The organism is Streptomyces sp. NPDC056128 (assembly GCF_042263835.1).
Lineage (GTDB): Bacteria > Actinomycetota > Actinomycetes > Streptomycetales > Streptomycetaceae > Streptomyces.
The window spans coordinates 569,042-626,712 of record NZ_JBHJVQ010000001.1; the positions used below are offsets into that span (position 1 = coordinate 569,042).

36 protein-coding genes and 1 pseudogene (2 of these 37 running past the window's edge) are annotated in these 57,671 nt (G+C 70.5%); 21 read left to right on the forward strand and 16 right to left on the reverse strand.

The annotated features are described in order from the left end of the window. From ACFC1X_RS02525 to ACFC1X_RS02535, 3 genes are all read left to right on the forward strand, one after another. A protein-coding gene (locus tag ACFC1X_RS02525) for an alpha/beta hydrolase (RefSeq protein ID WP_376348075.1) crosses the window boundary here: on the forward strand, positions 1–682 show its 3' portion. The gene continues 362 nt to the left of window position 1, outside the view; the window shows 682 of its 1,044 coding nt (coding positions 363–1,044); the start codon falls outside the window, past its left edge; it ends in the stop codon at positions 680–682. A 148-nt stretch (positions 683–830) separates the two neighbouring features. Continuing rightward, positions 831–2,189 carry a M64 family metallopeptidase gene (locus ACFC1X_RS02530; protein WP_376348076.1) on the forward strand — a complete coding sequence of 453 codons (1,359 nt, stop codon included), beginning with the start codon at positions 831–833 and terminating at the stop codon, positions 2,187–2,189. A 234-nt stretch (positions 2,190–2,423) separates the two neighbouring features. Next, positions 2,424–4,049, forward strand: coding sequence for an N-6 DNA methylase (locus ACFC1X_RS02535; RefSeq protein WP_376348525.1), 1,626 nt, complete (start codon positions 2,424–2,426; stop codon positions 4,047–4,049). Positions 4,050–4,058: 9 nt separating this feature from the next. Here ACFC1X_RS02535 and ACFC1X_RS02540 read toward each other — a convergent pair whose 3' ends face one another. From ACFC1X_RS02540 to ACFC1X_RS02555, 4 genes are all read right to left on the reverse strand, one after another. Then, on the reverse strand, positions 4,059–6,188 hold the full coding sequence (locus ACFC1X_RS02540; RefSeq protein ID WP_376348077.1) for a UvrD-helicase domain-containing protein: 2,130 nt from the start codon (positions 6,186–6,188) through the stop codon (positions 4,059–4,061). Between the two features lie 82 nt (positions 6,189–6,270). Further along, positions 6,271–7,521 (reverse strand): McrC family protein, encoded by a 1,251-nt coding sequence (locus ACFC1X_RS02545; protein ID WP_376348079.1) that lies wholly within the window; start codon positions 7,519–7,521, stop codon positions 6,271–6,273. Next, complete coding sequence (locus ACFC1X_RS02550) at positions 7,518–9,332, reverse strand: AAA family ATPase (protein WP_376348080.1); 1,815 nt, start codon at positions 9,330–9,332, stop codon at positions 7,518–7,520. Before ACFC1X_RS02550 ends, ACFC1X_RS02545 begins: the two co-directional genes overlap by 4 nt. Positions 9,333–9,415: 83 nt before the next feature. Continuing rightward, complete coding sequence (locus ACFC1X_RS02555) at positions 9,416–9,631, reverse strand: hypothetical protein (RefSeq protein ID WP_376348082.1); 216 nt, start codon at positions 9,629–9,631, stop codon at positions 9,416–9,418. Between the two features lie 600 nt (positions 9,632–10,231). Between ACFC1X_RS02555 and ACFC1X_RS02560 the strand changes: the two genes are divergently transcribed. Next, positions 10,232–10,507, forward strand: coding sequence for a hypothetical protein (locus tag ACFC1X_RS02560; protein ID WP_376348084.1), 276 nt, complete (start codon positions 10,232–10,234; stop codon positions 10,505–10,507). Between the two features lie 207 nt (positions 10,508–10,714). On the opposite strand, the gene ACFC1X_RS02565 is transcribed toward ACFC1X_RS02560, so the two are convergent. The 3 genes from ACFC1X_RS02565 to ACFC1X_RS02575 all read right to left on the reverse strand — a co-directional run bounded on the left by ACFC1X_RS02565 (position 10,715) and on the right by ACFC1X_RS02575 (position 13,040). After that, positions 10,715–11,146 carry a hypothetical protein gene (locus ACFC1X_RS02565; RefSeq protein ID WP_376348085.1) on the reverse strand — a complete coding sequence of 144 codons (432 nt, stop codon included), beginning with the start codon at positions 11,144–11,146 and terminating at the stop codon, positions 10,715–10,717. 1 nt (position 11,147) lies between these two features. Then, the gene (locus ACFC1X_RS02570) at positions 11,148–12,125 is read right to left on the reverse strand and encodes a hypothetical protein (protein WP_376348087.1); all 978 of its coding nucleotides are present in this window, start codon (positions 12,123–12,125) and stop codon (positions 11,148–11,150) included. A gap of 300 nt (positions 12,126–12,425) precedes the next feature. Beyond that, positions 12,426–13,040: a hypothetical protein gene (locus ACFC1X_RS02575; RefSeq protein ID WP_376348089.1), complete on the reverse strand. Its 615-nt coding sequence runs from the start codon at positions 13,038–13,040 to the stop codon at positions 12,426–12,428. A gap of 240 nt (positions 13,041–13,280) precedes the next feature. Here ACFC1X_RS02575 and ACFC1X_RS02580 point away from each other — a divergent pair, with 240 nt between their 5' ends. Then, complete coding sequence (locus ACFC1X_RS02580) at positions 13,281–14,051, forward strand: hypothetical protein (protein ID WP_376348090.1); 771 nt, start codon at positions 13,281–13,283, stop codon at positions 14,049–14,051. A 714-nt stretch (positions 14,052–14,765) separates the two neighbouring features. On the opposite strand, the gene ACFC1X_RS02585 is transcribed toward ACFC1X_RS02580, so the two are convergent. Genes ACFC1X_RS02585 through ACFC1X_RS02600 form a run of 4 tightly spaced genes read right to left on the reverse strand, consistent with a single transcriptional unit; the run spans position 14,766 to position 29,564 of the window. Continuing rightward, positions 14,766–16,208: a hypothetical protein gene (locus ACFC1X_RS02585; protein ID WP_376348092.1), complete on the reverse strand. Its 1,443-nt coding sequence runs from the start codon at positions 16,206–16,208 to the stop codon at positions 14,766–14,768. Between the two features lie 10 nt (positions 16,209–16,218). Then, the gene (locus ACFC1X_RS02590; protein WP_376348094.1) at positions 16,219–20,283 is read right to left on the reverse strand and encodes an Eco57I restriction-modification methylase domain-containing protein; all 4,065 of its coding nucleotides are present in this window, start codon (positions 20,281–20,283) and stop codon (positions 16,219–16,221) included. Further along, positions 20,283–23,231 (reverse strand): helicase-related protein, encoded by a 2,949-nt coding sequence (locus ACFC1X_RS02595; protein WP_376348096.1) that lies wholly within the window; start codon positions 23,229–23,231, stop codon positions 20,283–20,285. Before ACFC1X_RS02595 ends, ACFC1X_RS02590 begins: the two co-directional genes overlap by 1 nt. A gap of 30 nt (positions 23,232–23,261) precedes the next feature. Beyond that, complete coding sequence (locus ACFC1X_RS02600; protein ID WP_376348098.1) at positions 23,262–29,564, reverse strand: protein kinase; 6,303 nt, start codon at positions 29,562–29,564, stop codon at positions 23,262–23,264. A 184-nt stretch (positions 29,565–29,748) separates the two neighbouring features. Between ACFC1X_RS02600 and ACFC1X_RS02605 the strand changes: the two genes are divergently transcribed. The 8 genes from ACFC1X_RS02605 (at position 29,749) to ACFC1X_RS02640 (ending at position 44,638) form a co-directional block, all read left to right on the forward strand. Further along, a complete protein-coding gene (locus tag ACFC1X_RS02605; RefSeq protein WP_376348526.1) occupies positions 29,749–33,246 on the forward strand; it encodes a sigma-70 family RNA polymerase sigma factor in 3,498 nt (1,165 codons plus the stop codon). A gap of 65 nt (positions 33,247–33,311) precedes the next feature. Further along, positions 33,312–36,449 carry a helicase-related protein gene (locus ACFC1X_RS02610; RefSeq protein WP_376348099.1) on the forward strand — a complete coding sequence of 1,046 codons (3,138 nt, stop codon included), beginning with the start codon at positions 33,312–33,314 and terminating at the stop codon, positions 36,447–36,449. Continuing rightward, positions 36,446–38,308 carry a DrmB family protein gene (drmB, locus tag ACFC1X_RS02615; protein ID WP_376348101.1) on the forward strand — a complete coding sequence of 621 codons (1,863 nt, stop codon included), beginning with the start codon at positions 36,446–36,448 and terminating at the stop codon, positions 38,306–38,308. The genes ACFC1X_RS02610 and drmB overlap by 4 nt, the downstream gene beginning before the upstream one ends. Then, positions 38,305–39,390: a DNA helicase gene (locus ACFC1X_RS02620; protein WP_376348103.1), complete on the forward strand. Its 1,086-nt coding sequence runs from the start codon at positions 38,305–38,307 to the stop codon at positions 39,388–39,390. Before drmB ends, ACFC1X_RS02620 begins: the two co-directional genes overlap by 4 nt. A 45-nt stretch (positions 39,391–39,435) precedes the next feature. After that, on the forward strand, positions 39,436–39,993 hold the full coding sequence (locus ACFC1X_RS02625) for a GNAT family N-acetyltransferase (RefSeq protein WP_376348105.1): 558 nt from the start codon (positions 39,436–39,438) through the stop codon (positions 39,991–39,993). A gap of 89 nt (positions 39,994–40,082) precedes the next feature. Beyond that, positions 40,083–41,597 (forward strand): ABC transporter substrate-binding protein, encoded by a 1,515-nt coding sequence (locus ACFC1X_RS02630; RefSeq protein WP_376348106.1) that lies wholly within the window; start codon positions 40,083–40,085, stop codon positions 41,595–41,597. A gap of 3 nt (positions 41,598–41,600) precedes the next feature. Then, positions 41,601–43,391, forward strand: a complete 1,791-nt coding sequence (locus ACFC1X_RS02635) for an ABC transporter permease subunit (RefSeq protein WP_376348107.1) — start codon at positions 41,601–41,603, stop codon at positions 43,389–43,391. Continuing rightward, complete coding sequence (locus ACFC1X_RS02640) at positions 43,388–44,638, forward strand: MFS transporter (RefSeq protein ID WP_376348109.1); 1,251 nt, start codon at positions 43,388–43,390, stop codon at positions 44,636–44,638. Before ACFC1X_RS02635 ends, ACFC1X_RS02640 begins: the two co-directional genes overlap by 4 nt. Positions 44,639–44,822: 184 nt before the next feature. Here ACFC1X_RS02640 and ACFC1X_RS02645 read toward each other — a convergent pair whose 3' ends face one another. After that, complete coding sequence (locus ACFC1X_RS02645; RefSeq protein WP_376348110.1) at positions 44,823–45,593, reverse strand: CDP-alcohol phosphatidyltransferase family protein; 771 nt, start codon at positions 45,591–45,593, stop codon at positions 44,823–44,825. Positions 45,594–45,701: 108 nt separating this feature from the next. Between ACFC1X_RS02645 and ACFC1X_RS02650 the strand changes: the two genes are divergently transcribed. The 5 genes and pseudogenes from ACFC1X_RS02650 to ACFC1X_RS02670 form a co-directional block, all read left to right on the forward strand. Then, on the forward strand, positions 45,702–46,694 hold the full coding sequence (locus ACFC1X_RS02650; RefSeq protein ID WP_376348112.1) for a dehydrogenase: 993 nt from the start codon (positions 45,702–45,704) through the stop codon (positions 46,692–46,694). Positions 46,695–46,829: 135 nt separating this feature from the next. Further along, entirely contained in the window at positions 46,830–47,228 is a 399-nt protein-coding gene (locus ACFC1X_RS02655; RefSeq protein WP_122619063.1) for a 6-carboxytetrahydropterin synthase, read from the forward strand. Beyond that, entirely contained in the window at positions 47,225–48,439 is a 1,215-nt protein-coding gene (locus ACFC1X_RS02660; RefSeq protein WP_376348114.1) for a glycosyltransferase family 4 protein, read from the forward strand. Before ACFC1X_RS02655 ends, ACFC1X_RS02660 begins: the two co-directional genes overlap by 4 nt. After that, complete coding sequence (locus tag ACFC1X_RS02665; RefSeq protein WP_376348116.1) at positions 48,436–49,422, forward strand: class I SAM-dependent methyltransferase; 987 nt, start codon at positions 48,436–48,438, stop codon at positions 49,420–49,422. Before ACFC1X_RS02660 ends, ACFC1X_RS02665 begins: the two co-directional genes overlap by 4 nt. A gap of 158 nt (positions 49,423–49,580) precedes the next feature. Then, a pseudogene (locus tag ACFC1X_RS02670) lies at positions 49,581–50,324 on the forward strand (YbhN family protein); the annotation flags it as partial. A gap of 104 nt (positions 50,325–50,428) precedes the next feature. On the opposite strand, the gene ACFC1X_RS02675 reads toward ACFC1X_RS02670, so the two are convergent. Then, on the reverse strand, positions 50,429–51,187 hold the full coding sequence (locus ACFC1X_RS02675) for a creatininase family protein (RefSeq protein ID WP_376348118.1): 759 nt from the start codon (positions 51,185–51,187) through the stop codon (positions 50,429–50,431). An 89-nt stretch (positions 51,188–51,276) separates the two neighbouring features. Here ACFC1X_RS02675 and ribA point away from each other — a divergent pair, with 89 nt between their 5' ends. Continuing rightward, the gene (gene ribA / locus ACFC1X_RS02680; protein WP_376348120.1) at positions 51,277–51,939 is read left to right on the forward strand and encodes a GTP cyclohydrolase II; all 663 of its coding nucleotides are present in this window, start codon (positions 51,277–51,279) and stop codon (positions 51,937–51,939) included. Positions 51,940–51,953: 14 nt separating this feature from the next. On the opposite strand, the gene ACFC1X_RS02685 is transcribed toward ribA, so the two are convergent. From ACFC1X_RS02685 to ACFC1X_RS02695, 3 genes are all read right to left on the reverse strand, one after another. Beyond that, complete coding sequence (locus tag ACFC1X_RS02685; protein WP_376348528.1) at positions 51,954–53,183, reverse strand: serine hydrolase domain-containing protein; 1,230 nt, start codon at positions 53,181–53,183, stop codon at positions 51,954–51,956. A gap of 90 nt (positions 53,184–53,273) precedes the next feature. Continuing rightward, positions 53,274–54,632: an MFS transporter gene (locus tag ACFC1X_RS02690; protein WP_376348122.1), complete on the reverse strand. Its 1,359-nt coding sequence runs from the start codon at positions 54,630–54,632 to the stop codon at positions 53,274–53,276. Between the two features lie 179 nt (positions 54,633–54,811). Further along, positions 54,812–55,477 carry a TetR/AcrR family transcriptional regulator gene (locus ACFC1X_RS02695; RefSeq protein ID WP_125494574.1) on the reverse strand — a complete coding sequence of 222 codons (666 nt, stop codon included), beginning with the start codon at positions 55,475–55,477 and terminating at the stop codon, positions 54,812–54,814. A 173-nt stretch (positions 55,478–55,650) separates the two neighbouring features. Here ACFC1X_RS02695 and ACFC1X_RS02700 point away from each other — a divergent pair, with 173 nt between their 5' ends. Further along, positions 55,651–56,529 (forward strand): shikimate dehydrogenase, encoded by an 879-nt coding sequence (locus ACFC1X_RS02700; RefSeq protein WP_376348124.1) that lies wholly within the window; start codon positions 55,651–55,653, stop codon positions 56,527–56,529. Positions 56,530–56,543: 14 nt separating this feature from the next. Continuing rightward, positions 56,544–57,671, forward strand: partial view of a bifunctional sugar phosphate isomerase/epimerase/4-hydroxyphenylpyruvate dioxygenase family protein gene (locus ACFC1X_RS02705; protein ID WP_376348125.1) — the 5' portion only. The gene runs 678 nt beyond the window's last position; the window shows 1,128 of its 1,806 coding nt (coding positions 1–1,128); it begins with the start codon at positions 56,544–56,546; the stop codon falls past the right edge of the window.

The following is a 57,671-nucleotide window of genomic DNA, read 5'->3' on the forward strand; positions in this document are numbered from 1 at the left end:
GACCGACGTGGCGCAGACCGACAGCCTGCGTGACGTGCTGGTCGTCATGCCCGAGGCAGGCTGGAACGGCTGGTACAGCGACTGGTGGAACCACGGCAAGGGCGGCGACCCGGCCTGGGAGACCTTCCACACGGTGGAACTGCGCCGCCTCCTGGAACGCGGTTGGGGCGCGAGCGGCAACCGCGTGGTCGCGGGCCTGTCGATGGGCGGCCAGGGCGCCCTGTCGTACGCCGCCCGGCACCCCGGCATGTTCAGGGCGACTGCGGCCTACTCGGGTTCGGCACACCCTCTCCTGAACGACGAGTCGACCGACCGCATCATGGGCTTCTTCGCCGGCCAGGGAGACGACCCGCTCCGCGTCTGGGGCGACCCCGTGGCACAACGCCGCATCTGGCAGTCCCACGACCCCTTCCACCTCGCCAAACGCCTCCGGTCGATCCCGGTCTACCTGTCCTGCGGCGACGGCACCACGGGCCCACTGGACCCACCGGGCAGCACGAGCGCCCTGGAGGCCGACTTCAACCGCCAGAACCACGCACTGGCGGCAGAGCTGAAGCGGGTGGGCGCGAGGCACGTGACGACGAACTTCTACGGCCCGGGAACGCATGGATGGGCTTACTGGGAGAGGGAGTTGCACGCGTCGCTGCCGATGCTGCTGAAGGCGCTGAGGGTATCCACCTGACGCGCCCACCACATCGTCAACACCCCTTGCCCAAAGGGAAGTAGACCCTTTAACTTAAGCACCGCCTGTAAGCACATTTACACCACTGCTTACGCCACTGCTTGCATCACTGCTTACGTCACTGTCGTCGTCGTGGGGACCTGGCACCGTGCACATACGCATTCGCAGATCCGCGGCGGCAACCGCCCTCGCCCTGTCCGTAATCCTGCCCGCGACCAGCACGGTAGCCGTCGCGGCCGAAGCCCCAACGGTGACGGTGACGGGAACGGAGACGGAGACGACCAGCGGGGTCGGCGTCGAGTACTTCCCCGACCCGGCCGGCGAGGGCGCCCGCACGCGGGTCCCGGCGAACAGCCCGCACACCCAGCCGCCGACGAGCCCCCGGCAGCGGACGGCCGCGCAGGACGGCGAGGTGGTCCCGATCGCCGAGACGGGCCCGACCGGCGACCGCCTCGACGTCACGATCATCGGCGACGGCTACACCGCGGCTCAGCAGGAGGACTTCCTCCAGGACGCCCGCGCGAAGTGGGACGCGGTGACGGACATCGAGCCGTACAGGAGCTACGAGGGCCTCTTCAACGTCTGGGCGGTGCAGGCGGTCTCCCAGGACTCCGGCATCACGGGCGACCCGACGCGGGACGTGACGAGGAACACCGCACTCGGCTCATACTTCTGGTGCGACGAGATCGAACGGCTGATCTGCGTCGACCTCGACAAGACAAAGTCGTACGCCGACAAGGCCCCGGCGACCGATCTGGTGATCGTCGTCTCCAACTCCACCAAGTACGGCGGCGCCGGCTACTCAGGACTCGCGGGCGACTACGGCTACGACGGCGTCTCGACCCTCTCCTCCGACAACGCCCAGTCCACCCTGATAGCGGCCCACGAGATGGCCCACTCCATCGGCCTCCTCGCCGACGAGTACCAGTACGACGGCTACGGCGACTACCCGGGCGACGAACCGGCGGCGGCCAACGTCTCGAAGCTCACCGCCGACCGGATGGCCGCGCAGGGCACCAAGTGGGCCGACTGGCTGGGAGAGACCGACCCGAGCGGCGGCGTCGTCGACACCTTCGAGGGCGGCGACTACTACGAGTACGGCATCTACCGCCCCACCGCCAACTCCATCATGCGCTCCCTGAACACCGACCAGTTCAACCTCCCCGGCCGCGAGGCGATGATCGCCGGCTTCTACCGCTCGGCGAACGCCCTCACCCCCCTGGCCGACCCCACCACCCGAACCACCCGGTTCGCCCGCCTCTCCGTCTCCCTCGCCACCCTGCCCGCCGACACCCTCGCCCGCCCCCAACTCCGCTGGTACGTCAACGGCCGCGAGGCGAGGCAGGCCCGAGGCAGGACATCGGTCGTGCCGGCGGCCCTCGGCGTCCCGTCCGACAGACGCACCCACAAGGTGACAGCCACGGTGGTCGATGCCACACCCGCCGTCCGCGACCACGTCGTCCGGAGCCTGACGTCCAACTCCGTGACCTGGGCGGTGGTGCGCTGACCGTCAAGGAGTGAGATCGCTGCCATTGGCCGCGACCGAGCGGCCGTCGGCTGCCAAGGAGCTGGCGGAGGCCCCGGGGGAGGTGCGGTACGCCACGACTGTTTGTCGCGAGGTGCTTGGCTGACCGCCACCCGGTCTTGTTAGCGTGGTCAACAAAGATTTCTTTGAAGCTCTGGCGGGCAGTGTGTACGGTTATCCATTATGGCAAACACTCCCGCGACCCCGGACGACCCCATGGTCACCGGTTCCGAGATCGCCCGGTTGGCCGGGGTCACCCGCGCGGCCGTCTCTAATTGGAGGCGCCGGTACGACGACTTCCCCGTACCGGCGGGTGGAAGTGTTAACAGCCCGCTCTTCGCCTTGGCCGACGTGCAGACATGGTTGAGTAAGCAGCGGAAGGGCCAGGACGTGTCGGAGGAGGTCCAGCTCTGGCAGGCGTTGCGGGCGGCCTGCGGTGAGGACATGGTCCGAGGGCTCGCGGCGGTTGCGGAGGTACTCGCCGCAGCCAGGGAGCCGGAGCCGGAGCAGCTTCCGGCAGATTGTGTGCGTCTGGCACGTCGCCTTGCTGAGGTCGGATCGGCCGGTGAGGTGGTGGAGGCCCTTGCGGAGCGCTTCACGGATTCCGTGCGCCGAGCAGGGTCGGACCAGGTTACGTCACCTCGTCTTGTCCGCGCTCTGCGCCATTTCGCTGGCGACGTGGCTCCCGACTCGACGGTGTTCGATCCGGCGTGTGGGATCGGTACGCTGCTTCTCGCCGTCGGCCCTGGGCGTGGGCCGCGACGGCGAGGGCAGGAAAGTGACCCCTACAGCGCCCGGCTGACCCAAATCCGTGCGGAACTTACAGGGCACACCGGCGTAGACATCGCTGCCGGAGACTCTCTCCGAGACGACAAGTGGCCGAATCTCAAGGCCGACCTCGTCGTGTGCGACCCCCCGGTGGGCGACGCAGAATGGGGTAGGGAGGAATTGCTCCTCGACTCCCGCTGGGAGCTCGGGACGCCCTCGCGCGCCGAAGGGGAGCTCGCCTGGCTGCAGCACGCCTACGCGCACACCGTTCCCGGCGGTCGAGTCGTCATGGTCATGCCTGCCTCCGTCGCCTACCGCAAGGCCGGTCGGCGTATCCGCGCCGAGCTGGTACGTCGGGGTGTCCTCACCCAGGTCACCGCTCTTCCGGCAGGCAGCGCCGCCTCGCACGCACTTCCCGTGCATCTCTGGCATCTGCGCCGCCCGCCTTCTGCGGGCGATGCCGCGACAAGCGTTCGCATGATCGACCTGACGGCGAACGATCCGGACGCCGGCCTGGAGCCCGCCCTCGATCAGATCGCGGACGTCCCCCTGATCGACCTCCTCGATGACACGGTCGACCTGACGCCCGGGCGCCATGTGGAGGAGTCGCACCGCGATTACGCGACCGAGTACCGGGCCGTCCGCGCGGAGCTGGCCGAGCAGGTGGCCAAGCTGGCCGAGCTGCTGCCGGAGCTGGTGTCGAGCGAGGGCCCCGGCGTCCTGGACGGCTCATCGGTGAGCGTCGCCGACCTCGCGCGTGCCGGACTGCTCGAGTACCGGGACGCGGAACCCGTCTCGACCAGTGAACAGCTCGACACCGGCTTCTTGCAGGGCTTCCTGCGCAGCGCGTCCAACACCCGACGCTCCACGAGTGCCAGCGGCACTTTCCGGCTCGACAGCAAGGGAGCCCGGGTTCCGCAGATGGACATCACCGAGCAGCGCCGCTACGGCGCCGCCTTCCGCAGGCTGCAGGAGTTCGAGGAGCGGGCGCGGCGGATCGCCGAGCTGAGCAGGCAGGCGGCCGAGCTGGCCCGCGACGGCATCGGCAACGGGGCTCTGCAACCACGGAAATGACGGCGGCCGTCAAGAGCCGTCCGGCACGAACGGACTGCCGACCCCGCTCCATGAGACGGCCAGCGCCTCGCGTGCCCTGGTGCAGGCCACGAACAAGAGGCAACGTTCCCGAAGCAGATCGGACTCGTGCTGCAAGGTGTCCACGGCTGCAGGCGTCACCTCGCGGACGAACGGCACCGCCCCCGCGGTCACACCGAGGACGGCGACGCAACGAAACTCCAGCCCTTTCATGGCGTGCATCGTGGCCAGACGCACCCCGTTCGCGTCGGACCCCCGACCGTCCTTGACCCGGACCACCGGCACCTCGGCCGCGGCCAGCCTGTCGTACGCCTTGTCCAGCAACACATTGAACCGGGCACACACGCCGATCTCGGACGGGTCGATCCCCTGCGCGATCCAGCCCTGGACCCGCTCCACCAGAGCCGCGACCTCAGCGTGCTCCGATCCGTACCCCGCCACCTGCGGCCTGCGCCCGTGGAGCAGCGAACGGTACCCGGCGAGAGTGTCGCTGCCCTCGCCGGCCAGGTCGTCGACAGACACCGGACTCAGAATGTCCGTCGACCAGGCAAGGATCTCCTCCGTGCTGCGGTAGTTGATGCGCAGCCGGTGAGTGCGACCGGCCACCGCGATGCCGAGGGAACCGAGCGACACCTTCGAATCGTAGATCCGCTGGTGCGGGTCGCCCGTGAGGAACAGATCGTCACTGCCGGGCGCCACAGCGCCCCGCAGCACGCGCCACTGGGCCGGATGCAGGTCCTGAGCCTCGTCGACCACCACGTGGTCGTGCGTCGGCGCTGCCAGCAGCTCGGCGGCCCGGGCGCACACCTTCAGGTGAGTCGTCTGATGGCGGTCGCGCAGCATCGACTCGAACAGCTCGACGGCGGGCCACAGCTGTTCGCGCCGGGCCGGTGACAGCGCACTGCCGCGGCCGCGCCGGGAAGCGGCGCGGTAGGCCTCCAGGGTGCGCAGGTCCTGGGCCAGCACGACATGCCGGTACTCCTGCGCGAGGAACTGCTCCGTCCACGGCAGCCCGAGCTTCTTGACGACCCGCTGCCACACCTGGCGCTCCTCCCGGTCTCCGACGGGGGAGGGCGCCTTGCCGTCGAGGCGGGCCACGACACCGTGCGCGTACGCGTTGACGGTGGTCACTTCGACCCGCTCGAGCAGCGACGCGTTCCCGTCCAGGAGGAGTTGGAGGTTCTCGCGGAGTGAGGCTGCCAGTGCGTTGGTGTACGTGGTGAGCAGAACCCGGGTGTCCGGCGAACGGCCCAGCAGGTGCTTGACCCGGTGCAGGGCCGCGACCGTCTTGCCGGTGCCGGGGCCACCGGTGACCTGCACCGGACCGCCGTACGACACCCGGTAGGCGACACGGCGCTGCGAGGGGTGCAGAAACACCCGCCAGGCCGCGAAAGGCTTCTCGAGGATGTCGGCGAGTTCGTCCGGCCCGCTGACGAGGGTGATCCGACTGCGGGTGTTGGCGATGGCGGCCGCGAGCGTCTCGTCCGGATCCGGCCCCGCGTCGACGGGACGCCGTACGGCGACCACGTCCCGGTACACCTCCTCGGGCGGGAAGCCCTCGGCGAGGTACTGCAACACCTCGAACTGGTCCTCCGGCAACAGCGTCCCGAAGGCCTCCAGCTGAGCCTTGTCGATGATCGTGCGTACCGCCCGCAGTACTTGATCGTCGATGCCCAGCTCGCGCAGCACCGTGTCCGAATACGTGGAGAACAGCAGCGATTCGGCCGTCGCGGCCGCCTTCTCCAACTGCGGGGTCAACTGCTCGATTGCCCGTATGTTGCGGACCTCCAGGGCCCGCGTCGCCGAGTTCGTCGTGTATAGGCGCTTGGCGGCCCAGGTGTAGGCGTCGTCATGCGCCACCACGTTGACCAGGAGGAAGACATCACTGCCGTCGTCCGGGGCGAGTACGACGCCCCGCCAGAAGTCGTTGATGCGGATGGTCCGCATACGGCGGTCGGCGGCCTTCTCGACCGATTCGAGATGAAGCCCCTTGTCCTGCTGCAGCTCCGGCACCGTGAGCTGTTGGAACTTCTGCATCGCCTTGCGAACGCCGTTGCGGACCGGCTTCTCGAGAGCGTCATAGCTTTCCCAGAAGCTGTTGGCAAACGCAAGCTGCGGCACGACGCGCACTCCCCACCCCGGACTGTCACTGCGTGGTCGATCATACGGGCGTGGGGGCGGGCGAGAACCCGACGCGGTCGCTTCAGCCGGTCCCCAGCCGACTCGCGACCTGAGCGATGTCGGCGAGCAGCCCCGTCGGCTCCTGGTCCAGGTCGAGCGCGTGCTGATGGATCACGATGCCGGCGTGCCGTACCCGGTGCGCGGCGTGCGAGGCATTGCCTTTCGCGTACACCAGGTGCCCCTCCTCCAGGCCCAGGGCGGTGCAGTAGGCAAGCATCTGGTACAGGTCGGCATCCGGATATCCGCCCCGTCTCTCCGCCTTGTACTTGGCGTCCGCCACCGCGCACGCGACGCCGTCCGGTCCGTACAACACGAAGTCGGGTCGCATACGGATGGCCGACGCCTCGTCGAGATGGTGGCTGTCCTGAAGCCTGGCCACCTTTCCCGACCCTCGCAGCGCTTCCCGCAGGGCGACGGTCACGAAGTCCTCGAAGATCTGGTTCATGTCGAACAGAAAGCCGTCGATCCGCAAACCCCCAGGAGCATGCTCGGCCGAGGCGCCATCGAGGAGTGTCTGGGCGAGCCGCAGGGCGCTGTGGTAGCGGGTGTTGAGCCGGGTCGGCCGCCAACGGGGCATCCGCTGCCCGCGTACGACGGGCGTGATGTCGGCCAGACGGGCCCGCTGGTGCAGCAGCCTGCGTCGCACGTCGCGCGGGACGCCCGGCAACCGCAGCATGCGTTCGACAGCGGTGCGCAGGATGCGGTTCTCGGCGATGTCGGTGGTGAACTCGTCGTACGTCAGCTCCACCGGCAGCATCGCACCGAACCGCTGTCGGATCTGATCGGCCTCCCTAATACGACCACGGACAACCAGTGAGCTGTCTTCCGTGGTCCGGTAGCCCTGCAGGAGTCCCTGACGAAGTGCGCGGTCGGTCTGCCGCTCCAAGGCGTGGGCGAGAGCGGGAACCAGGTCCCGGTGCTCGGCCACATCCACCTCCCCGTCGCGCCAGACCCCCTTGGTGTCGAGGCTGTAGCCGAGCAGGAAGAAGAGCCGCGTGATCGGCACCTTGGGGGCCACGCGTACGGTGAACGGCTCCCGCGCACCCGGCACGGTGATGTTCACGGCCCCGACTTTGCTGCCGGCCCGCAACGACCACCGGCCGGGTGTGTACGGGTCGGGCCCCGCGTCGACGATGTCACCGGCGGCCAGGGCGCGACCCACGCCGTCGGGCAGGGCAAGGCCGACGACCGTCGCATACTCGACCAGTTCGACACCGGTCGGGAGCTTCGCCGTGGCAGGACCCTGGCGGGCACCCTCTCCGGTAGCCGTCATGCCAGTGACTCTCGCAGCGCGGTCAGCCCGTACCGGGACACGACGTCCAGCCCCTCGCCGTAGTGGTGTTCCTCGAGCAGCGGCAGGATCTTCGTCCGCCAGGTCCGCTCCAGACCGCCCTCCCGGTAGACGCCCTTCTTCATCAGGTACGAGGGCCCGACGTGGAAGTCCGGATCGTCGATCCGCGAGTTCAGCACGTCGAGTAGATCCGCCGGCTCCGGATCCTTGCCCTCCCGCTGAAGCCAGCGACGCAGCAGCCCACTCGTCGGCTCGGTTCGCGGCGACAGCTCGACGAACGCGAACCGCCGCCGCATGGCCGAGTCGACGAGGGCGATCGACCGGTCGGCGGTGTTCATCGTGCCGATGACGAACAGGTTGGGCGGCAGCGCGAAATCGTCACCGGAGTAGGTCAGGCGTACCGACTTGTTGCGGTACTCCAGCAGGAAGTACAGCTCGCCGAAGACCTTGGCCAGGTTGACGCGGTTGATCTCGTCGATGACCAGGAAGTACGGGATGTGCCGGTTGCCCTCCCGGGAGGCGAGATCGGCGAGCTCGCGCAGCGGGCCCGCGGTGAGCCGGAAGGCGACCTGCCGTGTCTCCGTGTCCTCCTGCGGCCGGAACCCTTCGAAGAAGTCCTCGTAGGCGTACGAGGGATGGAACTGCACCAGCTTGACCTGCTCGGGACCGCCGCCCAGAAACTCGGCAAGCCTCAGCGCGAGATACGTCTTGCCGGTGCCGGGCGGACCGTAGAACACCAGTTGCCGCTCATCGGCGAGCAGGTCACGCACCTCGCGCAGCCACGCCGTGTCGTGCACCAGCAGGTCGGCTGCCAGTTCGGCCGTCGGCACGGGCAGCTCGGGGTCGCGGCGGGCAACGATCGCCGGCACTTCGGTGGTGGGGTCTCGATCCGTCGCCTCGGCTTCCTCGGCCAGCTCCTCGTCACTGCGCCCCAGCCCGTCGATGAGCGGAAGCACAGTGGTGAGATCGACGACATCGTGCTGCACGGACAGCTTCTGCTGCAACGCCTCTGGCAACTCGTCGTAGGGAACGCCCTTGTGCCGCCAGGCGGCTCTCCGGCGCAGGCTGGTGAGGCCGCCTTCGGAGTCGACCCGTTCCGCACCGCCGTCGACGAGACCGGCGTAGAGGAGTCCGCCGGAGATGGTGCAGACGGTGTCGCCGGGCCGCATCTGGGTCAGGAAGTAGTGCAGCTCGTCGACCATCGCCTGCTTCTGGCTGTAAGAGGCCGCAGCGTCATAGCCTTCCTGGACGTATCTGCGCAGTGCACTCTTGGTGGGGTCGCCCTCGTCGATCAACGGCAGGTGCGTCGCCGGAAGGGTGACCAGGCCGTCGGGCAGCCACAGGCGCTTCACGAGGTCGCGTCCCGCCACGTTGGACCCACGGACCAGCCATGCCTTGCGGGGTGGGCGCCAGGAGTGCCCGAGGTAGTCGACGAGCGGAAAGTCTTCCTCCGTACGCCACTCGGACAGAGCGTCCGAGCCGCGCCCGGCGACGATCGAGGCCGCGGCCGAGGGGGAGTTGCACTCGATGTCCCGGCCGGTCTCCAGATAGCCGGGCCAGCGCTCCGACTCCCGGATGGCGCCCTCCTCGATCAGCGCCTCCCGCTGTGCCGTCGCGTAGGGCCCGGTACCCGGCAACGTCTCCCGCCGCACCGGCGAACCGGCCAGTACCAGGAACTGCGGGCTGCCGTTCATCCCCATCGACGGCAGCACGCGTCCGTGCGCATAGGGTCCGCCATTCGGCAGCCGCAGCCGGAACTCCGGGTATCGCGCCTGCTCGTCGTTCAGTGTCATCGTTCCCCCAACAGGACGTCCGGCGAGACTCTACGTGGACCCGTGCACTGCAGGATGTCCACGGTGATGATTGCCGCAGCCGTCTATGGCGTCGTGCAGATCTTCGCCGTGTCGTGGCACACGCGTTCGGTGCGCCTGTCCACGGCGATCGGTTCCGCGACAGCGGGAACGCTGCTGTTGTGGCGGGTCTGGGGGATGTCGGGCCCGAGGGGCGAGCGATCCCCGTCGCCCATCTCCTGGAGGCACTCGACGGGTTCCTCGTCTCTCTGGGCTTCGCTCTGTTCCTCTTGTCCCTGCATGCGCCTCTCCCCGCCGGGAGCGGGTCTCGCGCTGGCCGCTGCGGGCGTCGTCGTCATGGCGGTTGGTTCTGCCGGCGGCGGGTCGCCGCCGGAATCCTCCGGAGCGGAAGGCTCGGTATCCGGGCAGAGGCAATCTCAGTCCACAGACCCCTTACAGACAGAGAGAAGTGGCGCGGCCTGGGAACAGAAGGTGGCTGAACTGACCGGCGGGACGGTCTCCTCGGGCGCTCCGGGGAAGCCAAGCTTGAAAGTGACCAAGCCGGGGGCGGGAACCACTGACGTGGACGTGATCGGAGCCGACGGTTCGTAAGATACGCGGCGGAGCAGCGAGGCGTGCGGGCCCAGGCATGTCTGGAAGAAGGAACACCGACCGGCAGAACCGGGACGGGGTCGAGCGTGTCCTCCACCTCCTCGAGACGCACGGAGCGCAGCTCGCCCACCCCGTGTCCCAGGTCATCACCACGATCACGGACGGGCCGGTCTCGTGGGGAGAGCAAGTCCCCGCCGGGCGCAACGAACTGGTCGAACTGCTGACTCTCGGGCACCCATTTCCGTCGCCAGGCCGATGGCCGGCTGGTCGTCGAATTCGGGCCCGACGGGATGACGAGCGCGGAGCAGGAGCTGGCGGTGCGGGCGGTCTCACAGGTCGTCGACGCCGGCCGGCAGAGTACCTGGGGAGTGATCGTCGACCGGCGCGGCCTCACGGAGGACACGGACTGGGACGGTGTGATGCTGGGAAGGCCGGTCGAGATCACCGAATGGCCTGATGCCCTGGGCCTCCGGCCGGACGTGGCGGCCCAGCATCCTCAATTGGCACGGTCGCAGGGGACTCCGGAACCTCCTCTTGTGGTGTTCGGAGCCGGTTTCGCAGGCTGAGCGCGGATACGTCAGTCCTCGTCCTCCGCCAGATCGTTGATGAGCGGAACGAAGAGAGGATGTACCGCCGAACCCTGGGCGTCCTCAGCCTCGACGCGCTCCACCCGCTCGGTGTCCTCCACCGATCCTGCCCCGAGGCTGACGCCTCGTGCCGGGTCAGCGCGCGTTCCAGCTCGGCGATCACGGGATCGGCCTCAACGGCTGCGGTCAGAGTTCCCACACCTGGTCCGGGTCGTCCAGGGCCGCCCGGACCTGGGAGAGGTCTCCGATGTCCGCGAGCGGCGAGCTCCTGGCAACGTCGACGATGCCGCGCACGACACTGTGAAGCACTTCGCCGTTGCCCTCGTCGAGTGCTCTGTCCAGCCTGGCGAACATCTCCTCGAAGAGGTTGCGCCGTTCCGCGAACGCCTGCGTGAAGTAGTCCTTGAGGACGGCTTCAGCGGCCCGGATCCGAGCGACCTCTGTGGCCTCGTAGGCCTCTAGTCGGGCCCTCTTGGTGCTTTCGACCTCATGGATGTGGACGCACTCGCGGGCGGCTTCGACGATCTGGTTCAGCGCAGCGAAGCCGTCCACCGCCTGGACGGAGCTCTTGGCCGCCTTGAAGACCTTGCCGACATGCACCTTGCTCTGGTCGGGCACCTTAATTCCCCTCGGTCAAGGGTTTGTACGTGATGGTGATATTCGCGCTGCGCTCGTCCAACTCGCCCTCGGCGTCGACGATCGGAGTCGTCGCCACGTCACGGACAGCCATGACCAGTGTCATGGCTCGCTGAAACCGTTCGGCGTGACTCAGCGGATCGAATGGTTCGGACTCCAGAAGGTCCAGTGCCTCAAGCGCCCGGAAGGTGAGGTCTGCGAGAAGCTCGCGCAGCTCCGCAACGCGGGCGTCGACGCCCTTCAGCCGAGTGTTCGTCTCATCGAGTTCAGCGATTGCCACGGTGACCTTCGCTTCGAACTCCCTTGCCTGGGTGATCGCCTTCTGGCCTCGGCCCTTGACGACGAGTCCCCCTACGAGCAGCGCGGGACCGATGGTGACGAAGTTCAGCGCCGTGGCTCCCAGGGCCATCCCGCCACCGCCCGATGCCAGCGTCCCGCCACCCAGGACGGCAAGGGTTGCGCTCTCGGCCGCGGCACCCGCCAGGCCGGAGATCGCCGCTCCGGTACTCGCGACTCCGAAGCTGCTCGCCGCCGCCGTGATTCCAGCGCCGGCCACCGCGCCCGCCGCTGCGGATCCGAGGGCCCCGCCGATCCATGCCACCGCGTCGACATCGAGACCGCGCAGCCCAGGAACCCTGGTCATGGTGGCGTCAACGCCATCCACCAGCAGCCGCTCGCTCTCGCGCACCTGTCGCTCGTTGCGACGCAGGAAGTTGCCCATGCGTACGACGACATCGACGAGCGCGTGCTTCTGCTGCTCCCCCAGTGCCTTGAGGGCGGTGTTCGTCGCCGCCAGCGCGCCCTCGGTTTGAGCTCGGCGTCGCTCGTAGCCCTGGCCGGCCTCTTCCAACCGGACTTTCGAACGCTTGAGGTCGTGGACCCCTTTGCCGCCGAGGACGACCCCGCTACCGCCGGTCGCCACACCTACACCGATGAGTACGACCGGAATGAAGAATGGCACTATCCCCCCTTGATGCCCCATGGCCCTGCGTGAACCAACAGGTCCACTCGTCCGCTTCCCCTGCTGGGTGGGACGGAAGAGGCCACGCATGCTGCTGATACACCTTGTTGGCGCTTCGAGCATGACGATACCCTGTTAGTGGTGTCAACAAGCTCCGGAACTTCGAGAGTTCGAATCTCTGTACGGGCTGGGCCCATCGGGCCGGACCGGATGCAGATACCCTCCCGTGCCCGTACACCACTTCGCTGGATGCAACCGGGAAGCGCCGATGCCTCCCTGCGGGTCCCCGGCCTCCCGGAGTTACGGTTTCGGGCCGCTGGACATGTATTGCCACACCGCGTGCTCAAGCCCTCCGCGATCGTGCCCCAGACGGTCGGCACTCTCCTCGTACACCCGGCGAAGCCCCTGATAGGTGGTTGTCTCCACGCCTGCCTCCTGGGCGAAGGCGCGCAGATGGACGTCCACTGCCACATGAGATCCTCCGGCCAGGGCGCCTAGATAGTCGACCGTCTTTGGCCCCACACCGTGGATGGCGCGAAGCAGGGAGCGATGTGCATCCTCCTTGAGCCAAATCCTCAGGTCCTCGCGCGTCTCTACCCCGCTCGCGGCGAGGAGGTCAGCGATTGCAGCAATGGCGGCAAGCTTCCTCTGGTGGGTTGTCCGCAGGACTGCACTGAGGTCTCCTTCGGTCACCCGTGCGCGGAAACGGGCCACCGTGTCCGCGTCGGGCCAAAACATCCGTAGTTCTTCGACGCGCGGCCGTACCCATCGTTCGTAGTGCCTGGCCTGCTGGAGGATCGCGTCACAGATCACTGCACCCATATGGTGCCAGCCGCCGGGGGGCAGGAAGGGGCCGTTCCCGAGGCTGACTTCCACATGGACCGCGAGCTTGGCGACGTCTTCTTCGATGGTCACGACCACATGATGTGGGCCCGTCACCCCTTCGTCGATGGCTCACTCGATTCATGTTCGGGCCGGCAGCGGAGAGGCTTGCCAAAGTGTCGCGATCCCCGGTTTCCCACCCCCAGATTGGCCGATGAGCGACACACTGGACCCGGACAGCGACGGGGGTGGGTGCGGATGGCACGTCAGGCATGTGACGGATGGGTCCACGGCCTCAAGGGGCAGACACTCTGCTTCACTGGCAAGGTCGTCGTGGACGGCAAGTGGATGGTGCGCAGCGAGTGTGTCCGTAGAGCCAGGCAGCGCGGCGCGACGACGAAGACGGACTTCTCCGGGGGAGTCGGTCTCGTGGTCCACGGCGACCTCGCCGGCAAGCAGGTGTCCGACATGAGGCGGAACTACAGCGACACCCTCGTGGCCGCGGTCCATGAGCGCGGACTGGGCCGTCACGTCCACGTCGTCAATGGTGACGGTTTCGGTAGCTTGGTCCATGGCTTCCCCGCACGATGCCTGGAGCTTCGCTCTCCTGCGCGGGGAGGAGGCGCCCCAGTAGTGGTACCGCCAAATGTCACCTTCGATGTTCTCGGCGCCCCCCTCCAAGCGCGGAGGAGTGGCCGGCACGCGGTCCGGGAGCTGAAGGTGGACCTCAGTTCCCTGGACGAGGGAACTGCCGCCCACGAACGAACCGTGGGAGCGCTCATCAAGCACATGACCCGCCGAGGGGTCGAGGTTCACACGTTCGCTCGGAACAGCCCGAAATTCGACGCGGGCTGGGCAGTCGGGAAGGAACTCTTCGTGGCCGAAGTGAAGAGCCTGACCGGTACGACACAGGATCAGCAGATCCGTTTGGGCATAGGCCAGGTACTTGACTACGCCCATCAGCTTCGGAAGCGTACGGGTAACAGTCCGTCGATACGGCCGGTCCTGGTGCTGGAGAAGAAGCCCGCGGACGACAGGTGGAACGACCTGGCGAAGGCGGTCGGAATTCAGCTCACCTGGGCACCGACATTTCGCGGACTCTGATCGGCCGTGCCGATGACGGCATGCCGTCACAAAGAGAGGCTTCGGTGCGCTGGGCGGCGCACGCGGCTCATTCCGGTAGCGCCTTTGCTGCGGGAGGGGGAGCTCCGTGGAGTGTGTGCGCAAGCCGCTCACCGGCCGGGGGAACACCACCGCCCAGCCGGTCTTGCCGCCCGGCGGATACGGTTCCTTGCTCCAGCCGTCGGCGAGGGCGGTGACGATGAACAGGCCACGGCCCGACTCCTCGTGAAGTGGCGGAGGCGAAGTCCGTCACGGGAGACGGGCGCCGGTCCCCGCGGGCGAGCCGGCGAACGGGGGATGGGTGAGGGCTGGGCGGAAGTCGCGGCCCGGGACACGGCCGTGCAGCGCGGCGTTGGTAGCGAGCTCTGCGACGATCTGCTCCGTACGGTCGGTGACGTGACCTCTGCCAAGCGCGTAGCTGCTCGTACGCGAGGAATCGAGCGAGGCGGGCGCCCCGACGGGTGGACGAGAATCGCTGGGTGAACATCCGTACATCGGCCGGGAGCACCCTGAGAGACCAGCCACCACGCCCGTCCCGCTCCCGATCCCCACAGCACCACCCGCCCCCACCACAGGTCGCCGCTCAGGCAAGCGTGTGACAACGCGAACCTCGACTTCGCATTGGGTTGTCGGTCATGCGGCGCTCCCTTCGAGGGTGATGCGTGCTCTGGGCAGCACAGGTGGATGGGTGGTTGGTCAGGGAGAAGGGGTGGTGTCCTTGCCGATGCGCAGACCGGTTCCCGCCAGCAAGCACAGCGCGGCCAGGACCGAGACGACGCAAGCGGCTCCGAAGACGTTCGAGTGCTCGTCCGCGAACATGCCTGCGGCGGTCAGGCCGAGGAATACTCCGGAGGTCTGCCAGCCGGTCCCTGGTGGCATGGGGCCCGCGGTACTCCAGCGGATGCGGGGGATCCACAGACGCAGGAGCTCTGCGACGGCTGCGCAGGCCACAAGCCGGGACGTGATCATCAGGGAGAGGGAAGCGGTGTTGTCTCCGAGCTCGCCCACGCCGATGACGGTTGTCAGCGTGAAGTAGAGAATCGGGACCAGCCAGGCAGGGTTCGCCCGGGTGCCGGGAGTGGGGTGGGGCTCGCTGGCCCCATCGGTGACCTTGGTGAGACTGACGGAGGCCGTTGCGTTCTCCGGAGTGCGGAGTGCCGGGACGCAGGAGATCGGCGGTGCCTTGGGGACTGGGCGGAGCGCACGGTTCTCCGCGCGGCGGATGCGGCGGCCCGCATTGCCGTAGGTTTCGATGTGGGCCGACAGCTGTGCCTGGAGGACGAGCAACTTCTCGGCCATGGCGTCGAACTCAGACCTGCGCGCGGCTGCGAGCCGCGCGGCCTCTTCTTCGGCGGCGGTGAGTCGGCCTAGGGCGTCGGTGTGCAGTCGAGTGGCCTCCTTGCACGCCTCGTCGGCGGTCTGTGGGGCCTCGGACAGTTCCTCTCGCAGGCGGACGCGTTCGGCGTCGATGATCTCAGCGATGCGGTGGCGTTGGTCCGGCGGCAACACGCGTGGGGCGCGGGCCTCCGCCCCTGCGAATACGGACTGACGCCACTCCAGGAGCGGGCGGCCCCGGTGCTCGCCGATGCCGTTGATGTGGACCTTGTCGCCCTTGGTGCGGTGAATGTAAAGGACATCGACGCCCTTGCCGTTGGGCGCCCTGCCCCAGCTGACGCGCTCGAAGTCGGCGGCAGTCCGGATGCCGCGGGCAGTGAGGTCGCGGATGAGTCCCTTGCCGATGCCGTTCACCTCCTTTGAGGTGAGGTACGTGCGGCTGAGTGTGCGTTCGATGGACTCGCGGCGCAGGACGGCCAAGGCACGCGTCTCCTGGCTCTGGCGTTTGCCGTCCAGTCCGTTCAGCTGCTGGTTGAGCGACGCCTTCTGGCGTTCCTGTCGCTCGTGGATGCGCTGAAGCGCCTTGCCGTGCGTCGCCTCGGCACGGTGGCGGTCCTGTGCCTCGCGGTTCAGGCGTCGTTGGTCGGCGACCTCGAACGGGAGTCGCTTGTCGAGGAGGCGGCGGAGAGCGCGGATGGACTCGAGGAGTTGGCGGCGCTCGGCGCGGAGCTCGGAGGGAGAGAGGACGGTGGCTGGTGGGACGGGGGTCGACCCATCCCGTTGCGTGGGTGTGCTGTCGATCAAGGGAGTGCTTTCAGCGGGCGGGGTGTCGAGGGCCGTGGTCCGGGGGCGGGGTCAGGGTGGAGGTGTAGTTCTCGCCGTCCACCAACGGGTTCTCCAGGCTGACGCCGGCTGCGGCCATGCGGTCGTACTCGGCGAGGATTAGTTCTTTGGTGCGGTAGGTGCCGTATGTGGAGACGTCCTTCTGCTTCACAATGGGGAACGTCTCCATGACGTAGTCCACATCATCACGCTGGACTCCAAAAAGGTGGAAGAACAACGCGTCCAACTCCGCCCGGATGATTGCACGACGCTCGTCATTCCATTGGAATGGTCCGCCTGTATCAGCTAGGTTCTTGGCGAAGGAGCTTATGTCATAAGTGGTGTATATGAGTCCTAGAGCGCGGGGAGTGATGAAGTCTCTATGGTGGGAAAGCTGGTCAGGAGGAAGTGCGGGAAGCTGCATGATGTAGCCGTATGTGAGATGTGTTCCGCCAATTTTCTGGCGGGCCACATAGTCGAGGACGAAAGACGACAGCTGCGAGTTGAGTAGTACGCAATCCTGAGGGGATTTCGGGAATATGAGCGGATAGGTGTGTCCTATGGCAGCCAGGGGCGCCACCGTGCTGATCGCAGTTCGCTCATCGGTAGCGCGGCAGATGTCACGCCACCCGAGAAGCCAGTTGTATGTCCATCCTCTTTGGGTCAGCTTGGCTGCCACATTCGACGCTGGAACCCAGTAACGGGGCAGCACTGCTAACTGTGCATCCTGCTTGGCTTCGGGAGTGGTCCGCGGCAGTACCGAGTCCACACGGTCGGCGGAACGTTCACGGTAGTCGCCGAACCGGTGATCGTAATGGTGAAGCATTTTCGCTTCGTACAGCGGGACCATCTGTGCATCATCCCGTGTGAAGACATTTCCCCTCAGTTGCCAGCCCTCGCCTTCCAGGTCTTCGCGGGTACGGAAGAGATGTGAGTCGTTGGCCATGTCGAACATCCTCATGAAAGAAAGGCTCCAGGGGTTGCTGCCGCCCTGTCCGCTGGCATCGGGTTCTCTCATGAGGACGGGTGCGCGCCTGTAGATGCCGAGTGTTATCTCGGCATCTCGACTCTTTTTGAAGACTGGACAGCTTCCTGTGTTGGGGTTGACCAGCGCAATCTCCTCTGGTGAGAGATGGAAAGTGCGACCGGCTTCGTCTAGTTCGCTAGGCAATCCTAGGTCGAAGGCGAACTTTGTCGACTTGCTTCCGCCGATGCGGCCGCTCGCAATGAGCAGACAGAACCTGACGTCTCCGTGACCCACATTCTTGAAGAGCCCACGGTTGTTCCGGAAACCGAAGACGGCCACAAGTTGTTTCGAGTGAATGACATCCCGAATGAACGGCGCCGTCGTTGCGTCGCTAACAATTCCCGTTGGGACGATCAGACCGAAGCGCCCTGCCGTGTCGAGCAGTGAGCGGCCACTCTCGGTGAAGACGGAGTATGTGTTGATATCTCCCCGTCCCGTGAATGGGTACCGGCCGCCGTTGCGCATGAAGTGGCTTTCGCCCTCAGCCTTACGTCTGGCCGCTCCGAATTCAGCATACAATGCATGGCCGTTCGAGTCCCCCTTCAGCCCGGCGATCAGCTTCTTGCGTGCGGCGGCGTTCCTCGCGGTTGCGATTGCCGTATCACGTTGCGCGAAGAACTCCTGTTCCTGGATCTTGATGCGTTCCCATGGAGGGTTGCCCAGCACACAAGAAAACCCGTCAGCCCACCCCACGGACGGATCAACGTCGCCGTCCGCAGTCTCTGAGACCATGAAGACCTCCGGGAATTCCAGGTGCCAGTGGAAGAACCTATACTGGTGAGCCAGCCGGATGATCTCCTCGTTCGTGCTCACCGGAATGCCCGCGCCCGCGCTCTGCAGATCCCGGAAGACCCCTTCCGTGACCGGGGTAGGTGCGCCCTGGACCTTGGGCCAGACGAAAGCCGCGCACCAGGCGTCGCCGATGTGCAGGGCGCGGAGATAATCGGCGGACTGCTCCAGGTCGCGGAAGCGGCTCGACTGGAGACGGACGTCGCGCAGCGTGTCTGCCGAGGCGGCGGTGATCTCGCGCAAGCCCGCCGCGAAGGCCGCGTTGGAGACCCAGATACGCTCCTCCGTGTGGAAGCTCAGCTGTCCGCCGCGCTCCGCCGCGTTCCGCTTCTTGATGGCGGACGCCACCCTCTTGTCATCGCCCTCGATCGGCTTGAAGGCGTCGTCCGGGATGCCCTTGGTCAGCATTGCCGGCGTGGCCCCGATCAGTGCGTTGCCGTGCTTAATGTGGGCGTCCAGGAAGCCCAGCGGCTTGCCGGGCTCCAACGCCTCCAGCCACAGGGACACCTTGGCCAGCTCGACCGCCATCGGGTTGAGGTCGACCCCGTAGATGCACCGCGCGACCACCTCGTGCAGCGCGTGTCGCACCGCGTCGATGGTCGGCTCCGGGTTCCGCTCCCGAACCGCAGCCAGCCGCTTTGCGATGCGCCGTGCCGCGGCCACCAGGAAATGGCCCGAGCCGCAGGCCGGGTCGCAGACCGTCAGCGAAAGCAGTTCGCGCTCGATCGCATCGCGGGCGTCCGGCTCGCCCGAGCGCGTCGCCCGGATCTCCCCCCGCTTCACCGCGTCGTCGATCACCGGGTCCAGCGCCGAGTCCAGCAGGCACTCGATCAGCGAGGATGGGGTGTAGTACGAGCCCGTGGTCTTCCTCGCGTTGCCCGCCAGCTCGATCAGCTCAAAGGTGCGCTCCGTCGCGTCGTGCTGCGGGACCAGCTCCAGCAGGGACTCGTAGATGGAGCCCAGCTCCTCCGCGTCCAAGTGGCGGTAGTCGACCACCCGGTTGCGCTTGCTGTTGGTGTCCCGCACGATCGACAGCGCCCGTACCGCCTCCAGCAAGGGCTCGTTCGACAGAGACAGGGTGTGCAGGACCTTGTCCGCCTCCGTGTCGTCGAAGATACCGCCGAGGCCGGGCAGGCCGAGCTCCTCCAAGCCCTCGTCATTCCCCAGGCCCGACAACACGAAGCGCAGCGTCCGGTACAGGTCACCGTGTGCCGTGCCCCGGCGGCGCTGGGCGTGCCGGCGCAGGCGGGCCGACGAGAAGTACGTCGCGTAGCGCTCCTTCGCCGTGTCGTCCGCCGACGGGGACAGCAGGACCTCCCGGTCCTCCGCGACGAACAGGAACAGCAGGCGGTAGACCATGCGCAGGAGCCCGTAGTGGAAGGTCTTGACGTCTACGGTCTCGCGCAGCTCGCGGTTGTCCGGGTGCTTCAGGAAGCCCGTGCCCAGGGTCGTGATCGCCCGCTGGACGCCCTTCCGGAGCTGGTCCAGCGCTCGCGTCCCCTGCGCGATCGCCTCCGTGCGCCACTTCTCCAGCCAGCACGTCGAGGGTGCCGCGTTCTCCGCGACCTCGAAGCGGGACACGTGCAGCAGTCGGTACAGCAGGACGAACTCGCTGAACAGTTCGCCGTCGAAGATCGCCTCCAGGTCGAACTCGACGTACGACGCTGTCGCCAGCGCGCTGGAGTCGCGCAGCAGGCGCACCTGACGGCCGTTCGTCAGCAACCCCCACAGATGGGCCTCGGTGCGGTTCAGGCACTCCTGGAGCATCGACTGCGGTGGCACCGTGCCCGCGCCACCGGGACGCTTGTCCAGGTTGGCGTTCCACGGGGTCTGGTGCATGAGCGCGTGCTGCCAGCGGTGCGAGACCTGGAAGTGCTTCTCCGTGTCCGAGTTGGCCGCGACGCCCTCCGTGCTGATCGGCGTCAGGCGGCCGAAGCCCAGCTCCTGCCACAGCGGGGCCAGCCAGTCGGCGACCGCACGGCCCGTGGGGTCGGTGGCCGGCAGGCCCATCTCCCGGTCCTCGGGGAGGTGCTTGCGCAGGTCGCGCCAGAGCGGCTTCAGGTACTCCCAGCTGCGTTCTGCCTCGTCGCGGACAGAACGGGACGACGGCAGGCCGTAGTCCGCGGGCTTCGAGCCCGGGACGTCCTTGCCCTCGGAGATGCGCAGCAGCATGTCGGACGGCAGCAGGCCGCCGACCGTGTGGACGGCGGTGAACACCTGGTGGCGGGTCGTGGCGGACATCAGGCGGACGCTCCAGACGCAGCAGCGGGGTTGGCGGGGAGGTAGAGGTACGCGCCCAGCACGTCGGCCGGCTTCTGGGCCGTCACCGACAGGCCGCGGACGATCTCGCCGGAGGCCTGGCGTACCCGGCGGTGCGAGGAGTCCAGCTCGGCGGCCAGTTCGTCTCCGTACGACTCCAGGTGGCCGGTCGACTCGGGGAGTTGGCCGAGGATGCGCCTCATCATGCGTTCGCCGAAGTGCGGGTCCGTGTTTCCGGACGCTGTCACGTCCAGCAGCGCTGCCGCGCGCTCCTGCGACAGCCACACCGCGTTCTTCGGGGACCCCTCGAAGGCGAGAAGCCGCGCGTCCTCCGCCACCAGCTGCTTTTCGCCGCTCCGCGACGGCAGGGTCAGGTGGAAGCGGTAGCGGACCAGCAGCAGTGTCGTGCTGGTCGACACCGCGTCCGTCGTCACCACACCACAGCGGCGTGCCGGGCGTGCACCGTCCGCCTCGATGTCCAGGGCAGAGTTCAGGATATGGGACGCCAATGCGCCCACCACCGGGTCCGTGCGTACCAGCGCGACCTCGCCCCGCGTCACGGCCGGATCTTTCCGGAACGCGATCGGACGGTCCCCCTCGATCACCTCCGCGCCCACAGCAGTGGCCAGAGCGTCCCTCAGGCCCGCCGGTGTGCCGCCCACCTGTGCCGTGAAGTCCGACGACGTCTCACCGGCACCCCGCAGCACCGCGCCGAGAGCGCCCAGGGACTCGCGGACGAACGTCTCCACCTCTCCCGTACCGCCCAGCGCCTCCCGGACAGCCGCGACCTCGCGGGCCACCTCCTCCGGGTGGATCGAGCGCTGCGCGAACCGGGAACGGGAGGCCGTCTCGCGCTCCGCCGCCGAGTTCCAGTCGCTGTCCAGCTTCGCCGTGCTCACCTTGAACGCGTCCGCGCCGAACAGCGCGCCGTCGTCCTCACGGCCGCGCATGAGCAGCCACTCGACGATCGCGTCCGTCACGCCCGTCGACAGCTCGTCCGGGACCGACACCGAGATGCCCAGGTCCTTCTTGATCTGGCGGTGCTTCTTGATGAGGACTTCGAGGACCTTGCCGTCGATGCCGTTGTCGTCGCCGTACAGGGTGATGACGCGGACCTCGTCCCGCTTCTGGCCGTAGCGGTCGACACGGCCCTCGCGCTGGTCGTGGCGGGTCGGGTTCCAGGCCAGGTCGTAGTGGATCACCGCGTCGAAGTGGTGCTGGAGGTTCACGCCCTCCGACAGGCAGTCCGTGGCGATCAGCACCCGGCGTGCGGCGGCGTCCTCGCCGGCCTCCGCCGCCAGCGCCTCGATGTTGTCGATGCGCTGCTGGGGCGAGAGTTCGCCCGTGACCGCCTTGACCACTGTCTTCGCGCCGAGCGGGCCGCGTTTCCTGGTCGCCGGGTCGTTCGCGAGCTGCTCGGCGAGGTACTTGGCCGTGGGGATGTAGCGGCAGAAGACGATCGGGTGGTAACCGTCGGCCAGCAGCGACTTGAGGTGCTTGATCAGGGCCTTCAGCTTGAGGTCCTGCGCCGGGCCCTCCAGCTCCGCCGCCCGGTCGGCGAGCTCCGCCAGCCGCGAGCGCGTGTCGTCCTCCGCGGTCTCTGCGCCCGGTGCTACGTCCATGCCCTCCATCGAGTCGCTGTCCGCCGCGTCGCTGTTGAGCGGGGCGCCGAGCTTGTCGGCCTCCTCCGCCGACGCCGCGACCGCCGCAGCCGACCGCGTCCGCAGGGTCTGCGACGCCGCCCTCGGCGAGGACACCAGCGAGCGCAGTAGGGCGATCGCCGACCACCAGGCGATACGGGCCTCGCGGCGGCCCCGGCCGTCCGCCTCCTCCACACGCTCACTCGCGTACGCGATCGCGTCGTCCAGCAGGGCCCGGTACTCCGGGGACAGCTTGTACGTCTCGTCCTTGAAGAAGCGATCAGAGGGGAACGCGGTGCGCTCCGCGAGCGAGTCGTCGGTCAGACCGTCCGCCTTGGTGAGGTACCGGCGGACGTCCGCGCGCTTGCGGGCCACGAAGTGCTGGGCCAGGAGCTTCCTGCCCGCCTCCGACTCCAGGTCCACGGAGGCCAGCTCGGGCTTGACCAGGCCCAGCAGGTTGCGGAACGCGGACTCCTTGCCGCTGTGCGGGGTCGCCGTCACGAGGAGCAGATGCCGGTCCGCGTCATCGGCGACCCGGCGCAGCAGCTCGTAGCGCAGTTGGTTCTGCGTGCCGGTTTTGGTGTCGTCGGCGGCCACGCAGGTGTGGGCCTCGTCGACGATCACCAGATCGGGACAGTGCCGGACGAAGTCGTCGCGGTGGCGGGTGGACTTGATGAAGTCCGTGGACACGATGACGTGCGGGTAGCGGTCGAAGAGGGACTGGCCCAGGTCGAGCCCCCGTTCAAGACGGGTGACCGTCGACGACAGGACCAGTTCCGCGTCGATGCCGAACTTGCTGCGCAGCTCCCCCTGCCACTGCTCCGCCAGCGCGGGGGAGCACAGCACTGCGAGGCCCGTCGCCTCGCCCTGCGCGAGCAGTTCGCTCGCGATCAGGCCCGACTCGACGGTCTTGCCGATGCCGACGTCGTCGGAGATCAGCATTCGGACTGTCTTCTGACGCAGGGCCATCAGCAGCGGGACCAGTTGGTACGCACGGGGTTCCACCGCGATGCCGGCCAGCGAGCGGAACGGTCCCGCGCCTGAGCGGAAACCGACTCGCAGGGCGGTGCGCAGCAGGCCTGCGGCCCGCTGGTCGCCGAGGTCGCCCGGTTCGGGGGCGGCGAAACGGGCCTCCTCGACCGTCTCGAACACCGGGAAGACCGCGGCGACGTCGTCGTCCGAGCCGCCCAGGGGGCGCAGCACGAGCAGGTCGGGCTTGCTTTCGGGGAGTACTACCCATTCACGGCCGCGGGCCTTCACCAGGGAGCCGGCAGAATACGTGAGTGCCATGTGTGTCGTCAAGTCCTTTGGTGAAGGTGATCAGTTGGCGGCAGAAGTGCCGAAGTAGCGGGTGTTCGCGGCGGCGATCGCGTCCCAGTCGGCGTCGAGGGCGAAGCGGACGACGTCCCAACTGGCGTTGAAGAGACGGTCCTCGGCTTCCTCGTCGCGCAGGGTGTCCTGTTCTTGGCCGGCGGTGTCCACGAAGACGGCTACGTTTCCGCCGGGCAGCCGGTACACGAAATCGGGCCGGGCGTTCGCCTCGGTGAGGAACGGCGCCACCTCGTCCGGCAGGCTCAGGCCGCGCGCCTTCGCCCAGCCCAGGAAGTCGCCTTGGGCGGCGAGTTCGGTGGCGGCCGACGCCTCCACCGCGGTCGCAGCCGCCGGGGTCTGGTCGAGCAGGCGGCGGAACTGCTCCGACCGCGACTCACCGCGTGCCTCACGCTCTGCCTTCGCCGACGCGAAACGCACCAACAGGTACCGGGCGGCGTGGCGGTTGATCTGGGCGTGGTCGAGCTGATTGCCGTAGGTCAGCAGACACTCGTAGCAGCCGAGCGCGCACGGGCGGTCCGGGTGCGGGCCGCCCAGGTCGGTGCCGTTCTCGTCGAAGTGGCAGATCGACAGGGCGTACCGGACCGCCTTGGCCAGCGCGTCCGGCTGCGCCTGGAGGCGGCGGAGTACGCCCGCGCCACCCTCGGCGGCCTCCATGAACAGGAATCGGCCCCGTGGTCCGCCGTCCGGCGGCAGCAACTCGCTGGAGAGCTCGGCGTCCTCCAGCTCGAACGCGGCCTCGATGCCCCGCTCCAACGCGTACATCAGGGACAGGGCCTCCGGCTCGGGCAGGGCTTCGTCGAGGGTGAGGACGAGGATGTTGCGGCGGTCCTCCACGTACGGGATGACGCGCTTCCTGCGGCGCCGTTCCTTGCCGTCCTCCTCGACCATCGGCAGCTCGCTGGAGTCACCGGAGGCCTCGGCGGCGTCCTTGTCGTTCATCCAGCGGCCGTCGGCGAGGTCGAGCCAGTAGCCCGCCGGCTCGTCCTTCTTGGCGCGCACTCGGCCGAGGTTGGTGATCCGTACGGTCGCCGAGTCGCCGTACGCCAGGTCGGCCAGTGGGGCGTCCGCGCTGTCGGTCACGGACGCGTTGAGGCGGCCCTTGCGGGTGCCGTGGTCCTGGAAGCGGTACGACGTCTCCATGCGGTAGCCGGCCCGGCGGCGCTCCTCCTCGTCGGAGGAGATCCGCTCCCGGCGCGTGGTGTACACGGTGTGCAGCTGGAGCAGGCCGTGGGTCGCCGCGCTGAGGGGCTCGTCGCACATCTGGCAGCGGTCCTGGCGTTCGGCCGGGTCGTGGTGGTAGCCGCAGTGCGCGCAGCGGCGGGCCTCGCTGGTGGCCAGGTCGCCGGAGGAGTCCGGCGGGAGCTGGATGCGGGTCACCTGGTAGCGGGCGCCCTCGTGGTAGATGAGCGCACCGGGACCGAACTCGCGGATGGCCAGGAACCGGGGGCGCTGGAGGTAGTCGCCCTCGCCGCGGCGTCGGCCGACCGTCGGGATGTACGCGGCCAGCGGCAGGCGGGGGAAGCTGTAGCCGGGCAGGAAGCCCTCGGAGGCGAGGTAGCGGTAGGGGTTGAAGTCCGACAGCACCGACTTGCTGTCGACGCTCTCGTTCATCAGCAGGTTGAGCTGGGTTTCGGCCTCGCGGCGGCGGGCGTTGGCCCGGTTGCGGTCGAGCTCCGTGAGGCTGTAGTCCAGGCGCCGCCTGTTCTGGATGTACTGGTCGTCGAGCGCGGCGCGGAACAGCTGACGCCACCGGTCGAAGGCCTGGTCGAAACGCTGGGGCACCGTGCGGACCCGGTCCTGGATCCAGTCGTCGTGCCACCACGTCGTGTCGGCGGCGAATCCAGGCAGCAGCGGTCCGAGCACCCGCAGCGCCGCGTCTACGGTGCGGTCCTGCGCGCTCTTGTCCAGGGAGGCGTCGAGGATGTCGGGCAGCAGGCCCAGCGCGGGGTTCGGGCGGTCGCCCGTGTCCGGGTACGACACGTCCAGGATCTCGGGTATCGCGCGGCCCAGCTTCAGTCCGGCCTCCGCGATCCATATGCCCTGCAGGTGCGAGAGGACCAGGTCCTCGTTGGCGAGGTCCAGACGGGGCGGGGCCACCGCGCCCGCCACCATCCGCTCCGAGCGGCGGAAGTAGTACTGGTCGTGGCTGTTGCCCGTCGCGCAGTACGTCGTCACCAACGCCGGCTGGCCGCTGCGGCCCGCACGGCCGGAACGTTGGGCGTAGTTGGCCGGAGTGGGCGGGACGTTGCGCATCATCACCGCGTTGAGGGAGGAGATGTCGACGCCCAGCTCCATGGTGGGGGAGCAGTACAGCAGCTTCAGCTCCGCCTTGCGGAACGCCTCCTCGCGCCGCTCCCGCTCCTCTGGCGCGACCTGGGCCGTGTGTTCGCGCGCGAACAAGCCGGACAGCGCGCTCGCCGCCTCCGTGTACAGCTCGCGGAAGAACGTGTTCACCCGCGGGCCGTCACCGCTGGGGTAGGTCCGCGTCAGCGGGTCGTGTGCGCCCGTCTCGCCCTTGCCGGCCCGCCAGACCAGCGACTGGGCCGCCACCCGGTATCCGGTCCGGGCCTCCGCGGTGGGCCGGCGGTAGCGGCCGCCCGCCCGCTGCGGGGCCTCGGACACCTCCTTCACCAGGCCGTTCGCGGCGAGCACCTTGAGCAGTTCGGCGATGACGAGTTGCAGGTCCTCGGGGGAAAGGTTCTTGAACGAGGGGTCGGCGCGCCTGAGGTACTTGCCGAACTTGCCGCGGGCGGAGAGGAACAGGCCGGAGCGGTTCAGTCCCCGGCCCGTCGACGGGTGCGGGTAGGCGGTGCCGACGTTCGGCCGGTCGGAGGCCGACAGCACCCACGGGTCCACCAGCCGTTCCTCGCTGGCCCGCTGCAACGCGTCGAAGTCGTCGCGGAAGTAGGCCACGTCGATGGCGAGGGAGCGGCGCATCTCGTTCAGCAGCGCCTTGGTGATCTCCGCCCGCAGGGCCGGGTCGGCGTCCCGCAGTGCCGTGTGGGTGTGCACCCAGCGGTCCTGCCTCTCCGCGACCCAGCGGAGGTCCGCGTAGTCGATCTCCAGCAGGCCCGTCTGCTCCAGGTTCGGCATGGTGATGCGCCAGCCGCGTTCCAGGTCGAGGTACAGCCGGAACGCGACCACGTCGCGCAGTGTCTTGGCCGCGGCCTTGGCGAGTGTCGGGGGCTGGTCGGCGTCGCCGGTGTAGTCCACGGGGCGGATCGCTAGAGCGTTCGTCACCGCCGAGGCCAGCTCTTCGTGGGTGACGCCGTCCTCACCCGCGTCCAGCGCCGCCCGGAAGAGGGCTCCACGCAGCTGAGTGATCTGCACGAAGTCGTTGAAGTGACCGGCCTGGAGGGAAGCGTCCTGGCGGTTGTCGACGAAGGTCAGAAGCTTGCGCGCCTCCTTGTCCAGGGCCTCCTCCGGCACCGACTTCAGCGACCGCACCACGGAGGCGGAGATGAGGGAGGTCGCCGAGGAACGACCCTCCTGGTCCAGCGTCGCGAGCTTGGCGAAGTCCCGGCCGCGCGTCTGCTCGTAGGCCACACCGCAGTGCAGACAGAACAGGAACGGTGACGGAATGAACGCGGCTTGCAGCTCACCCCGGCCCTCGTAGCCGAGCGGGTCCACTGTGACGGCGCGCGGCACTCGGTCGCGGTACGTCTTCTTGAGAACCTCTTGGCCCCTGTCGTCCAGTTCCAGCCAGGACTCCGGCAGGCGGCGGTCGTCGACGGCGTACTGGACGCTGGACGGCCAGGCCCGCTCCTGGTCGATGAAGAGGTAGCCGTCGCCCTGGCGTCCGCCGGTCGCCGAGGTGTCCCTGCGGGCCTCGTAGCGGACCTCGCCGTCCTTATCGTCGCGCCAGACGGTCAGGTACTCCTGGCCGCACTCCCGGCAGAAGGCCAGCGGCATCAGCACCTTGCCGCCGCTGCCCGGCTGCTCCAGCTGGTAGGAACGGGTCAGGTGGCGGGAGAGCTTGTCCTCCAGCGTGACGTAGACGGTGTCGCCCTTGGAGAGGAACTGGTGCAGCCGGAAGGCGAACAGCGGCCGGTCGGTGACCGGGTGCCGGGCCTGCGAGCCGGCCTCCAGGGTCGCCTCGACGGCCTTGGCACACTCCTCCTTGGAGACACCCGACTGCTCCGACAGCTCGGAAGCCGCCGCGTCCAGTGTGGTCGGCCGCCGGCGCATCAGGCGGCCTGTCACCTCGTCCGTGGCCAGACCGAAGCGGGTCTCGATCCAGCGGGCCAGCGGGTCGCGCACCAGGTCGGCGTACGCACGCGGCGCGGACGGTGAGGTCAGGCGCTCGGCGGGGACGCCGTCGGGCGCATCGTCGGTGGCGCGGACCAGGGTCTCACCGATGACGTGCTCCGGGCTGACCGTTGTGCCGAACAGCCTGCTCGCCATGTCGGCGACGACCTTCTTCTGGTCCTCGACGGTGCCCTCGGTCGACATGGTGGCCGAGGTGCCGATGCACTGCACGCCGGGCGCCTGGCAGGCCTCGCGGACGCGCCGGATCAGCAGGGCCACGTCGGCGCCCTGCCGGCCCCGGTAGGTGTGCAGCTCGTCGAAGAGCAGGAACTCCAGGCCCTTGGCCATCTTGATGAGGCTGGCCCGGTCGGCGGGCCGGGTCAGCATCAGCTCCAGCATCACGTAGTTGGTGAGCAGGATGTCCGGCGGGTTGTCCCGGATCTCCCGGCGCCTCGCGTCATCCTCCTGGCCCGTGTAGCGGGCGAAGGTGACCGGCTCGTGGCCCTGGCCGTAGCCGTCGCGCAGGTACTTCTCCAGCTCCTTGAGCTGACTGTTCGCCAGCGCATTCATCGGATACACGATGACGGCGCGCACTCGCTTGACGGCCTTCGGGCCTTCGGCGTCGCGCTCGTGCAGTACCCGGTTCACGATCGGGACGATGTACGACAGCGACTTGCCGGAGCCGGTGCCCGTGGTCAGCACGTACGAAGCGCCGAGCGCGGCGGCGTCGATGGCCTCGCGCTGGTGGCGGTGGAGCGTGAGCGGCCGGCCGTCCGGGACCGTGCCGCCCTCCGTCTTGCCGACCTGGAAGATACGGGCGCACTCCGAGTGGATGACCTGGTCGCCGACGAGTTCGGCAACGGTGCCGCCGTTCTGGAAGAACGGGTTGAGGGACAGCCACGGGTCCGGCCACTGTGACTTGTCGTCGAGATCCTTCTCCACGAAGGCCGCGACGCGGTCGTCCCGGATGACGGTGCCGCCCTCGGTGAAGTCGCGATAGTCCTTGATGAGGGAGCGGTGCACGCCGAAGACGTCCATCGCCGTGCCGGATGCGCTGACCGGCGCGGGCCGCGGGGCAGGCGTGGACGGGGCGACGGCGGCGCGGGCGGCGGTGGCGGCCAGCGGTCGTATCGGGTCGAGAGCGCTCCAGTGGCGGAGTTGTGGAGTGTCGCCGTCCCGCAGGGCCAGCGGGTGCAGGGCGTCACGTACTTCGGCCGCGGTCGCGGGACGGTCCGCCGGGTCCTTCGCCAGCAGCCGGCCGACGAGGCGGATCAGCTCGGAAGGGATTTCCGTACGGATGACGCCGAGGGGAGTCGGCTCGGTCTCGAGGTGCTTGCGGGCAAGCTCGAACGGGGACTCGCTGACGAAGGGCGGTACGCCGATGAGCATCTCGTACAGCACGCAGCCGAGCGCGTACAGGTCGGCGGCCTGGGTGACCTGGCGGGCCTCGAACTGCTCCGGTGCCATGTAGCGGGCGGTGCCGACGCTGACGCCGGTGCTGGTCAGCCGAGCCTCGTCCGGGTCGTCGACGATGCGGCCCATGCCGAAGTCGAGGACCTTGACGGTTCCGCCACGGGTCAGCATCAAGTTCGCGGGCTTCAGGTCGCGGTGCACCACGTCGGCAGCGTGGGCAGCGGCAAGACCGTCGGCGATCTGCGCGCCGATCGCGGCCGCCCACGACAGGGGCAGCTGATGTTCCTCCTCGATGAGGTCGCGCAGCGTCTCGCCGTCGAGGAACTCCATTACCAGGTACGGCAGTCCGTCGCCCCCGGCGACTCCACCCGCGATGAGTTTTGTGACGTTCGGGTGCTCGAGCCGGCGCATGATGCGGACCTCGCGCGCGAAGCGCTCCACCGCCTTCGTGTCCGATGCGGTGTCGATCAGGGCACCCGTGCGGCGGCGCAGGATCGTCTTCACGGCGACCGAGCGCCCGGGGCCGCCCTCCGGCGCCTGGAGATCCTCGGCCCGGTGAACCTCCCCCATGTTGCCCTTGCCAATGACCTGCCCGGTGCGGAATCTGCCGTCGATCAGCTCGTGGCCCATGGCCGTCCCCTCTTGTTTGGCCTCGCCGTCCCGTTCGAGAAACGACGTGCCCCTCGACACTTCGCGCTTCGCTGACGTCGTTTCAGGTGACGCGGCGAGTGAACTGTACACAAGATGAGAGTCGTGAACACGTTGATATTGTCAACGGGGTAGAACTAAGCTGGCTTGCGTCCAGGGGTTGACGGTGGAGATCGTGAGGCATCACATGGTCAGGGGGTCCGGCGTGCCCGTGTCGACGGCCGTGCTGAGCGAGTTGCTGAAGCGGCTGCGCCGTGTCGCGGTCGACGGTGTGGTGCCGGAGGGTGAGTTCACTCAGGGTGCGCGCATGCTCGGCTTGAGCGACGGCGAGCGAGCGCGACTGCGGGCCGAGTTGGCCCGGATGGGCCTCCCGGTGAGGGAAATGCATATGCACGTGGAGGTCGACTCGCCTAGCCGTGAAAAGGTTGTAGGCGATCGTGAAGAAAATGTGTCTGCGCGTGTTCTGCTCGTTCAGGCACTGCTCACCCGATACGAGGACGACGCCGGATACTTGTCGCCCCAGGTCGTCGAGGGCGTGGTGCGACTGGCAGGGCTTGATACCCGAGAGGCCGCGGAGCTGCGGGCAGGGGCGAGTGTGCGACCTGCTGCGGACGCTGACGCGGAGGGGGATGCCCGGTTGTCCGAAGAGCCCCTGGAGGCCTCAGCGGCGTCTACGGCCGACAAGACCGCCGCCGTCGTGCCGATGGGCGACCTCGTCGGCGCAGTGGCGGCCGCCCGGGCTGTGCTGGAAACCGACCGGTTCGAACGCAGTCCGCACAGGCGGCTACTGAGTGCCGAGGCCGAAGTGGGGCTGACCGCACTTGTGCGGGGCGGGGCGGAAAGGATCGCACAGGAACCCGGCGAGGATGAGCTCAAGGCGCTACCGCGCGGCGACGTTCGAGTCCGGGCACGCGACTGTCTGGTCCTTCACAATCTGCGGCTTGTGCATTCCCTGGTACGCCCCCATCTGAACCAGGGCCTCGACCACGACGACCTGGTGCAGCACGGAGTACTCGGGTTGATGAGGGCCACGCGGAAGTTCGACCCGACCATGGGAAACAAGTTTTCCACCTACGCCACCTGGTGGATCCGGCAGGCCATCACCCGGGCCATCGCGGACGAGGGCGCGTTGATCCGGATTCCCGTGCACATGCACGAACAGATGCGCAAAGTGGCCAAGGCCGAGCGCGGCCTGGCCGCCGAGGGGCGGTACGCGAGCGCCGGGGACGTCGCGGTGCGGTGCGACATGACCCTGCAGAAGGTGGAGGAGATTCGCCGCCTCACCCGTCGCACCGACTCCCTCGACCGCGTCATCGGAGACGGTGCGACGCTGGGGGACCTCGTGGCCCGGACGCATCTCCTGCCGTCGGTCGACCAGCAGGTGATTGGTGCTCTGTTCGTCGAAGCCGTTCTGGATGTGGTGGACACCTTCACCGAGCGGGAGGCGCGGATCCTCGTGCGGCGGCTCGGGCTTGATGGGGACGCGCCGTCGACCCTGGACGATCTCGGGCGCGAGTTCGGCGTCACCCGGGAGCGCATCCGGCAGATCGAGGGCAAGGCGCGGCCTGTGCTGCGAGAGCGAGTGCGCGCGGCGGGCCTCGTCGGTCTGGACGCTGCGTGTGAGGAGGCCGAGCTTGCGGCGGAGCGGGCGGCCGAGGCCAGGAGGACGGTGCGGTACGCCCGTGCCACCCACGCGGCCCGGGCCGCCCGGGCTCGCCTCGCCCTCCGCAAGGCCAGGGCGGAGCGCCTCGCCAGGGCCACCGCGGAGCAGGAGCAGCTGCCGGAGAACGAACAGGGGGCTGCGGCTTCGGTGCAGACTCCCGTGGCGAGGGAGGGGGCGGAGACCGGAGACGCGCCAAGTGCCGTCGAGGAGGTCAGCATCCGGAACGAGGTGGTTGACGAGGCGGGCGCGGACGTTGGCGAGGCGGCTGACGCCGGGGCCACGAACGTGGTCGTGGCCGATTGGGAGCGTGCCTGCCGGATGGCGGAAGCACCCGTCGACCAGGTCTCGTGGCTCGCCGGATACGTACGGGCGGCCCTGGGCGACGACGGCTTGGCCGTACTGGTGGGGCAGTCGGCTGCCGACCTGGTGCTGCGGCAGGCCCCGGAGGAGAGTCTTCCGCGTCCGGTGCTGACCGCACTGGAGGTGCTGCGTCGTGTACTTGACGCCCTGGTGGCGGCGGGACGGCGCCCGGAGGACTTCTTCGACTGCCCTGCCGAAGCCCTTGTCGGGGGGACGCCCCGCAGTTACCTCGCGACCAGGCCTCTGGTGAACCGCGAGTCGCGGCTGGCCGTGCGGGACAGCCTGCGGGAGTTTCTGGCTTCGGTGCCGGCCGGTCCGCAGGAGGCGGAGGTGCAGGAGCAGACGAGAACCAGCGAAGCCTCTGGTGCGGCACCGCAGGCCACCGCCGACTGGAACAAGGCCCTGACACTGACGCAGTCGCCCATGGGCGGGGGAGTGTCCTGGCTAGCCGAGTATGCGCTGCTGGCTCTTGGACATCTGCAACTGACCGTACTGCTCGGACCGTCCGTGGGGGATGCCGTAGTGCGGTCGGCGCGGCAGCGGGGGACGCTCGACCGGCCCGTGGTGGAGGCGCTCGAAGTCGTCAAGACGGTTCTCGACGCCGTCAAGGACGCGAGGCTGCGGCCCGAGCACTTCTTCGAGCGGCCGGCTGCTGCTCTGGACGGGGCGACTCCCCGGGCGTACCTGGCCTCAGAGCCGCTGGTAGTGGCCGAGTCGCGACTCGCCGTCGGTGTGGCCCTACAGGAGTTTGTCGCGGAACATCGAGCAGCGCCTCCTGCCGCGTCCGTTCCGGCCGAGTCGGTTCCGGCCGGACCGTCGCCGGTCGATGCTTCCGAGGCGTCACTCGCCGATGCCGATGCCGATGCCGATGCCGATGCCGACGCCCGCGCTCGGTACGAGGCCGATCTCGCGTCCCTCGCAAGAGAACACCAGCGTCACCTGAGCGAAGTGCGGAGTGCCGCCGACGAGCGCGTCGCGGCCGTCCGGGCGGAGGCCGAGCGGCAGCTCGACGCGCTCGAAGAGCAGCTGCTGCTCCGGGCGGACCGGGCACGGGAACGCCGTGAGGCGTATGTGCGGCGCCTGGCCGAGGAGCGCGTGGCGGAGCTGGAAGCCCAGCAACGCGAGGCGCACGAGGTGTTGCTGCGCAGGGCCGAAGTCGCGGAGGAGACGGCCCGAGGTTCGGCACGGGGTGAGCAGCGGACACGCGAGCTGGAACAGGGACTCGCCGAGTACCGCGAGGGTGCCGAGGCCCGGATCAGAGAGCTGGAGTCACGGTTGAGGGACGACCGGGCAGCCGCCGAGGAGCGTCAGCGGGCCGCGCAGTCGGCGCGCGAGGAGTACCGCCAGGGTGCCCAACTGCGTGTCGCCGAGGCCGAGGCGCGACTGCGGGAGGCCGAGGCGGCCGTCGCCCAGCGGGACCTGTTCGTCGAGGCGGCCCGCCGGCACGCCGGAGAGGCCGAGCAGCATGCGGCGCAGCGGATCGCCCAGAGCGAGCACAGTGCTTGGCTGCGCATCACCGATCTGCAGGCGCAACTCACTGACCTGCAGGCACAACTCAGCCACGTACAGGGGCAGCTGGCCGCAGAGCAGGAAGAGGCCTCGAGTCGTACCTCGATCCGCGACCGCTGGCGACGCTCCTGAGCCGCGTCGGCCACCACACCCCCCCGTCCGCGCGCCTCACGGACCCGAACACCACCAGGAACACCATGGATCCCCGACAGGAACTCGTCTCCTACCTCCGGCGACAGCTCGTCGGCCCGGCCGAGGGCGAACATGAAACGCTCGACGCCCCGCCCGACCGGCAGTACCTCATGGGCACCCTGTATCCGCAGGAGGCCGACCTCCAGCGTCAGTTGGACGCGGCCGCCGAAGAGCTGGACGGTGCCGGTACGGAGAGCCGGGCCGAGGAAACCGCGCCCGCCACCGATCCCGTTCCCGAGTCCAACTCCTGGTTGCCCTCCTCTCTCGGCTTCAGCTTCTACACCGACGCGGACACCGTGGAGATCGACTGCTCCGCCGCACGCTACGAAACCCGGGCCGGGACGAGCGAGCGGGGCCGGAGCTGGCAGCGGATCCCCCTGCCGGCCGAGACGCACCAGCTCGCCCCCGATCGAGATCAGGTCACGGTCCTGGACGGGCGGGCCGAGCTTCGCGTCCGGCACCGGGCGTTCGGCACCGGCAGGCTCATCACCGTCGCTCTGGTCAACGCGGCCCGCCACGAGCCCGAACTCGGCAAGTCCGCCCACTGGGACCGGATGTTGTTCCAGGTGGAGCTCCGGGCCCGGCCCGTGGACGGCAGGGTGCTCCAGTACCCCAGCATCCGGCTGGCCAGCCGCGACACTGAGGAGCAGGAACTCCGCCTGCAGTACCGGCACGTCCGCACCCACGCCGTCGGCCACGGGTGCGCGGTCGCGGAACGGCACGACGACGCCGGGGACCAGGTGACCGAGCTGAGCGCGGCCGTCATGCCGGAGGCCGAGGTCACCGGCGTACGGGCTGCGGGGCTCAGCGGTTCGCCGGTGCTCGATCTGCTGCACCTCGCCGATCCCGCCGTACCGGTGGAGCAACTGCGCGAGGAACTGGCCGAGTTCGCGGCGCATTACCGGGCCTGGTACGTCGGGCAGCTGAACGAGAAGATTCCCGGGTGGGGGCGCGCGGCCGCCGCCCGGGTTCTCGGCCGCATCGGCGCGGCCGTCACCCGCATCGAGTCGGGGGTCCGCACTCTGTGCGACCCGAGTCGCCCCGAACTGCTGCACGCGTTTCGCGCCGCCAACCGCGCGATGGCCTTGCAGATGCGCCATTCCGCGGCCGATCTCGCGGGCAGCCGACGCTCCCCCCGGGAGGCCGTGCCGCCGGATCCGGAGCCGCACCAGGGGGCCACCTGGCGCCCCTTCCAGCTGGCGTTCTTCCTGCTCGCCGTCGACGGCACGGCCGACCCGCGGCACCCGGACCGGGCCGTGACGGACCTGATCTGGTTCCCGACCGGCGGTGGCAAGACCGAGGCGTATCTGCTGCTGGCCGCCTTCGCCATGGTGCTGCGACGGCGGGAACCGGACGGCGGGGGAACGGCCGTACTCAGCCGGTACACCCTCAGCCTGCTCACCACCCAGCAGTTCCAGCGCGCCGCCACCACCGTGTGCGCCTTGGAGACTCTGCGTCGCGCGGACCCGGCCGTGTACGGAACCGAGCCGTTCTCCATCGGCCTATGGGTGGGCGAGACCACCACCCCGAACACCTACGACAAGGCCCGCACCGCCTACGAGAACGCGCGCCAGGCCGCCCAGCCCGACGACGTCTTCATCCTCGATCGCTGCCCCTGGTGCGGCACGCGCATCCTGCCCGCACACAAGTCACCGGATGCGCGCGACTACGGGGTACGCGCCACGGCGGACTCCTTCGCCTTCTTCTGCCCGAGGCGTGAATGCGTCTTCCACGACGAACTCCCCGTCGCCGTCGTGGACGAGCACCTCTACGACCGGCCGCCGACGTTCGTCCTCGGGACCGTGGACAAGTTCGCCCGGCTCGCCTGGGAGCCGCGCGCCGGCAGGCTGTTCGGAGCGGGGAGCGGGACCGGCGGGGGAACCATGCCTCCTTCGCTCGTCATCCAGGACGAGCTGCACCTGCTCACCGGCCCGCTCGGCACGACCGTCGGACTGTACGAGTCGGCGGTCCTCGGGCTGTGCGCCGGGCCCGACGGCACCGGCCCCAAGGTCGTGGCGTCCACAGCGACGATCCGCCGCTCCGGGGAGCAGGTCCGTGCACTGTACGGCGGCAGCGTCCAGCTCTTCCCGCCGGCCGGCCTGGACGCCCGCCACTCCTACTTCGCCGAGCCCGACACTTCCCGGCCCGGACGCCGCTACCTCGGTGTCATGGCCCAGGGGCACACGGCCGGCCGGGCCGCCGTGGCCACCGCCGCCGCCCTTCTGCAGGGAGCCTGGGAGCTGCCGCGGGAACACCGGGACGCCTACTGGACACTGGTCGCCTACCACCACAGCCTGCGGGAGCTCGGCCGCACGGTCACGGCCGCGGCCGACGACATTCCCGCCCAGCTCGCCGGACTGGACACGGGCAACGGCGTACGGGCACTGCCGGACAACCAGGTGCAGGAACTGACGAGCAACCTTCCACGCGCCGAACAGCCCGTGCTGCTGGACCGGTTGGAAAAGGACTGGGACGACCCGCAGTCGGTGGCGTTCCTGCCCTGCACGAACATGCTGTCCGTCGGCGTGGACGTCAAGAGGCTCGCGCTGATGCTGATGCAGGGGCAGCCCAAGACGACCGCCGAATACATCCAGGCCACCAGCCGGGTGGGCAGGCACAGTGTGCCCGGACTCGTCGTGACGTTCTTCAACGCGACCCGGCCCAGGGACCGGTCGCATTACGAAACCTTCGACGTGTACCACCGGTCGTTGTACCGGCACGTGGAGCCCACCAGTGTCACTCCCTGGTCGGTGCCCTCCCGACGGCGGGCCCTGCACGCCGCGCTGGTCGTCCTCGTCCGGCACCGGCTCGGGCTCGCCGCCGAGAACCAGGCCGGGCTGGTCCTGGATCGCATCCCCGAGGTGGAAGCGCTGGCGGAGGAGCTGGCCGCGCGCGCCGTGGCCGCCGAACCCGGCGTCGGCGACGCAGTGCCGGGGGAACTGGCGGGCCTGATCGCCGACTGGGAGGACGCGGCACGGCAGGCCCGCAAGGACGGCCGAGAGCTGTACTACCGCAGCCAGGGCAAGGGCCAGTCCAACCTGATCAAGAGCTTCGAGCAGAACTACGGCCTCTGGGAGACACCGAACTCCATGCGCAACGTGGACCGGGAGTGCCAGGTGACGGTGAAGGGAGCGGACCTGTGAGCCGCACACTGCGGGTACGCCAGTCGCAGACGGTGGTGCCGTTCGGCGTGGGAGCCGTCTTCGACATCCAGGGCGAGTCCTTCGCCGCCACCGGTATCGGAGACTGGCCGTCCAGGGGCAGGCAGCGGGTCGAATCCGGCCGTCTCGCCTCACGGCTGGGCGTCACCGGGTTCTACGCCGCCCCGGCGACAGCGAACGACCGTTTCGACGTCCCCGACGCACCGGGGGCGCCGTACATCCGCTTCCCGTCCTGGTTGTTCTGCGGCTCCTGCAGGCGGATGAAGCGCTGGCGGATCGCAGACGAGAAGCCCGGTCAGCCACCGCGCTGCCCGTCCTGCTCACCGGCCCGGACGCTGGCGCCCATGCGGTTCGTGCAGATCTGCCAAGCCGGGCACCTCAGCGACGTCGACTGGTGGTTCTGGGCCCACTCGCGGCGCGATCCCGGTGAACGGCGGCGCTGCGAGGAGCGGGACAGGTTGCGCTTCCTGGTCTCGGAGCGGGCCTCCGGCCTCGAGGCGCTCTCCGTGTCCTGCACCGCCAAGGGCTGCGGCGCTTCCCGGGACCTGCTCGACATCCTGGGCACACACGGTATGCGCTGCTCGGGACGGAACCCGTGGCAGCGGGCGAACGAGCGGGTGGAATGCGCACGGCCGGTACAGATCGTGCAGCGCACGGCCGGCAACCTGTACTACCCGATCGTGCACTCGGCCCTCGACATCCCCGAGACCGATGCACCGGCGGCTCACGGTGACGAGGCTGTCGTGGCAAAGGTCCGGGAGCACGACCTGTGGATCCCCCTGTGCCGGGTGGCCGCGACACCACGGGCCGCCGCGTTCCGCACGATGATCCGGGAGGACACGGGTGCCGACGACGCCCTCTTGGACGCGCTGATCGCGGAGGAGACGGGGGAGGCCCAACCCTCTCCCGGCGCGGCGTCGTCCGATCCGCAGACCGGACCGGCCCGCCCCGACCTCAGCCGTGAGGAATGGGCCGCCTTCACCGCGCCCACTCCGCCGGCCACCCGGGACTTCGCATTGCGGGAGACCACCCTCGGCCTGGCGGGTGAGAGCGTCGACCCGTGGGCCACGCTCGGCCGCCGTTTCGGCAGGATCGTCCTCGCCGACCGGCTCCGCGAGGTGCGCGCCCTGTCCGGCTTCACGAGGGTTTCCCCGGACGCGACCGTCGTACCGGCCGACACCGCCCGCCGGCTCAAGTGGCTGCCGGCGGTTGAGGTGTTCGGCGAAGGCATCTTCCTCACCCTGGACCGGGCCGGCCTCGCCACCTGGGAGACGGACGGGGGCGTACGCAAGCGCGTCAGCGGTATGCGGGCCGACCTGGACCGTTCCTTCCAACGGGATCGCCTGGAAGCCCTCACCGGCCCGGAACTCACCCCTCGATTCGTCCTCCTCCACACGCTCGCCCACCTGCTGATCCGTCAGCTGTCCTTCGACTCCGGATACACCACAGCGAGCCTGCGCGAACGCGTCTACGCCCGCCCTGAGCAGGACCAGTACGGCATCCTCGTCTACACCGCGGCCGGGGACGCCGAGGGCACGCTCGGCGGACTCGTGCGCCAGGGCGAGCCGCCACGTCTCGCGGAGACACTGCTGCGCATGACGGAGGCCGCCGCCTGGTGTTCGGCCGACCCGCTGTGCTCCGAACACACGGGCCAGGGCTTCGGCAACCTCAACCGCGCGGCATGCCACGCATGCGCGCTGCTGCCGGAGACCAGCTGTGAGACCGGAAACACCCTCCTGGACCGGACCCTCGTCGTCGGCGGTGAGCACGTGCCCGGCTTCCTGGAGCCGATCGTCACCACCGCACGAGCCGCCGCAGCTGACGCGTTGGAGGAGTCATGAACCTCACCTACCTCGACCTGACCCCCGACCAGCGGGCCAGTCTGGATGGCCTTCCCTTCGACGGCAACCACCTGGTCAGCGGACCACCAGGCAGCGGCAAGAGCATCCTGGCAGCTCAACGTGCCGTCATGCTCAGCCTCACCGGTACCCCGGTCGCACTGCTCACCCGTTCCAACCTTCTCCGGCAGTCGCTGGCTGGGACGGTCCACGGCCTGGCCTCCGCCGACCGGCGCGTGCGGGTCACGACGGCACACGCCTGGCTCGCCCAGTGGTACGGCGGCAAGGCTCCGAGCACCGCGGACGGGTGGTTTGACTGGAGCGCACTGTTCGAACGGGCGGCCGACACCGGCCAGGTGCCAGGCCTCACTCTGGTCGTCGACGAGGGGCAAGACCTGCCGCCCGAGTTCTACCGGCTCTGCCGGATGCTCGGTGCCAGCCTCACGGTCTTCGCGGACGAATGCCAGCGCCTCACCGACACGCACTCCACACTCGACGAGATCGCCGGAAGGCTCGGCCAGTGCGCCCGCCACGCCCTCGACGGGAATCACCGCAACACGGAACAGATCGCTTCCTTCGCCGTTCATTTCCGTACGAGGGCCGGTGCGCCGGTCCTGCCCGACCGGCAGGGCCCGCCACCGCGGCTGCACCGGTTCCCCGAGCGGGGTGCGGCCGATCTGCTTGCGCTGCTCACCGAGCGGCACCCCGGAGAAACCATCGGCGTGATAGTCAACTCCAAGCACACCCAGTTCTCCCTGCTGGGCAGTCTGTCGCGTCGGGCGCCGCGGCTGAAGCCCCAGCTGTACACGTCGGACGCCAAGGGAGGCCAGTATCGAAATCTCGACCTCGGCCGCCCGGGCATCGTCATCGTCCACCGGGCCAGCGCCAAGGGCTTGGGCTTCGACACCGTCGTCATTCCGGACACCCACACGGACGCGGCCGTGGATCCCACTTCGGCGGCCCTGCGCATGACGTACTACGTTCTCGCGACCCGTGCTCGGCGTGAGCTACATCTCGGCTACGAAGGGGAGTCGGAACCACCACTGCTCGCCCAGGTGGGCAGAGGTGACCTGATGCGGGGCTGACGGTGGTTCTTGGACGGCGGCCGTCCTTCCGCTAATGCGTACGATATGCAAGTGCGCAGCAGTAACTACAGCATCAGGCCAGCCACCCCCGCCGACCTAAACGGCGCCCGAGCCGTCATGCTCGACACCGTCTACCGCGACTTCGGGACGGGCTACGTCCCCCGCTGGCACGGCGACATCATCGACCTCGCCGGGGCTTACGTGGACCCCGCGCGGCACACGCTCCTCGTCGCAGTCGATGCGGAGGGTGAGGTCGTCGCCACCGGTGGCCTCGACTCCCGTGGCCCCGCGCACCCCCCGAACCCCGCCCACGTCGCCGAGCGCTACCCCTCCGGTGTGACCGCGCAGCTGCGGCGGGTGTACGTCCGGCCCGAGCATCGGCGGCGTGGGCTGGCCAGGCGGATGGTGGATGAGCTGATGGGGTTCGCCGTCGCCGACGGGGGTTACCGCGCCGTCTACCTGCACACCGACCCCGCTGTCACCGGCGCCGAGCCCTTCTGGCGGTCGATTGCCAAGGTCGTGCACGATGAGCGGGAGGATCACGGCGGTGGGCAGGGGATCGTGCACTTCGATGTCCCCCTGGGTTCCGCCGGGGCGAGGTAGGCGTGAAAATCATTTCCATGTAGGCTCCAGTCCGCGTGCGGTCCGCCGCCTGCCCGCCCCCCTTTCTCTCCCAGATCGATCCGAGGACCATGCCCTCCCACCGCCGCCCCCGGCTGCTCGCCCCGCTCCTGCTCATCCCGCTCATATCGAGCTGCTTCGCCTCCGGAGGCGGCGCCGGTGACTCCGGGGCCGGTGGTGGGGGCAAGGGCGGGGACGGGTCCCGGCTTCGTGTCGCGCTTGCTTTTCCGCCCGCCGAGAATCTCTCGCCGTACGGCGCCGACGCCACCCTCCTCAGTCGGCTCGGCGTGACCGAGGGGCTCACCGCGCTGGACGCCAACGGCTCCGCCGCCCCCGCGCTCGCCGAGTCCTGGCGCAGGGACGGGGACAAGGCATGGGAGTTCAGCCTTCGGGATGCCACCTTCCAGGACGGGACCGAGGTCACGCCCGCCGCCGTCGCCGACTCTCTCGCCAAGGCCACCGACGCCGAGCCCGCCCCGGCCGCCCTCGCCGGTGTCACCCTCACCGCCAAGGGGAGCGGTGAGCGGGTCGTGCGGATCACCACCGACGAGCCCGATCCCGTCCTGCCGCTGCGGCTCTCCAGCCCCAGCCTCGCCATCCTCTCCGCCAAGGCGTACGAGAACAGCGGCCGCGTCGACCCCGTCGGACACGCCACCGGGCCCTTCGAACTGACCAAGGTGAACGGCGCCACCTCCGCCTCCCTCGACCGGTTCGACGACTACTGGGGCGGGCGCGCCCAGGCCTCCGGCATCGACGCCCGCTTCATCGCCGACGGCACCGCCCGCGCCAACGCCCTGCGGACGGGGGAGCTGGACATCGCCGAGGCTGTTCCGGTCGCGCAGGCGGCGAGTCTCGACAAGGAGACCCGGCGCGACACCGCCACCACGCGGACCACCAGCCTGCTGTTCAACCCCGAGTCCGGCCCCTTCAAGGACGCCGGGCTGCGGGCCGCCGCCAGGGCCGGGCTCGACACCTCTGTGTTCGCCAAGGACGTCTACGAGGGGTACGGCGACCCCGGTGCCGGCGTCTACGGGCCCGCCGTGACCTGGGCCGAGGGCAAGCGCACCGAGCCTGTCGGAAGGGCGGACGCCAAGAAGCCGGCCGGCGAGACCATCCACCTCGCCACCTACGACAACCGGCCCGAGCTGCCCGAGGTCGCCCAGGTCGTCAAGCAGCAGCTGGAGAAGGCCGGGTTCAAGGTCGAGCTCACCGTGCGGGAGTACTCGCGGCTCGAAGGCGACGCCCTCGACGGGAAGTTCGACGCCTTCGTGCTCGCCCGCAACACCCTGCTCGACACCGGCGACCCCGTCGCCGTCCTGGCGAGCGACTACACCTGCGACGGCGGGTACAACATCGCCCAGCTTTGCGACAAGGGCGTCGACCGCGCCGTCGCCGACGCCGAGAAGATCGCCGACACCGCGAAGCGGCAGGACGCCGCCATGGCCGCCGAGGCGCGCATCCTCGGCAGCGACGCCGTCGTCCCGCTCGTCCACCAGCGGATCATCACCGGCGTCGCCGACTCCGTACAGGGCGTCGTCCTCGACCCGTACGAGCGCACCCTCGTCGGCACCGGCACCCGGCGCTGAACCGTGCGGCAGCGGGTGGCCACCCTGGTGTGGCGGGTCGTGCTCGCGGGCGGGCTCGTCTGCGGGATCGGGCTGCTGCCCTGGCTCACGCACACCGACCCGGCGTACACCGTCCTCAAGGCGCGGTCCGCCGAGCGGGAGCCGACGCCCGAGGTGCTCGCCGACATCCGGCACCAGCTCGGGCTCGACGGCGGGCCGCCGCACGTACTCGGCGAGTGGCTCGGGGGGTTGGTGCGCGGTGACGCCGGGGAGTCGTGGATCTCCGGCGGGGACGTGCTGCCCGGTGTGCTCCACGCGCTCGGTGCCTCGCTCCTGCTCATGGCCGTCGCCCTGCTCGTCGCCGCCGTCACCGCCGGGCTCGTCTGCGCCCGTACGCTCCGGCGGGGCGCCCGGCGGCGGCTCGACGAGCGGCGCGTCGGCGGGACCGGGTCCGCGGTCCTCGCCTCGCTGCCCGAGTTCCTCGTCGCGTCCGTGCTCGCCACCGTCGTCGGGGTGCAGCTGGGGTGGCTGCCCGCGCTGGGGTGGTACGGGTTCCAGTGGACCGTACTGCCCGCGCTCGCCCTCGGACTGCCCGCCGGGGCCGTGCTCGGGCGGCTCCTCGACGACCTGCTGCCCGGCGCGTTCGGCGAACCGTGGGCGCTGGCCGCGGCAGCCCGCGGGCTGACCGGACGGTCGATCGCCCGCCAGGCCGTACGGCGCTGCGTGCCCGCGCTGCTGCCCAACCTCGGGCTGTTCGTCGTCGGACTGACCGGCGGTGCCGTCGCCGTCGAGCAGGTCTTCGACATCCCCGGACTGGGGCGCACCACGCTGCAGGCCGCCCTCGCCCAGGACCTTCCCGTCCTCCAGGCCGGCACCCTCGCCCTCGTGCTCCTCGCCGCACTCGCCACCGGTGCCACGCGGCTCGCGGCCCGCCTGCTCACCGGGCCCGCCCTGCGCGACGGCGCCCTGTCCTCCCTGCACCGGCCCGCCCGGCCGGGCCGGGCACTGCCGCCCCTCCTCTACACCGCCGTCCTGGCCGCCGTCGTCGGGCTCGGGCTGGCCCGGGACCCGCTGGCCCTCGACACCGGGCAGAAGCTGCGGGCCCCCTCCCTCGACCATCCCTTCGGCACCGACGCCCTCGGCCGCGACCTGCTCGCCCGCGTCGGCCACGGGGCGCTGGACACCCTGCTCCTCGCCTCCGCCATCACCGCCGCCGCGCTGCTCGCGGGCGTCCTCCTCGGGCTCGTACCCCGCGTGTCCGCGCCGCTCGTCGACACCGTCAACGCCGTACCGCCCGTACTCGTCGCCCTCCTCGTCACCGCCGTCGCGGGCAGCGGCGCGGCCACGCCCGCGCTCGCCGTCGGCGCCGTCGCCTGGGCGCCGCTCGCCACCCACACCGCCGCGCTGCTCCAGCAGGAACGGGCCACACTGCACCTCACCGCCACCAAGGGGCTGGGCGCGGGGCGGGCGTACCTGCTGCGGCGCGAGTTGCTGCCCGCCGTGCTGCCGCCGGTCCTACGGCACGCCCTGCTGCGGCTGCCCGGCGTCGCCCTCGCGCTCGCCTCGCTCGGCTTCCTCGGGCTCGGCGCCCAGCCGCCGTCGCCCGAGTGGGGACTCCTCCTCGCCGAGAACCAGCCCTACGCCGAGCGCGCCCCCTGGGCCGTCCTCGCCCCCGCCGCCGTCCTCGCCCTGCTCGGCGCGCTGGCCGTCACCGCGGCCGGGGGGCTGCGCCGGCCCAGGCGGCGGACTCCCCGTACCGCCGAGACCGTCGACGTACGGACCGCCCCCGAGAAGGAACCGGCCGGCGTCCGATGACCTCCGCCTCCACCGGCCGGTCCGCGAAGGCGGGGGCCACCGGCCGGGGTGCCCCGCTCTCCCCGTTGCTGCGGCTGCTCATCCTCACCCAACTCGCTTTCAACATCGGGTTCTTCGCCGTCCTGCCCTTCCTCGCCGAGCACCTGGGGCGGTCCGTCGGCATGGCGGGGTGGCTGGTCGGGTTCGTGCTCGGGCTGCGGACCTTCAGCCAGCAGGGGCTGTTCGTGGTCGGCGGGGCGCTCGCCGACCGGTACGGCATCCGGCCCGTGGTGCTCGCCGGGTGCGTGCTGCGGATCGCCGGGTTCGCGTGGCTCGGGTTCGCCGAGCGGACCTGGGCCGTGGTCGGCGCGGTGCTGCTCATCGGGTTCGCCGCCGCGCTGTTCTCGCCCGCCGTCGAGTCCGAGGTCGCCCGCCAGGCCGTGGTGTGGGAGGCGCAGGGGAACGGGGACCGGACGCGGGTGCTCGCGCTGTTCACCGTCGCCGGGCAGGCGGGGGCGTTCGTCGGGCCGCTGCTGGGTGCCCTGCTGCTGGCGGTCGACTTCCGTACGGCGTGTCTCGCCGGGGCCGGTGTCTTCGTGCTCGTCCTCGCCGGGCACGCGTGGCTGCTGCCGCAGCACATTCCCGGGCGGGCGCGCGTCCGGTTCGGCGGCGGGGCGCGGCTGCTGCTGCGCAACCGCCGTTTCCTCGCGCTGTGCTGCGCGTACGGCGCCTATCTGCTCGCCTACAACCAGCTCTACCTCGCGCTGCCCGCCGAGGTCGAGCGAGCCGCCGGTTCGCAGGCGCCGCTGGCCTGGCTGTTCGCGCTCTCCTCGCTGCTCGTGGTGGGCGCGCAGTTGCCGGTGACCCGGTGGGCGGGGGAGCGGCTGGCGCCGCGCCGGTCGATGGTGGCGGGGCTCGGGCTGATCGCGGCCGGGTTCGCCGCCGTCGCGCTCGCCCGGCCCGCCGGGTGGACGGGGGTGGGCGGTCTGGCGCCCGCCGCCGGGTTCGTCGTCCTGCTCACCCTCGGGCAGATGCTCGTCGCGCCCGTCGCCCGCGCCTGGGTGCCGGACCTCGCCGAGGACGGGCGGCTCGGGCTGTACACGGGGGCGCTGTCCTCGGCGTCCGGCCTCATCGTCCTCGCGGGCAGCTCCGCGACCGGCTTCCTGTTGGACACGGGGCTGGACACGGGGTTGCCGGCCGCGGTGCCGTGGCTGGTGCTGGCCGCGGTACCGCTGGCCGCGGTGGTGTTGTTGCCCCGGCGGGGCTGAGTCCCGGGGCCGGGGGGGGCTGCGTGGACGGGTACGACACCCGCTCGGCCCTCGCCCCTCACCGCGTCGCGAAATCCCCAACCGCCCGCCGCACGGGCGTCCGCGTCGTGCCGACGGGAGCGATGGGGCGCTGCGCCGGCGGGGCTGAGACCGGCGTTCGGGCGGTGGAGCGGTCGCCGGGACCTCACCGTGCCGCGAGCTCCCGTCCCGCGCGGCGTACGGGCGTGCGCGGGACCCGTGAGGACTGCCACAGCCACAGGACGTCACGGCCGAAGGACCACACCAGGAGGCCCAGGGCCAAGGCCACCACCCCCGCGTTCACCGGACGCGGGAGCAGGTCCGCGCCCGCCACCAGGAGGAGTACGCCCTGGAGCGCGGCCACCGTCTTGCGGGCCGTGCTCGGGGGCAGCGGGGCGGTCAGCCACGGCCACAGCCGGGCCGCGGCGACGAACACGTAGCGCATGCCGCCGATCAGCAGCACCCACGGGCCCAGGTCCATCGCGACGTACACACTGAGGACCAGGATGAGGAACGCGTCGACCTCCATGTCGAAGCGGGCGCCGAGCTGCGAGGACGTGCCGGTGCGGCGGGCCACCTTGCCGTCCACGCCGTCCAGGATCAGGGCGACGGCCGTGAGGCCGACGAGGAGGGAGACGGGCGGCGCGCTGCGGAAGGAGTCCGCGACCAGCGCCGTCACCCCGCCGACCAGCGTGGCCCGGCCGAGGGTGACCCGGTTGGCCGGGCCGAACGACGCCGGCCGGGACCGGTGCAGGGCCCGTGCCAGCACCGCCCAGGTCGCGAACGCGAAGGCGAGGCCGGTCAGCCAGCCCGCCGTGCCCATCCCGATCGCCGTGCCGAGCAGCGCCAGCAGCAAGATCTGCGCGCCCGCCCCCACCGCGGTCTCCTGCTGAACAGGCCTCGCGTCATATGCGTCGTACGTGTTGTTCAGGGCCACCGAACACCCTCCGGCCGTGTGACAGAGTCGATCAACGCCGCTACCTTGTGCGCGGCTGTGCATCCCTCGGTACGTGGGCGGCTTCCCGATCGTTCAGGAGGACATCCGATGACACGCAGGGCACACGCGTTCTGGCTCGACTCGCCCGGACGGGGCACGATCCGCGAGGTGGAGCTGCCGGAACCCGGTGCGGACGACGTACTGGTGCGCACCCTCCACAGCGGTGTGAGCCGGGGCACCGAGACCCTCGTCTTCGCCGGGCGGGTGCCCGAGAACCAGTACGGAGTGATGCGCGCGCCGTTCCAGGAGGGCGACTTCCCCGGACCGGTGAAGTACGGCTACCTCAACGTCGGCGTGGTCGAGGAGGGACCGGACGCGCTCGTCGGGCGTACCGTCTTCTGCCTCTACCCGCACCAGACGCGCTACGTCGTCCCAGTCGCCGCCGTCACCCCGGTGCCGCCGTCGGTCCCCGCCGCGCGGGCCGTGCTCGCCGGCACGGTGGAGACCGCCGTCAACGCCCTGTGGGACGCCGCGCCCCTGGTCGGCGACCGCGTCGCGGTGGTCGGCGGCGGCATGGTCGGCTGCTCGGTGGCCGCCCTGCTGGCCCGCTTCCCCGGCGTCCGGGTCGAGCTGGTGGACGCCGATCCGGCCCGCGCGAAGGTCGCCGCGGCACTCGGCGTGGGCTTCGCGTCCCCGGCCGACGCGCTCGGCGACCGCGACCTGGTCGTACACGCCAGCGCCACCGAGGCCGGGCTCGCCCGGTCACTGGAGCTGCTGCGGCCCGAGGGCACCGTCCTCGAACTGAGCTGGTACGGCGACCGGCCCGTCGCCCTCCCGCTCGGCGAGGCCTTCCACTCCCGGCGCCTGACCCTGCGCAGCAGCCAGGTCGGCACCGTCTCCCCGGCCCGCGGCGCCACCCGCACCTACGCCGACCGGCTCGCCCTCGCCCTCGACCTGCTCGCCGACCCGGCGCTGGACGCCCTCGTCACCGGCGAGTCCGCGTTCGCCGAACTCCCGGACGTGCTGCCCCGGCTGGCCTCCGGCGAGATCCCCGCGCTGTGCCACCGCGTCCGGTACGACCGGGAGGGCGTCGGCGCCTGACCTCGCCCGACCTCGCCTGACCTTGAGAAAAGACGTACGGGCCGCTGAACAAGGGAAGACCTCCAGCCGTAATAGACGGCACCCCGCGCAGCGATCGGCGGGGGATCAGACGTGCCACACCTGGAGGGTCGTCCGTTGTTCAGCATCACCGTCCGCGATCACATCATGATCGCCCACAGCTTCCGCGGCGACGTCTTCGGGCCCGCACAGCGCCTGCACGGAGCGACGTTCCTGGTGGACGCCACCTTCCGGCGCGAGCAGCTGGACGAGGACAACATCGTCGTCGACATCGGACTGGCCACCCGCGAACTGGGCGCCGTCGTCAGCGAGCTGAACTACCGCAACCTCGACAACGAACCCGACTTCGCCGGCGTCAACACCTCCACCGAGTTCCTGGCCAAGGTCGTCGCCGACCGGCTCGCCGAACGCGTCCACAAGGGAGCCCTCGGCGAGGGGGCCAAGGGCCTGGCCGGCCTCACCGTGACCCTGCACGAGTCGCACGTCGCCTGGGCGAGTTACGAGCGTGCGCTGTGACCGACACGTCCGTCGAGGCGGCGGGACGCACCCGGCTCACCTACGTCCCCACCCAGATCCCCGCCCACATCGCCACGCGGGCCGCGTCCGCGAGGAACGACGGGATCATCCCCATGTCCCTGCGCTCCGTGCACTTCGTCGTACCGGGCGGGATCGACGATCCGGCCGCGCCGAGCGGCGGCAACGCCTACGACCGGCGGGTGCGGCTCGACCTGCCCGGCTTCGGCTGGCGGGTACGGGGGCTGCCCGTCGACGGTGACTGGCCCCGGCCGGACGACACCGCCCGCGCGGAACTCGCCCGCGTCCTGCGCCGGTTGCCGGACGGCGCGGTCGTCCTGCTCGACGGCCTGGTCGCCTGCGGGGTGCCGGAGATCGTCGTCCCGGAGGCCGAGCGGCTGCGCATGGCCGTCCTCGTCCACCTCCCGCTCGGCGACGAGACCGGCCTCGACCCCGCCGTCGCCGCCGAACTGGACGCCCGTGAGCGCGCGGTGCTGCGGGCCGTGCCGGCCGTCGTCGCCACCAGCGACTGGGCGGTGCGCCGGCTCGTCTCCCACCACGGCCTGGACCCGGGCCGCGTCCACGTCGCCGCGCCCGGCGCCGACATCGCGCCCCTCGCGCCCGGCACCGACGGCGTCTCCCGGCTGGTGTGCGTCGCCGCCGTCACCCCGCGCAAGGGCCAGCACCGGCTGGTGGAGGCGCTGGCGGCGGTGTCCGACCTGCCGTGGAGCTGCGTGTGCGTCGGCGGGCTCGGCCACGACCCGGAGTACGTCGAACAGTTGCGGGCCCTCGTCGCGCGGCACGGCCTGGAGGAGCGGCTGGTGCTCGCCGGACCCAGGGCGGGCGCCGAACTGGACGCCACCTACGCCACCGCCGACCTGATGGTCCTCACCTCGTACGCCGAGACGTACGGCATGGCGGTGACCGAGGCCCTCGCGCGCGGTATCCCCGTGCTCGCCACGGACGTCGGCGGCCTCCCGGAGGCGGTCGGACGCGCACCCGACGGAGGGGTGCCCGGCATCCTCGTCCCACCGGAGGACCCGGCCGCGCTCGCCGCCGAGCTGCGCGGCTGGTTCGGCGAGGCGGACGTACGACGCCGGCTGAAGAGCGCCGCCCGGGGCCGCCGCGCCGCGCTGAACGGCTGGGCGAGTACGGCCCAGAGCCTGGCCGGCGTCCTGCACCGGCTGCCCGGCGAACCCGGGGGGACGGCATGAGCGACTCCACGACCGGCGTGATCCCCGGCGCGGGCCCGACCGGCGGGTCCACGGCCCGGCCCACCGCCTCCGCGTCCGCCCCCGCCTCGGCCGAACGCGCCACCCTGCGCCTGCGCGAGGCCCCCGCGCCCGACGCCCCGCACCCCGACGACCCGCCGCGCTACGCCCCCGAATGGCTGCGCCTGCGCGAGCCCGCCGACGCCGACGCGCGGGCGGGTGACCTGCTCGACCCGCTGCGGACCCACCTCGCGGGACCGCCGGGACGGACGGGCGGACTGGTCGTGCACGACCTGGGCTGCGGCACCGGCTCGATGGGACGCTGGCTCGCCCCGCGGCTCGACGGCGCCCAGCACTGGGTGCTGCACGACCGCGACCCCTACCTCCTGCACTTCGCCGCCGTCGGCGCCCCGCGCTCGGCCGCCGACGGCAGCCACGTCACCGTCGAGACGCTGCGCGGGGACCTCGCCCGCCTCACCCCGGACGCGCTGTCCGGCGCCGACCTGGTGACGGCGTCCGCGCTCCTCGACGTCCTGACCACCGAGGAGGTCGGCACCCTCGCCGCCGCCTGTGCCGCGGCCGGCTGTGCGGCCCTGCTGACCCTGTCCGTCGCCGGACGCGTCGACCTCACCCCCGCGCACCCCCTGGACGCCGAGATCGCCGAGGCGTTCAACGACCACCAGCGGCGCACCGGCCTGCTCGGCCCGGACGCGGTCACCGCGGCGGGAGACGCCTTCGCCGCGCACGGCGCCACGGTGCGGGCGCACCCCAGCCCCTGGCGGCTGGGCCCCGACGAGGCCGGACTCACCGCGCAGTGGCTGCGGGGCTGGGTCGGTGCGGCCGTGGAACACCGTCCCGAACTGCGCGAACGGGCCGAGGCGTACCTGGACGAGCGCCTCGCCGCCTGCGCGGACGGCACCCTGCGCGTGGTGGTCCACCACACCGACCTGCTGGCGCTGTGCCGGCCGACGGGCGGGGCCTCGTGAGCGCTCCGACCGTACCGGCGGATCTGCGTCGCACACCGCCCCGGGCGGACGCCGCCACCGGCGACACGCCGACCCCGGCCCGCCGCGCCCTGCGCGCCCTGCGCGCCCACCTCGGGACCCTGGCGGGCACCGCCATCCTCGCCGTACTCCTGTGGCGGATGGGAACCGGCGTCTTCCTGGACGGGCTGCGCCGGATCGACGCGCCGACCGTGCTCGCGGCGCTCGGTATCGGGCTGGTCACCACGGTGTTCAGCGCCTGGCGCTGGGCCCTGGTGGCCCGGGGACTGCGCATCCGGCTGCCCCTCGGCCCGGCCGTCGCGGACTACTACCGCGCCCTGTTCCTCAACGCCGCCCTCCCCGGCGGCGTCCTGGGCGACGTGCACCGCGCGGTGCACCACGGGCGGAGCGCCGGGGACCTGGGGCGCGGTGTGCGGGCCGTCGTCCTCGAACGGGTCGCCGGACAGCTCGCGTTGCTCGGTGTCGGCGTCGTCGTGCTGCTCACGCTGCCGTCCCCGGTGCTGGGCGAGGCCCGGCGCGCCGCCCCGCTCGTCACGCTGGCCGTGCTCGGCGCGCTGGCCGTGATCATCGCCCTGCGCATGAACCGGGCGCCGGCGCGCGGCGGGCGGGCCCTGCGGGCGACGCTCGGCGAGGCACGCCAGGGGCTGCTGTCCCGGCGGAACCTGCCGGGCGTCGCGGTGTCGTCCGTCGTCGTACTCGCCGGGCACCTGGTGATGTTCGGGCTCGCCGCCCGGGTGGCCGGCAGCGGTGCCACCGTCGCCGAACTCACCCCGCTGGCCGTGCTGGCGCTGCTCGCCATGGGCCTGCCGCTGAACGTCGGCGGCTGGGGCCCCCGCGAGGGCGTCACCGCCTGGGCGTTCGGCGCGGCCGGGCTCGGCGCGGGCACCGGGCTTGGCGTGGCCGTGGTGTACGGGGTGCTCAGCTTCGTGGCGAGCCTGCCCGGTGTCGTCGTCCTCGTCGTCCGCCGGTTCGCGGGCCCCGACGGCTCCTACGGCCGCCCCGGCCTCTTCTCGGCGGTCGGATCGGCGGTCAGGAAAGAGAAATACGTCCCGAAGGAATCCGCGAGGCTCGCCAGCAGTTCCTTCCCCTTTTCCGCCGAACCCAGCGAAGGGCGCCCGATGACACCGGAATCGGTATAGGCGGACATGCCGAGGGAGAGCAGATGACGCCGGTCGTCAGCGACGAAGTCGGCGGTCTCGTAACCGGGCCGGACCGATTCGGGGTGCGCGTGCAGAAGAATGGAGGTCTCGATTTCCCCCGCGTGCATGTCGGAGAGCAGCGAGGTGGCCACCCCCGCCCGCTGCCGCGCCGCCTCCCAGTCCTCCGCGGCCGGGAACAGCGCCATCCGCTCGCCGCGCGCGGAGGACTCCTGGACGACGTTGCCCAGTACGTAGTTCCCGCCGTGCCCGTTGACCACGACCAGGGCCTCGACACCGGAGCGGCGCAGCGAGGAGGCTATGTCCCCGACCACCGCGTGGAGGGTCACCGAGGAGATGCTGACGGTTCCCGGCCAGTCCGCGTGCTCGTGCGAGCAGCCGATGGTCACCGGCGGGAGCAGGTGCACCGGGTACGCGGCGGCGATCTCCCGGGCGACGGCGCAGGCGACGAGGGTGTCGGTCGCCAGCGGCAGGTACGGGCCGTGCTGCTCGAAGCTGCCCACCGGCAACACCGCGACCTGCCACGGGAGTTCGGCCCCCCGCCTGCGCACGTCCTCCGAGGTGTCCGCCGGCACAAGTGAAGCATCCATCCCCGCACGGCCTTTCGTCGCTGTTGGGCAACCTGTTGAGAGATCTGCTGAGAGATCCGCTGAGAGATCTGTTGAGGAACGCGAGAATCATGACAGAAAAAATTGGTGTACTCGGCAAGAAGGCATCGCAGCGCACGGACGTGGAACGCGTCGTGGTGACGCCGCTGCCCACCGTGTACGGGGAATTCCGGGCATTCGGCTATTTCGACCACGAGCGCGGCGACGAGCAAGTGGCGCTCGTGTACGGCGACCTGGGCGCCGAGGGTGTGCTCACCCGGCTGCACTCGGAGTGCCTGACGGGCGACGCGTTCGGCTCCCAGCACTGCGAGTGCGGTGACCAACTGGCCTCCGCGCTGCGGTCGGTGGCCGCCGCGGGCAGCGGTGTCGTCGTCTACCTGCGCGGCCACGAGGGACGCGGCATCGGGCTGCTCGCCAAGCTCCGCGCGATGGCGTTGCAGGCGGAGGGCCTGGACACGGTGGAGGCGAACCTCGCCCTCGGCCTGCCGGTGGACGCCCGGGACTACGGCGTCGCCGCCCGCATCCTGGGCGACCTCGGGGTGCGGTCGGTGCGCCTGATGTCCAACAACCCGCGCAAGCGCGAGGCGTTGGTGCGGCACGGCATCCAGGTCGCCGAGCAGGTGCCGCTGCTGATCCCGCCGTGCGAGAGCAACATCACCTATCTGCGGACCAAGCGGGAGCGCCTCGACCACCACCTGCCCCACCTGGACGCGCTGGCCCACCTGACGTCCTGAGTCCGGCGGCCGGTTCAGTCCGTGACGGCCTCGTGCACGAGCCGCTTCAGGTCGGGATACACGGTGTGCGAGGAGCGGGGCCGCACCTGGGTCATGAACTGCACCGTCAGGTCACGGCCCGGGTCGACCCAGAAGGTGGTCGTGGCCACCCCGCTCCAGCCGTACGTGCCCAGCCCGGAGGGCGACTGCGTGCGGCTCGGGTCGGTCACCACGGAGACGCCGAGGCCGAAGCCGACGCCGTCGTTGCCGGGCCGGTCGTGCGCGGGACTGCTGCCGAGGGCGCGCAGGTCGGCGCCGCCGGGGAGGTGGTTGCGGGTCATCAGGTCCACCGCCCCGGGGGCGAGCACCCGGACGCCGTCGAGTGCGCCGCGGCGCCGCAGCATCTCGGCGAAGCGGTGCACGTCGTACGCGGAGGAGACCAGGCCGCCGCTGCCCGACAGGAACCGCGGCCGGCCCCGCAGCGGCAGGCCGGGCACCGGCTCGATGCCGCCGTCGTCCGTCTCGCCGTACAGCTCGGCCAGCCGCTTCGCCTGCTCGTCGGTGACGTGGAAGCCGGTGTCCGTCATGCCGAGCGGGCCGAAGATCCGGGCGGCGAAGAACTCGTCGAGCGGCTGTCCGGACACCACCTCGACCAGCCGCCCCAGGACGTTGCTGGCCACCGAGTAGTTCCACTCGGTGCCCGGCTCGAACTGGAGCGGCAGGCTCGCGTAGAGGTCGACCGTCTCGGCGAGGTCGGCGCCCGGCCGCAAGGACGACTCCAGACCGGCCGCCCGGTACAGCTCGTCCACGGGGTGGGTGTGGTAGAAGCCGAAGGTCAGGCCGGCGGTGTGGGTCATCAGGTGCCGGACGAGGACCGGACCCTCGGCGGGCCGGGTGACGGTGTCGTCACCGGATCCCCGGACGTACACCCGCGGCTCGGCGAAGGCCGGCAGGTACCGGGCCACCGGGTCGTCCAGGGACAGCCGGCCCTCCTCCACCAGCGTCAGCACGGCGACGGACGTGACCGGCTTGGTCATGGAGTAGATCCGCCACAGGGTGTCGGCGGTCACCGGCAGACCGGCCGCGAGGTCCCGCCGGCCGTGCACCGTCAGATGCGCCACGCGTCCGCCGCGGGCGACGGCCACCAGGAACCCGGGCAGCCGTCCCTCGTCCACCTGCCGGGCGAAGTGCAGGTCGAGCCGGTCCAGCGCCTCGGCGTCCAGCCCGGCCGCGCCCGCGTCGGTCTCCTGCCGCAGGGGTGGCATCGCCATCGTTCTCCTCGGTCGTTCTTCGAAGACCCGTCCGGCATACCCCGCCCACCCCCTTTCGGAACTCATGATCCACCGGGACGGCCGTCAGGCCGTGACCGTCTCCGGTTCGGCCGCCTCGCGGTCCGCCCGCTCGCCGAGCCGCTCCGTCGGCACCTTGTGGGTCTCGCGGGCGGTGAGCGCGGCGATCACCGGCGGGACGCACAGCGCGGCCGTGAACAGCGCCACCGCGAACCAGTCGTCCCCGTCCGGACCGGCGATCTGCGCCGCGAAGGTCACCGCGAACCCGGCCACCGCGAAGCCGATCTGGGTGCCGATCGCCACGCCCGACAGGCGGACCCGGGTGGAGAACATCTCGCCGTAGAAGGCCGGCCACACGCCGTTCGCGGCGCTGTAGACCACGCCGAAGGCGATGATGCCCAGCAGGAACGTCAGCGCGTAGGAACCGGTGGAGATCGCCCACAGGTACAGGAACATCGTCACCGCGCTGCCGACCGCGCCGATCAGGTACACCGGACGCCGTCCGATCCGGTCGGACAGCGTCGCCCACAGCGGGATCGCGGCGAGCGCCACGACGTTGGCGAGGGCGCCCACCCACAGCATCGCGGTACGGGACATGCCGACCGAGTCGCTCGTGGCGTACGCCAGCGCCCAGACCGTGAAGATGGTGCTGACCGAGGCGATGAGCGCGCCCGCGACCACCCGCAGGACGTCCGCCCAGTGGTCCCGGGCCAGCACCGCGAGCGGCATCTTCACGACGCCCTCCGTGGCCGCCTGCTGCTCGAAGGCCGGGGTCTCGTCGAGCTTGCGGCGGATGACGTAGCCGACGACCGCGACCACCACGCTCAGCCAGAACGGCACCCGCCAGCCCCAGGCCAGCAGGTGCTCCTCGGGGAGCGCGGCGACGGGCAGGAAGACCAGGGTGGCGAGCAGCTGCCCGCCCTGGGTGCCGCTGAGGGTGAAGCTGGTGAAGAAGCCGCGTTTGTGGCCCGGCGCGTGTTCCAGGGTCATCGAGTTGGCGCTGGCCTGCTCGCCCGCCGCCGATATGCCCTGCAGGATCCGGCACAGCACCAGCAGGACCGGGGCGAGGGTGCCGACCTGGTCGCGCGTGGGCAGACAGCCGATGAGGAACGTCGAGACGCCCATCAGGATCAGCGTGAACGCCATGATCTTCTTGCGGCCCATGCGGTCGCCGATGTGGCCCAGGAAGAACGCGCCGACCGGGCGGGCGGCGTAGGCGACGCCGAACGTGGCCAGCGACAGCAGGGTCGCGGTGGCCGGGTCGGACTCGTCGAAGAAGACCTCGGGGAAGATCAGCGCGGCGGCGCTGCCGTAGATGAAGAAGTCGTAGTACTCGAGCGCGCTGCCGATCCAGGCGGCGGTGGCGGCCTTCTTCGGCTGGCCGGGCGGGGCGGCGCCCTGGGACGCGGGGGCGGGGACGGACACGGCTTGCTCCTTCGGGGGACTCCACCGTAGGCGGAGTGAGCGGAGGGGAGGACGGCGCAGAGGGTGCCGTCGGCCGCTCGGCTAATTAACCCACTGGGTAGTTAGTCGCGGTTGGGAAGGGATGTTGCGCGCAGGTTTCCCACGTGTCAAGGGGTCCGGTCGTCCCGAGGTGCCGGCGTTCAGTCCGCCGCGCGCTCCGCCGTCAGATAGGCGATCACCATGTCGCCCAGCATCGCCCGGTAGTGCTCGCGCTGGTCCGGCGCGACCAGATCGCGCCCGAACAGGGCGCCGAAGGTGTGCCGGTTGGCGACCCGGAAGAAGCAGAAGGAGCTGATCATCGCGTGCAGGTCGACGGCGTCGACGTCGGCCGTGAAGAGGCCGGACCGCTGCCCCTCGTCGAGGATCCGGCGGATCACGTCGAGCGCCGGGGAGCCGATGCTGGCCAGCATCTCCGAGGACGCGATGTGCTCGGCGTCGTGGATGTTCTCGATGCTGACCAGGCGGATGAAGTCCGGGTGCCGCTCATGGTGGTCGAAGGTCACCTCGGCGAGGCGCCGGATGGCCGCCACCGGGTCCAGGTGGTCGACGTCGAGCTGCTGCTCGGCCTCCCGGATCACGCCGTACGCCCGCTCCAGCACGGCCGTGAACAGCTGCTCCTTGCCGCCGAAGTAGTAGTAGATCATCCGCTTGGTGGTGCGGGTGCGGGCGGCGATCTCGTCGACCCGGGCCCCGTCGTAGCCGGCTCGGGCGAACTCCCGCGTCGCCACGTCGAGGATCTCGGCCCGGGTGCGGGCGGCGTCGCGGGTGCGCGTGCCGGTTCGTGCCGGTTCGTCGACGCTGGTCATCGGATTCCTTCGGCTGCGGGCGGCTTTTGGGCGGGACTGCGTGCTGAGGGCGTGCCGGTGATTGTAGAAGCCTCCGCCTTCCCTCACGCCCCGCCCTCCTGCTATGACTAACGTACTGGTTCGTACATTGGTCGCTCGGGCAGCAGCCCGAGCCGCTCAGGAGGTCGTCCCCGGTGGCCAAGGACTCGTTTCTCGTCGGACTGATCGGTTCCGGCATCGGCCCGTCGCTCAGTCCGGCACTGCACGAGCGGGAGGCCGGCCGGCAGGGTCTGCGCTACCTGTACCGGCTGATCGACATCGACCGCCTGGGTGTCCCGCCCGAGGCGGTGGGCGACCTGGTGCGCGCGGCCCGGGACCTGGGCTTCGACGGGCTGAACATCACCCACCCGTGCAAGCAGCTCGTCATCGAGCACCTGGACGCGCTCGCCCCGCAGGCCGAGGCGCTCGGCGCGGTGAACACCGTCGTCTTCGACGACGCCGGCCGCGCGACCGGCCACAACACCGACGTCACCGGCTTCGCCGCGTCCTTCGCCCGCGGGCTGTCCGACGCGCCGCTGGAGCGGATCGTGCAGCTCGGCGCCGGCGGGGCGGGCGCGGCCGTCGCCCACGCCACGCTCACCCTGGGCGCCGGACGCGTGACCGTCGTCGACGCGCTGCCCGAGCGGGCCGCCGCCCTCGCCGCCCAGCTGAACGGGCACTTCGGCGACGGGCGTGCCGCCTGCGCCACCCCGGACGCGCTGCCCGGGCTGCTGACCGGCGCCGACGGCATCGTGCACGCGACCCCCACCGGCATGGCCGCCCACCCCGGGCTGCCGCTGCCCGCCGGGCTGCTGCACCCCGGGCTGTGGGTCGCCGAGGTCGTCTACCGCCCGCTGGAGACCGAGCTGCTGCGCACCGCCCGCTCGCTGGGCTGCGCCACCCTCGACGGCGGCGGCATGGCCGTCTTCCAGGCCGTGGACGCGTTCCGGCTGTTCACCGGGCGGGAACCCGACGCCGTGCGGATGCTCGCCGACATCACCGGCCTGGCCGGTGCCGTGGCCGCCCCCAAGTAGGAAGAGGTACCGACGTGCGGACGTCCATCGCCACCGTCTCCCTCAGCGGATCCCTCACCGAGAAGCTCACGGCCGCCTCCCGGGCCGGCTTCGACGGCGTGGAGATCTTCGAGAACGACCTGCTGGCCAGCCCGCTGACCCCCGAGGAGATCCGCGCCCGCTGCGCCGACCTCGGCCTGACCATCGACCTCTACCAGCCGATGCGGGACGTCGAGGCGCTGCCCGAGGAGGAGTTCGCCCGCGCGCTGCGCCGCGCCCGGCACAAGTTCGAGCTGATGAACCGGCTCGGCACGGACACTGTCCTGGTCTGCTCCAGCGTCTCCCCGCACGCCGTGGACGACGACGACCTCGCCGCCGGACAGCTCAGCCGCCTGGCCGACCTGGCCGGGGAGCACGGGGTGCGCGTCGCCTACGAGGCGCTCGCCTGGGGCCGCCACATCAGCACCTGGGACCACGCCTGGCACGTCGTCCGGAGCGCGGACCACCCCGCGCTCGGCACCTGCCTGGACAGCTTCCACATCCTCTCGCGCGGGAGCGACCCCAAGGACCTCGAGGGAATCGAGGACATCCCCGGCGAGAAGATCTTCTTCCTCCAGCTCGCCGACGCCCCGCTGCTCGCGATGGACGTCCTCCAGTGGAGCCGCCACTACCGCTGCTTCCCCGGCCAGGGCGGCTTCGACGTCGCCGGGCTGCTGCGCCACGTGCTGCGCGCCGGCTACACCGGCCCCCTTTCGCTGGAGGTCTTCAACGACGTCTTCCGGCAGTCCGAGGCCGGACCCACCGCCGTGGACGCCCGGCGCTCCCTGCTCACCCTCCAGGAGAGCGTCGGGCTCGCGGCACCGCCCGCGCCCGCCGCACCCACCGGGGTCGCCTTCGCCGAGCTGGTCACGCCCGACGCCGCGCCCGTCTCGGCGGTGCTCGGCGCGCTGGGCTTCGCCCGCACCGCACGGCACCGGGGCAAACCCGTCGACCTCTGGCAGCGCGGCGAGGCCCGGGTCCTGGTCAACACCGGTCCCGCCGAACGCCGCGAGGGCACCCGGCTGGCCGCCGTCGGCCTGGAGTCGCCGGACCCGGCGGGCGCGGCCCGGCGCGCCGAGGCCCTGCTCGCCCCCGTGCTGCCGCGCCGCCGCGCCCCGGGCGAC

What these genes read in the sequence shown, in the direction of transcription:
- ACFC1X_RS02625 (WP_376348105.1), top strand. Translation starts at nt 39,436, where the DNA reads ATGCAAGTGCGCAGCAGTAACTACAGCATCAGGCCAGCCACCCCCGCC.
- ACFC1X_RS02535 (WP_376348525.1), top strand. Translation starts at nt 2,424, where the DNA reads ATGGTCACCGGTTCCGAGATCGCCCGGTTGGCCGGGGTCACCCGCGCG.
- ACFC1X_RS02675 (WP_376348118.1), bottom strand. Translation starts at nt 51,187, where the DNA reads ATGGATGCTTCACTTGTGCCGGCGGACACCTCGGAGGACGTGCGCAGG.
- ACFC1X_RS02595 (WP_376348096.1), bottom strand. Translation starts at nt 23,231, where the DNA reads ATGGCACTCACGTATTCTGCCGGCTCCCTGGTGAAGGCCCGCGGCCGT.
- ACFC1X_RS02640 (WP_376348109.1), top strand. Translation starts at nt 43,388, where the DNA reads ATGACCTCCGCCTCCACCGGCCGGTCCGCGAAGGCGGGGGCCACCGGC.
- ACFC1X_RS02550 (WP_376348080.1), bottom strand. Translation starts at nt 9,332, where the DNA reads ATGACACTGAACGACGAGCAGGCGCGATACCCGGAGTTCCGGCTGCGG.
- ACFC1X_RS02545 (WP_376348079.1), bottom strand. Translation starts at nt 7,521, where the DNA reads ATGACGGCTACCGGAGAGGGTGCCCGCCAGGGTCCTGCCACGGCGAAG.
- ribA (WP_376348120.1), top strand. Translation starts at nt 51,277, where the DNA reads ATGACAGAAAAAATTGGTGTACTCGGCAAGAAGGCATCGCAGCGCACG.
- ACFC1X_RS02685 (WP_376348528.1), bottom strand. Translation starts at nt 53,183, where the DNA reads ATGCCACCCCTGCGGCAGGAGACCGACGCGGGCGCGGCCGGGCTGGAC.
- ACFC1X_RS02555 (WP_376348082.1), bottom strand. Translation starts at nt 9,631, where the DNA reads ATGCAGGGACAAGAGGAACAGAGCGAAGCCCAGAGAGACGAGGAACCC.
- ACFC1X_RS02630 (WP_376348106.1), top strand. Translation starts at nt 40,083, where the DNA reads ATGCCCTCCCACCGCCGCCCCCGGCTGCTCGCCCCGCTCCTGCTCATC.
- ACFC1X_RS02620 (WP_376348103.1), top strand. Translation starts at nt 38,305, where the DNA reads ATGAACCTCACCTACCTCGACCTGACCCCCGACCAGCGGGCCAGTCTG.
- ACFC1X_RS02650 (WP_376348112.1), top strand. Translation starts at nt 45,702, where the DNA reads ATGACACGCAGGGCACACGCGTTCTGGCTCGACTCGCCCGGACGGGGC.
- ACFC1X_RS02590 (WP_376348094.1), bottom strand. Translation starts at nt 20,283, where the DNA reads ATGTCCGCCACGACCCGCCACCAGGTGTTCACCGCCGTCCACACGGTC.
- ACFC1X_RS02560 (WP_376348084.1), top strand. Translation starts at nt 10,232, where the DNA reads ATGACGAGCGCGGAGCAGGAGCTGGCGGTGCGGGCGGTCTCACAGGTC.
- ACFC1X_RS02695 (WP_125494574.1), bottom strand. Translation starts at nt 55,477, where the DNA reads ATGACCAGCGTCGACGAACCGGCACGAACCGGCACGCGCACCCGCGAC.
- ACFC1X_RS02665 (WP_376348116.1), top strand. Translation starts at nt 48,436, where the DNA reads ATGAGCGACTCCACGACCGGCGTGATCCCCGGCGCGGGCCCGACCGGC.
- ACFC1X_RS02610 (WP_376348099.1), top strand. Translation starts at nt 33,312, where the DNA reads ATGGATCCCCGACAGGAACTCGTCTCCTACCTCCGGCGACAGCTCGTC.
- ACFC1X_RS02600 (WP_376348098.1), bottom strand. Translation starts at nt 29,564, where the DNA reads ATGGGCCACGAGCTGATCGACGGCAGATTCCGCACCGGGCAGGTCATT.